The organism is Pseudoalteromonas sp. P1-13-1a, from assembly GCF_001401875.1.
Lineage (GTDB): Bacteria > Pseudomonadota > Gammaproteobacteria > Enterobacterales > Alteromonadaceae > Pseudoalteromonas.
On record NZ_LKDV01000021.1, the window covers coordinates 1 to 57671 of the forward strand.

General features: G+C 41.4%; 56 protein-coding genes and 1 tRNA gene (1 of these 57 running past the window's edge). 25 read left to right on the top strand and 32 right to left on the bottom strand.

Annotated elements, in window-relative coordinates; translation table 11 throughout:
• Both AN391_RS13270 and AN391_RS20695 read right to left on the bottom strand, forming a co-directional pair.
• A tRNA-Ser gene (locus AN391_RS13270) sits at window positions 1–87 on the bottom strand.
• Between the two features lie 220 nt (window positions 88–307).
• The gene (locus AN391_RS20695; protein WP_004589025.1) at window positions 308–448 is read right to left on the bottom strand and encodes a hypothetical protein; all 141 of its coding nucleotides are present in this window, start codon (window positions 446–448) and stop codon (window positions 308–310) included.
• A gap of 327 nt (window positions 449–775) precedes the next feature.
• Here AN391_RS20695 and AN391_RS13275 point away from each other — a divergent pair, with 327 nt between their 5' ends.
• Window positions 776–1648 carry a diacylglycerol kinase family protein gene (locus AN391_RS13275; protein WP_055015843.1) on the top strand — a complete coding sequence of 291 codons (873 nt, stop codon included), beginning with the start codon at window positions 776–778 and terminating at the stop codon, window positions 1646–1648.
• A 36-nt stretch (window positions 1649–1684) separates the two neighbouring features.
• On the opposite strand, the gene AN391_RS13280 is transcribed toward AN391_RS13275, so the two are convergent.
• On the bottom strand, window positions 1685–2614 hold the full coding sequence (locus AN391_RS13280; RefSeq protein WP_055015844.1) for a DMT family transporter: 930 nt from the start codon (window positions 2612–2614) through the stop codon (window positions 1685–1687).
• Between the two features lie 104 nt (window positions 2615–2718).
• Here AN391_RS13280 and AN391_RS13285 point away from each other — a divergent pair, with 104 nt between their 5' ends.
• Window positions 2719–4161 carry a PLP-dependent aminotransferase family protein gene (locus tag AN391_RS13285; RefSeq protein WP_055015845.1) on the top strand — a complete coding sequence of 481 codons (1443 nt, stop codon included), beginning with the start codon at window positions 2719–2721 and terminating at the stop codon, window positions 4159–4161.
• Window positions 4162–4220: 59 nt separating this feature from the next.
• Here AN391_RS13285 and AN391_RS13290 read toward each other — a convergent pair whose 3' ends face one another.
• On the bottom strand, window positions 4221–5015 hold the full coding sequence (locus AN391_RS13290; protein ID WP_055015846.1) for a YggN family protein: 795 nt from the start codon (window positions 5013–5015) through the stop codon (window positions 4221–4223).
• 380 nt (window positions 5016–5395) lie between these two features.
• Between AN391_RS13290 and AN391_RS13295 the strand changes: the two genes are divergently transcribed.
• Window positions 5396–5581, top strand: coding sequence for a PA3496 family putative envelope integrity protein (locus tag AN391_RS13295; protein WP_004589020.1), 186 nt, complete (start codon window positions 5396–5398; stop codon window positions 5579–5581).
• 116 nt (window positions 5582–5697) lie between these two features.
• Here AN391_RS13295 and AN391_RS13300 read toward each other — a convergent pair whose 3' ends face one another.
• From AN391_RS13300 to AN391_RS13310, 3 genes are all read right to left on the bottom strand, one after another.
• Complete coding sequence (locus AN391_RS13300; RefSeq protein ID WP_055015847.1) at window positions 5698–6183, bottom strand: glutathione peroxidase; 486 nt, start codon at window positions 6181–6183, stop codon at window positions 5698–5700.
• 409 nt (window positions 6184–6592) lie between these two features.
• Window positions 6593–6892: an AzlD domain-containing protein gene (locus AN391_RS13305; protein ID WP_055015848.1), complete on the bottom strand. Its 300-nt coding sequence runs from the start codon at window positions 6890–6892 to the stop codon at window positions 6593–6595.
• The gene (locus AN391_RS13310; protein WP_055015849.1) at window positions 6889–7593 is read right to left on the bottom strand and encodes an AzlC family ABC transporter permease; all 705 of its coding nucleotides are present in this window, start codon (window positions 7591–7593) and stop codon (window positions 6889–6891) included. Before AN391_RS13310 ends, AN391_RS13305 begins: the two co-directional genes overlap by 4 nt.
• 149 nt (window positions 7594–7742) lie before the next feature.
• On the opposite strand from AN391_RS13310, the gene AN391_RS13315 reads away from it, so the two are divergent.
• On the top strand, window positions 7743–8405 hold the full coding sequence (locus AN391_RS13315) for a cytochrome b/b6 domain-containing protein (RefSeq protein WP_055015850.1): 663 nt from the start codon (window positions 7743–7745) through the stop codon (window positions 8403–8405).
• Window positions 8406–8468: 63 nt separating this feature from the next.
• Here AN391_RS13315 and AN391_RS13320 read toward each other — a convergent pair whose 3' ends face one another.
• On the bottom strand, window positions 8469–8921 hold the full coding sequence (locus tag AN391_RS13320) for a cytochrome c (protein WP_055015851.1): 453 nt from the start codon (window positions 8919–8921) through the stop codon (window positions 8469–8471).
• A gap of 212 nt (window positions 8922–9133) precedes the next feature.
• Between AN391_RS13320 and AN391_RS13325 the strand changes: the two genes are divergently transcribed.
• The gene (locus AN391_RS13325; RefSeq protein ID WP_055015852.1) at window positions 9134–11467 is read left to right on the top strand and encodes a S8 family serine peptidase; all 2334 of its coding nucleotides are present in this window, start codon (window positions 9134–9136) and stop codon (window positions 11465–11467) included.
• 11 nt (window positions 11468–11478) lie between these two features.
• Window positions 11479–12012 (top strand): S8 family serine peptidase, encoded by a 534-nt coding sequence (locus tag AN391_RS13330; protein WP_055015853.1) that lies wholly within the window; start codon window positions 11479–11481, stop codon window positions 12010–12012.
• Window positions 12013–12063: 51 nt separating this feature from the next.
• On the opposite strand, the gene AN391_RS13335 is transcribed toward AN391_RS13330, so the two are convergent.
• Window positions 12064–12528 (bottom strand): DUF2721 domain-containing protein, encoded by a 465-nt coding sequence (locus tag AN391_RS13335; protein ID WP_055015854.1) that lies wholly within the window; start codon window positions 12526–12528, stop codon window positions 12064–12066.
• A 238-nt stretch (window positions 12529–12766) separates the two neighbouring features.
• Between AN391_RS13335 and AN391_RS13340 the strand changes: the two genes are divergently transcribed.
• Together AN391_RS13340 and AN391_RS13345 are read left to right on the top strand one after the other, a co-directional pair.
• A complete protein-coding gene (locus tag AN391_RS13340; RefSeq protein ID WP_055015855.1) occupies window positions 12767–16474 on the top strand; it encodes a S8 family serine peptidase in 3708 nt (1235 codons plus the stop codon).
• A 133-nt stretch (window positions 16475–16607) separates the two neighbouring features.
• Complete coding sequence (locus AN391_RS13345; protein WP_055015856.1) at window positions 16608–18794, top strand: S9 family peptidase; 2187 nt, start codon at window positions 16608–16610, stop codon at window positions 18792–18794.
• Window positions 18795–18852: 58 nt separating this feature from the next.
• Here the strand turns inward: AN391_RS13345 and AN391_RS13350 are convergent, their stop codons facing one another.
• From AN391_RS13350 to AN391_RS13365, 4 genes are all read right to left on the bottom strand, one after another.
• Window positions 18853–20340, bottom strand: a complete 1488-nt coding sequence (locus tag AN391_RS13350; RefSeq protein WP_055015857.1) for a cell wall metabolism sensor histidine kinase WalK — start codon at window positions 20338–20340, stop codon at window positions 18853–18855.
• A 5-nt stretch (window positions 20341–20345) separates the two neighbouring features.
• Window positions 20346–21071 (bottom strand): response regulator transcription factor, encoded by a 726-nt coding sequence (locus AN391_RS13355; protein ID WP_055015858.1) that lies wholly within the window; start codon window positions 21069–21071, stop codon window positions 20346–20348.
• A gap of 63 nt (window positions 21072–21134) precedes the next feature.
• Window positions 21135–21869 (bottom strand): spondin domain-containing protein, encoded by a 735-nt coding sequence (locus AN391_RS13360; protein WP_055015859.1) that lies wholly within the window; start codon window positions 21867–21869, stop codon window positions 21135–21137.
• An 11-nt stretch (window positions 21870–21880) separates the two neighbouring features.
• Window positions 21881–22582 carry a spondin domain-containing protein gene (locus AN391_RS13365; protein ID WP_055015860.1) on the bottom strand — a complete coding sequence of 234 codons (702 nt, stop codon included), beginning with the start codon at window positions 22580–22582 and terminating at the stop codon, window positions 21881–21883.
• Between the two features lie 180 nt (window positions 22583–22762).
• Here AN391_RS13365 and AN391_RS13370 point away from each other — a divergent pair, with 180 nt between their 5' ends.
• Together AN391_RS13370 and AN391_RS13375 are read left to right on the top strand one after the other, a co-directional pair.
• On the top strand, window positions 22763–23128 hold the full coding sequence (locus AN391_RS13370) for a DUF4870 domain-containing protein (protein ID WP_055015861.1): 366 nt from the start codon (window positions 22763–22765) through the stop codon (window positions 23126–23128).
• A gap of 55 nt (window positions 23129–23183) precedes the next feature.
• Window positions 23184–23618, top strand: a complete 435-nt coding sequence (locus AN391_RS13375; RefSeq protein WP_055015909.1) for a YqaA family protein — start codon at window positions 23184–23186, stop codon at window positions 23616–23618.
• Between the two features lie 2 nt (window positions 23619–23620).
• Here AN391_RS13375 and folX read toward each other — a convergent pair whose 3' ends face one another.
• The 7 genes from folX to ycaO all read right to left on the bottom strand — a co-directional run bounded on the left by folX (window position 23621) and on the right by ycaO (window position 32207).
• Entirely contained in the window at window positions 23621–23977 is a 357-nt protein-coding gene (gene folX, locus AN391_RS13380; RefSeq protein WP_055015862.1) for a dihydroneopterin triphosphate 2'-epimerase, read from the bottom strand.
• Between the two features lie 2 nt (window positions 23978–23979).
• Window positions 23980–24534, bottom strand: a complete 555-nt coding sequence (gene folE, locus AN391_RS13385) for a GTP cyclohydrolase I FolE (RefSeq protein WP_055015863.1) — start codon at window positions 24532–24534, stop codon at window positions 23980–23982.
• Between the two features lie 25 nt (window positions 24535–24559).
• Window positions 24560–25279: a dihydromonapterin reductase gene (gene folM, locus AN391_RS13390; RefSeq protein ID WP_055015864.1), complete on the bottom strand. Its 720-nt coding sequence runs from the start codon at window positions 25277–25279 to the stop codon at window positions 24560–24562.
• Between the two features lie 116 nt (window positions 25280–25395).
• The gene (nadE, locus tag AN391_RS13395) at window positions 25396–26232 is read right to left on the bottom strand and encodes an ammonia-dependent NAD(+) synthetase (protein ID WP_055015865.1); all 837 of its coding nucleotides are present in this window, start codon (window positions 26230–26232) and stop codon (window positions 25396–25398) included.
• A gap of 69 nt (window positions 26233–26301) precedes the next feature.
• Window positions 26302–26928, bottom strand: coding sequence for a YceH family protein (locus AN391_RS13400; RefSeq protein ID WP_055015866.1), 627 nt, complete (start codon window positions 26926–26928; stop codon window positions 26302–26304).
• A 41-nt stretch (window positions 26929–26969) separates the two neighbouring features.
• Entirely contained in the window at window positions 26970–30332 is a 3363-nt protein-coding gene (locus tag AN391_RS13405; RefSeq protein ID WP_055015867.1) for an ATP-binding protein, read from the bottom strand.
• A 114-nt stretch (window positions 30333–30446) separates the two neighbouring features.
• Window positions 30447–32207 (bottom strand): 30S ribosomal protein S12 methylthiotransferase accessory factor YcaO, encoded by a 1761-nt coding sequence (gene ycaO / locus AN391_RS13410; protein ID WP_055015868.1) that lies wholly within the window; start codon window positions 32205–32207, stop codon window positions 30447–30449.
• A gap of 146 nt (window positions 32208–32353) precedes the next feature.
• Between ycaO and AN391_RS13415 the strand changes: the two genes are divergently transcribed.
• The 4 genes from AN391_RS13415 to AN391_RS13430 all read left to right on the top strand — a co-directional run bounded on the left by AN391_RS13415 (window position 32354) and on the right by AN391_RS13430 (window position 37484).
• Window positions 32354–34639 carry a penicillin acylase family protein gene (locus tag AN391_RS13415; protein WP_055015869.1) on the top strand — a complete coding sequence of 762 codons (2286 nt, stop codon included), beginning with the start codon at window positions 32354–32356 and terminating at the stop codon, window positions 34637–34639.
• Window positions 34640–34697: 58 nt separating this feature from the next.
• Window positions 34698–35546 (top strand): MBL fold metallo-hydrolase, encoded by an 849-nt coding sequence (locus tag AN391_RS13420; RefSeq protein WP_055015870.1) that lies wholly within the window; start codon window positions 34698–34700, stop codon window positions 35544–35546.
• Window positions 35547–35634: 88 nt separating this feature from the next.
• Entirely contained in the window at window positions 35635–37167 is a 1533-nt protein-coding gene (locus AN391_RS13425; RefSeq protein WP_055015871.1) for a bifunctional GNAT family N-acetyltransferase/carbon-nitrogen hydrolase family protein, read from the top strand.
• Complete coding sequence (locus AN391_RS13430) at window positions 37167–37484, top strand: multidrug efflux SMR transporter (protein ID WP_055015872.1); 318 nt, start codon at window positions 37167–37169, stop codon at window positions 37482–37484. Before AN391_RS13425 ends, AN391_RS13430 begins: the two co-directional genes overlap by 1 nt.
• 82 nt (window positions 37485–37566) lie before the next feature.
• Here the strand turns inward: AN391_RS13430 and AN391_RS13435 are convergent, their stop codons facing one another.
• A complete protein-coding gene (locus AN391_RS13435; RefSeq protein WP_200909042.1) occupies window positions 37567–38445 on the bottom strand; it encodes a DMT family transporter in 879 nt (292 codons plus the stop codon).
• Window positions 38446–38700: 255 nt separating this feature from the next.
• Here AN391_RS13435 and AN391_RS13440 point away from each other — a divergent pair, with 255 nt between their 5' ends.
• On the top strand, window positions 38701–39084 hold the full coding sequence (locus AN391_RS13440) for an MAPEG family protein (protein ID WP_055015874.1): 384 nt from the start codon (window positions 38701–38703) through the stop codon (window positions 39082–39084).
• Between the two features lie 73 nt (window positions 39085–39157).
• On the opposite strand, the gene AN391_RS13445 is transcribed toward AN391_RS13440, so the two are convergent.
• From AN391_RS13445 to AN391_RS13455, 3 genes are all read right to left on the bottom strand, one after another.
• Complete coding sequence (locus AN391_RS13445; protein WP_055015875.1) at window positions 39158–40369, bottom strand: TonB family protein; 1212 nt, start codon at window positions 40367–40369, stop codon at window positions 39158–39160.
• A gap of 9 nt (window positions 40370–40378) precedes the next feature.
• A complete protein-coding gene (locus AN391_RS13450) occupies window positions 40379–40753 on the bottom strand; it encodes a BlaI/MecI/CopY family transcriptional regulator (protein WP_055015876.1) in 375 nt (124 codons plus the stop codon).
• A 102-nt stretch (window positions 40754–40855) separates the two neighbouring features.
• On the bottom strand, window positions 40856–41548 hold the full coding sequence (locus tag AN391_RS13455) for a pseudouridine synthase (protein ID WP_055015877.1): 693 nt from the start codon (window positions 41546–41548) through the stop codon (window positions 40856–40858).
• Between the two features lie 90 nt (window positions 41549–41638).
• Here AN391_RS13455 and AN391_RS13460 point away from each other — a divergent pair, with 90 nt between their 5' ends.
• Together AN391_RS13460 and AN391_RS13465 are read left to right on the top strand one after the other, a co-directional pair.
• Entirely contained in the window at window positions 41639–41944 is a 306-nt protein-coding gene (locus AN391_RS13460) for a DUF6482 family protein (RefSeq protein ID WP_055015878.1), read from the top strand.
• Window positions 41945–41985: 41 nt separating this feature from the next.
• Window positions 41986–42393 carry a GNAT family N-acetyltransferase gene (locus AN391_RS13465; protein ID WP_055015879.1) on the top strand — a complete coding sequence of 136 codons (408 nt, stop codon included), beginning with the start codon at window positions 41986–41988 and terminating at the stop codon, window positions 42391–42393.
• Between the two features lie 15 nt (window positions 42394–42408).
• Here the strand turns inward: AN391_RS13465 and AN391_RS13470 are convergent, their stop codons facing one another.
• The 8 genes from AN391_RS13470 to lptM form a co-directional block, all read right to left on the bottom strand.
• On the bottom strand, window positions 42409–42765 hold the full coding sequence (locus tag AN391_RS13470; protein WP_055015880.1) for a HopJ type III effector protein: 357 nt from the start codon (window positions 42763–42765) through the stop codon (window positions 42409–42411).
• A 220-nt stretch (window positions 42766–42985) separates the two neighbouring features.
• Entirely contained in the window at window positions 42986–44086 is a 1101-nt protein-coding gene (locus AN391_RS13475) for a retropepsin-like aspartic protease (RefSeq protein WP_055015881.1), read from the bottom strand.
• A 24-nt stretch (window positions 44087–44110) separates the two neighbouring features.
• Entirely contained in the window at window positions 44111–44818 is a 708-nt protein-coding gene (locus AN391_RS13480; protein WP_055015882.1) for an HAD-IA family hydrolase, read from the bottom strand.
• 10 nt (window positions 44819–44828) lie between these two features.
• A complete protein-coding gene (locus tag AN391_RS13485; protein ID WP_055015883.1) occupies window positions 44829–45773 on the bottom strand; it encodes a tyrosine recombinase XerC in 945 nt (314 codons plus the stop codon).
• A complete protein-coding gene (locus tag AN391_RS13490) occupies window positions 45770–46381 on the bottom strand; it encodes a DUF484 family protein (protein ID WP_055015884.1) in 612 nt (203 codons plus the stop codon). Before AN391_RS13490 ends, AN391_RS13485 begins: the two co-directional genes overlap by 4 nt.
• Window positions 46378–47208, bottom strand: coding sequence for a diaminopimelate epimerase (gene dapF, locus AN391_RS13495; RefSeq protein WP_004588980.1), 831 nt, complete (start codon window positions 47206–47208; stop codon window positions 46378–46380). Before dapF ends, AN391_RS13490 begins: the two co-directional genes overlap by 4 nt.
• A gap of 64 nt (window positions 47209–47272) precedes the next feature.
• On the bottom strand, window positions 47273–48526 hold the full coding sequence (gene lysA / locus AN391_RS13500; protein WP_055015885.1) for a diaminopimelate decarboxylase: 1254 nt from the start codon (window positions 48524–48526) through the stop codon (window positions 47273–47275).
• A complete protein-coding gene (gene lptM, locus AN391_RS13505; RefSeq protein ID WP_055015886.1) occupies window positions 48527–48718 on the bottom strand; it encodes an LPS translocon maturation chaperone LptM in 192 nt (63 codons plus the stop codon).
• A gap of 148 nt (window positions 48719–48866) precedes the next feature.
• On the opposite strand from lptM, the gene cyaY reads away from it, so the two are divergent.
• The 8 genes from cyaY to add form a co-directional block, all read left to right on the top strand.
• Window positions 48867–49190, top strand: coding sequence for an iron donor protein CyaY (gene cyaY, locus AN391_RS13510; protein ID WP_055015887.1), 324 nt, complete (start codon window positions 48867–48869; stop codon window positions 49188–49190).
• Window positions 49187–49843, top strand: a complete 657-nt coding sequence (locus tag AN391_RS13515) for an alpha/beta hydrolase (RefSeq protein ID WP_004588976.1) — start codon at window positions 49187–49189, stop codon at window positions 49841–49843. Before cyaY ends, AN391_RS13515 begins: the two co-directional genes overlap by 4 nt.
• 21 nt (window positions 49844–49864) lie before the next feature.
• Window positions 49865–50809, top strand: coding sequence for a DUF2914 domain-containing protein (locus AN391_RS13520; RefSeq protein WP_055015888.1), 945 nt, complete (start codon window positions 49865–49867; stop codon window positions 50807–50809).
• Between the two features lie 35 nt (window positions 50810–50844).
• The gene (gene hemC / locus AN391_RS13525) at window positions 50845–51783 is read left to right on the top strand and encodes a hydroxymethylbilane synthase (RefSeq protein ID WP_055015910.1); all 939 of its coding nucleotides are present in this window, start codon (window positions 50845–50847) and stop codon (window positions 51781–51783) included.
• Complete coding sequence (locus AN391_RS13530; RefSeq protein WP_055015889.1) at window positions 51784–53613, top strand: uroporphyrinogen-III synthase; 1830 nt, start codon at window positions 51784–51786, stop codon at window positions 53611–53613.
• Window positions 53610–54716 (top strand): heme biosynthesis HemY N-terminal domain-containing protein, encoded by a 1107-nt coding sequence (locus AN391_RS13535; protein WP_055015890.1) that lies wholly within the window; start codon window positions 53610–53612, stop codon window positions 54714–54716. The genes AN391_RS13530 and AN391_RS13535 overlap by 4 nt, the downstream gene beginning before the upstream one ends.
• A 46-nt stretch (window positions 54717–54762) precedes the next feature.
• Window positions 54763–57453 (top strand): CHASE domain-containing protein, encoded by a 2691-nt coding sequence (locus AN391_RS13540; protein ID WP_055015891.1) that lies wholly within the window; start codon window positions 54763–54765, stop codon window positions 57451–57453.
• Between the two features lie 138 nt (window positions 57454–57591).
• Window positions 57592–57671, top strand: the 5' portion of a protein-coding gene (gene add, locus AN391_RS13545) for an adenosine deaminase (RefSeq protein WP_055015892.1). The gene runs 922 nt beyond the window's last position; 80 of the gene's 1002 nt are visible here — the first part of the coding sequence; the start codon lies at window positions 57592–57594; its stop codon lies beyond the right edge, outside the window.

Consider the following 57671-nt stretch of genomic DNA (forward strand, 5'->3'; position numbering starts at 1 on the left):
GGAGAGATAGGGATTTGAACCCTAGATAGGCTACAAACCTATGCCGGTTTTCAAGACCGGTGCATTCGACCACTCTGCCATCTCTCCGTGACGCAGAATAATACTTAGGTGATACCGTTGTGTAAATAGCAAATAAACTGTTTGCTTAAAAAGTAGACGTAATTGCGGTTTTTTTTGTAAATAGAGGGAAATTAGAAGGATTTAAACTAAAAATTAAAGGGTGGCAGTAAACTAAGGGAGCTAAAGAAGTGCTTTCAATAGTGGTTAGTTGTTTACTGCCCCTGCTTAATAATCATAACAAGGTTGATTATTTGTATTGCGCGGCACTGTTTAATGCTAATTTTTTGCCCATACGGTTTAATTTAGCCAGCATTTTAGCTTTACGGTTAGTTGGTTTTACGCCAACGTGGGCTGCTGCATTTTGGTTTAGGGTGTTTATTGGGTTCATGTCTTTGCTCCAAGGTGTATGTGTTTAAATCGCGAGCATTTTGACTCTTTTTTGTTTAAAAATACAACAATATAAACTAAGGCTTAGCTATTAGTTATTTTTATCTGAAATTGTTTTGTTTTGTTTTTATTTAAAGCTGATAAGAGGCGGATTTGCATAGTTATTTAACCGCGGGGTTTAATCTGTGAGTTGTTTTATAAGTGTTTTTTGTTTTTATAAAAGTTTGTAATAAATTTTTACTCACTATTGTGATTAATTATTCAGATAAATTAATTTTAACTTAATTTTTATTTACACTGGCGTGCCGACTAAAAGGGGATAAATTACTTGCAGTTGTTAATAATAGTTAAACCGAGCGTAAAAAAAGCGGTGTTAGAACACCTCGATTGGCTTAAAAAAACATGTCAGAAGAAAAATATTCTTTATATCACGGTCAAAACAACAGGTAATTATGAGTACGACTTAGCAAGCATTAAAGCGAATGCACAAAAAAGCCAAATAGCAGTGGCTATTGGTGGCGACGGTACGCTTAATTTGGCACTTAATGGCGTGATTAACAGTACCTGCAGTTTGGCAATATTACCTTGTGGTACGGGTAACGATTTTGCGCGAAGCTTTCATTGCACGGCTAAACAGTGGCAAAACGCTATTTTTAATGCCCCTACACACTTAATTGACATAGGTAAAATTAATACCCGTTACTTTATTAATGTGGCTGGTGTTGGTTTTGATGCTCATGTAATTAAGCAGTTAGGTCATTTACAAAGCATGCCTGCTTGGCGTTATAAGTGGACGAGTTTTAAGTCGCTCTTTACTTATAAAGCAAGCACACTACAGGGAGTATTTTTAAATAAACAAAGTGAGTACCCAAATTTAATAACTGTATTTGCGAACTCTCAGTATTTTGGCGGCGGAATTAAAATAGCACCTAGAGCTGAAATTGATGATGGCCTGCTTGATTGCTACCAAATGCAAGCGAGTAGTGTTGTTAATCACTTATTTAGCTTTATTAAACTTCTTTTTAAGCGCCATCACACCCTAAAAAGGCTCACTTATAGCCAATTAAAAGAAGCGCATATTACAACTAAAAATTTATTCGTTGAGGCGGATGGCGAGCTGGTAGGCGTCACGCCCGCGATTATTGCTATACATAAGCAGGCCATTAATTTTCATATACCAATAAAAAAGCGCCTACAGTAAAGTAGGCGCTTTTGTGTTAGTGCGTTAAAAACGCCTCTAACTGGGGACGGAACCATTTTTAGCAACGCAGCGGCTTGCTAAAAAGGCGTTAATTCTTTTTGTGGGGGTAAGTACAATTGCATTACCCAGTAGTACTAAACTAAAACCGGCAAAGGTGTTTGCGTGCCATTCAAAGCCTTCAAAAAAGCTACTTAATGTGACTGCCACCAACGGAAACAAAACGATGGCGTAACTTGCTTTTTCGGGGCCAATGTTTTTTAACAAAGCAAAATAGCAGCCAAACGCAATCACAGTGCCAAAAACTGATAAATACAACAGCGACAGCCAATAGCTGGTAGGGGCACTAAAACTGACCGTTATACCATTTATTAATACATAAACGGCTAAACCAACTGCGCTATATAACATGCCCCATGCGTTACCCTGCAATACACCTATTTGCCGATTAGAATTGCGTACACTGATCATATTGCCCAATGAAGCCACAAAGGTGCCCCCAAGGGCAAGTAGTAACCCGACCAACGCCCCATTACTCAAGTCGAATTGCTTTAAATGCGGCCAAAATAGACAAATAATACCTATCACACCGATTAGCGCGCCGCAGTAAATTCGTTTGGCTATAGGTTTTGCAAAAAATAAACGGGTGTTGATTATGTTCATTATTAATAGCATCGAAAAAGCAATAGAGGCCATTGCCGAAGAAAGGTAGTTTTGAGCCCAATACAAAAGCAAATAATTTAAGCCAAAGTTGCAAATGGCCAATAAAGCAAAAAAACCATGATCGACTAATGAAAATCGCATATTAGGTTTTCTGTAGGCCGCAAATAGCCACATACATACAGCTGCTATGGCAAAACGATAAAGCAAAGAAAGCTCCACAGCGATATCGCCTAGCTGAAATGAAATCGCCAGCCACGTAGAGCCCCAAATTAACACTGTTGTGAGATATAGCGCTGCGCTTTTCATGGCACACCTCTAAAAAACTGATTGAGTGGTTATTTTAAGGCCTATCTGTATACTTACCATATACAGAAAAGTATAAATGTAACCTATACAGATTTGAGCGAGATATGCAGCCAACAGCCAGTAAGCAAAAAGCCGAGTTTTTATATCAACAAGTTATTGAGCTAATCAAGGATATGCAAACGCAGAAGGTATTATTACCAGGGGAAAAACTTCCATCACTTCGTAAAATGGCCAATAACTTAAATATTAGCGTTCCAACTGTTAAGCAAGCGTATCAAGCGTTAGAAGATCAAGGAGTAGTAGAGGCGCGTGAAAAATCGGGCTACTTTTTAACGGTGCTTAATACGGTTTATAGTTTACCTAAGCGCGTAAAATTAAGCCGTGAACCTGTCACTGTAAATAAACAAGCGTTAATAGAGCAAGTATATAGTGCTATTCATCAGCCTAATATTATAGCTTTTGGTATCGCGAATCCCGTTGCTGCTGCCCCTACCGATAAAGCACTTGCGAGAAATATGCGCCGAGTTATGACAATTGCTGGACCGAGTGTTATAAATTATGGCCCTATTGATGGTTTTGGTGCGCTTAAAAAGCAATTAGTGCATAGATACTTAGGCTTTGGTATTGGCGTAAATATAGATGAACTGGTGATCACTAATGGTGCGCAAGAGGCGCTGGCTATCGCACTTAAGTGTGTTACTAAGCCCGGCGATGTAGTGGCTATTGAAACCCCGTGCTATCACGGCATTATTGAATTAATAGAGAGCTTAGGCTTAAAAGCGCTTGAAATCCCGCTATGCCCCGACAACGGTATTTGGCTTAATGACCTAGCTCAAGCGCTTGAGCAACATGATATAAAAGCATGCTTATTTTCGACCGCAATCAATAACCCGGTTGGCAGCTTTATGAGCGATGAAAGCCGTAAGCAAATGGTGGACTTAATAGAGTCACATAATGTTGTTCTTATAGAAGATGATGTGTACGGCGATTTGCACTTTACTGCCAAGCGCGGCACGCCCGCTTTAGCGTATTCAAAAAAGGGGCTTGTGATCAGCTGCGCCTCGTTTTCAAAAACGGCGGCACCCAGTTATCGAGTAGGTTGGTTAATAGCAGGCAAGTTTGCTGGTCAAGCGCGCCGGCATAAGCGTGCATTAAGTTGCTCTGCCTCACTTATAAATCAGTGGACGCTTTCTGAGTTTATAGCCAGTGGTGAATATGACCGTAATTTAAAAGTACTTAGGCAGCGCTTACGTAATAACAAAGAGCGCATGCGGTGGTGCTTATTAAACGCAATGCCTAAAAATACACGTATTAGTGACCCTAAAGGTGGGTGTGTTATTTGGCTAGATTTAGGCCAAGGGGTAGACAGTCAAAAGTTATTTTTACTGGCTTTAGAAGCTGGTATTAGCATAACCCCTGGCCTTATTTTTTCAGCAAGTAATAAATATAAAAGCTGTATTAGGTTAAGCTACGGGGTGCAGTGGAGCGAAAAAATTGAGCAGGCTATTACCACGTTAGGTGCGCTGGCTCACACGCTAAAAGAATGAAAAAAGCAGCACCTAATATACAAGTGCTGCTAAAGGGATGTTAAATACGGTTTTGTGTATTAGTTTTGTTTAATGGTAAATAACTCGTAACCTTTTAGTTGCGGTAACTGCGCTACTAATTGCTCTTCTTGCTGTGCAATGCTGGCAAAGCTGTCGCATAAAGAGTTAGCACGCTTTTCAAGTGCACTGGCATGTAGCTCTACTTTTTCTTCTATTTGCGCGCCCATATTTTCCATGCGTTGCTCAAATGCCTCCATATCACCACCCGAACCAAGTAGCTCAGAGCCTAAAGCAACTAAAATACTGCCCATTGATTGCATAACGGCAGACTCAACCACGGTTTCTATTTGCTCCTCAAACTGGTGTTCAAAGTTTTCACCAAATTGATTAAAGCTTTGCTGGCCCATTACAAACGTACCTTTTTGGTAAAAGGTGTTTTCTACTTCCAGTTTTATATCGTCCATTAGGCCAGACAAGTCGTCAAGCCCATCAATATTAAATGCGTTGGCTACTTCCTCTAGTGCTACACCGGCTATTTTCACTCCGTCTAGGGCAATATTAGCAACCTCCGGTAGCTGCGTACGTAAGTTATCCGAATATTGGGCAAGCGCTTGGCGCTGCTCGCTGCTAATGGATACTTGTTCGCCATTTATAGTTAATTTGCCATTGCTGTTAAAGCGCATGAATTGATTAGATGCGGTAAAAATTTCTAATTCGCTAGGCTTAATGCGTACATCGTTTTTAAACTCTACATTGCACTGTTCGTTGCTAAACGAAATACCCGCATTGTTATCGTTATGTGCCATTACAGCGGGTGTACAAATTAAAGCGCTTACTAATAGTAAATTTTTCATGTTTATTCTCTAATAATTGTTGATGACAGTTAAGTATTAACAAGTTTGATGCCATTATTTATTTTTATTTTAAAACAATTGGTTATGAAAATTTGTGTATTTGTAATGATTTTTAATTTTGATAAATAAACTACTTTTTAGTCAAAAACACTAAAAATAAATAAATGATAAATTTTATTTGTCGAAACGATAAAAAACTCTCACTTTCCACTTTCTTAATTTAGCGCTATTTATTCACAATATTGACATGAAGGCTATTTACGATAGTCACGTGGCTTTATTTTGGTGCTAATTTGTTCGTATTTTAGCGCTAAACTTTTTTAATTTACCAAGTGCAGGAATCAACCTGAGTTGGTCTTAAGCACTTTATGGAGTGGGTTGTGGGTAAGACATTTAGTTACGATGCGCTAGATGATGATTTTGTTGAAGACGAGTACGAAATGGTCGGGCGTAATCAGCATGATAAAAAAAAGCAAAAGGTAAAAAAGAAGTTGGAAGATTACCTTGAGCAAAAACGTTTGCGTAAAAACCTAGGTGAAGACGACTTAAACGATTACATAGACTAAATTGTGCTAGTTAAAATAATGCGCCTGTTTTAAGGTTTGAATGTGCGTATACGCATGTTTGAAAGCTAAATACTGGCAATAAAGAGGCTTTATGCCTCTTTATTACTTTTATGTACTTACTTTTTAGCGAGTGCTTGTTGAATGGTGCTTTCTAACTTTTCTGGTTTTGTAAAAGGGGCATAACGTTTAATAGGCGTACCGTCGGGTGCGATTAAAAACTTAGTGAAGTTCCACTTTATTTTTCGTGTTAAAAAGCCGGGCAAGGCCGATTTTAAATACCTAAATACAGGGTGTGCGTGACGGCCATTTACATCCACCTTTGCGGCCATTAAAAAGCTTACCCCATAGTTAATTAAACAGCCTTGTTGTATTTGCGTCGCGTCGCCTGGCTCTTGCTGACCAAATTGATTACATGGAAAACCAATTATAACCAAGCCAGCTTGCGCGTATTTAGTATGTAGCGCTTGTAGAGATTCATATTGCTTTGTAAATCCACACTCACTGGCGGTATTAACAATAAGTACAACCTTTCCTTCAAAGTCGCTAAAGTTAATTGTTTTTCCGTTTAACGCAGTAGCCGTTAATTGATGAAATTCATGCATGATGGGCGCTTTTTATTGTTGTTTGCTACATTCTACCCGCTGTAGCGCGTTACTAAAAGTATAAACTTTAGACATTGTTAATGGGTTGGCTGTTATTTAGGGCGTGTTGAACTTTGCGGATTGAAATTTGTTCAACCTAGGGGCGATCAAATCGCGGCACGAGGTTTGTAACCTAGTAGGCTAAGTAAAAACCGAGCAGAGCTTCCGCGTCCTGCTCACGCCCCTTACCTACATCCATGTAGACAACAAAGAGTTTATCGCCCCTAGGCAGAACCCAAAGGGCAGCGCATGTTTGGCATTTATGCTACGTTATCGCCTATTTATGGGGAATAACCACACTTCATAGGCTTTGCCTTGCCTAAAAACCAAACATACTGCTGCAAATTCAAACGCCAAAGGTCAACACGCCCTAATTTAAAATTAAAAATAACCCCATACTGGCAAGCGTTGTGTAATAAATATTATGTGTTTTATAGGCAACAATAATCGCAACGATAGCTGCGCTTAAATAAGGGTTGTGCCAGTTTAGGTTGATCCCCTCTTCATTTATAAAAATAATGGGTACCCAAATAGCGGTTAGTACAGCGGGTGCGCTAAAGCTTAAAAACTGCTGCATTTTAGGGCCCACCTTAAAACCAAGGCGTTGATGTAAAAATAAGTAACGAGTAAAAAAGGTAATACACGCCATTAATAATATAGTGAGCATCATAATGGGCAGTCCTTTTTTTGAGTAAGCCTTGCAGTAAAGTAGCCTGCACTCATTGCAAGTAGAGCAGCACAAACTAACCACAATTCAAATCCCGTGCTTTTTAAAAGTGTGGCGCTAATACCCGCAACAATCACTGTAACCAGCGAGGCTAAATTTTTTATGCCCGGTACCACAAGTGCAATAAATGTAGCTGCAATAGCAAAGTCGAGCCCTAAATTTGTTAAATCAGGGAGCACACTTCCTGCAACTATGCCTATGAGTGTCCAAAGGTTCCATGCAATATAAAAACTAAAACCCGCACTTAAAGCGTATATTAGGCGCGCTTTTGTTTTATAGGCTTTGCGGTGATGCGAAAAGGCAAACAGCTCGTCGGTTAGTACAAAACTGATTGGTAAGCGCCACCGTAATGGTTGTGAAATAACTTTATGGCGTACGGCTAAACCGTATAAAAAATGCCGAGAGCTAATAATAAATGTGGTAAATAGAATAGTCAGTAAAGGGGTGTTACCGGCCATTAGTTCAATGGCAACTAATTGTGCAGAACCCGCGAATACAAGTAGTGACATTGCTTGTGTTTCTAAGGCGCTAAAGCCATTTTGAATCGCTAAAGAGCCACATAATATCCCCCAAGGAACAACCGCTAAGCAAAGCGGGAGCATGTCAAAAAAACCTTTTAATACTGCGCGTTTAGTTATATTCATTAATACAAGTAGCTAATATGTGTGTGCGTTTAGTGTGCCATAAATAGGGCTTTATGTAATATCATTAATGCAGCACTAGTAAAACTTTGGAATAATAGTTTTAGTATCAAAATAATGCGCCAAAGACTGGCAACAAGTTGAGGATTTATATGCAAAGTATAAAAGTATGGGATGGCTTTATAAGAAGCTTCCATTGGTTATTAGTGATTAATATTGCTGTGCTTTACTTTAGCATTGACGAGGGCATGATTGAGCTACATTTTGTGGCTGGCTTTTTTGCAATCGCATTAATAGTGACTCGTTTAGTGTGGGGGCTGGTGGGCAGTAAAACGGCAAAATTAAGCGCGTTACTGCACTCGCCAATAGCAGTACTTAAAGAGTTTAAAAATCCTAGTAAAGGGGTGGGTCATTCGGCGCCAGGTAGCTACATGGTTTTGTTGTTTTTTGTGCTTATTATAGTGCAGTTAGTAACTGGGCTAATGAGCAGTGATGGCATTTTGACTGATGGTCCTTTGGTTGAGTACGTGTCGAGCTCAACAGTTGATTTTGCAAATTGGCTGCACCGCCTTAACTTCGATATTTTATTTTATGCTATATGCCTGCATGTTACTGCCATAGTTGTGTATAAAATAAAAGGAAAGCCACTTGTCAAAGCAATGATCACCGGTAAACAGGCTAACAGCGAGCAAGCCACTCAAACTAATATAGATAACACCCAGGCACCTTGGTTAGCGTGGGCTATTTTTGTTGGATTACTCGTGCTACTGGCTGTTACATGGGGCAAAGAACCACTTAATTACTTGCTAAGTTAATAGCTAAGAAAAAACAAAACGGCGCATAAAGCGCCGTTTTAGTGTGTGTTGTTTTAATTGTAATTAGTCTTTAAATTGCTTGTGGCAATCTTTACAGCCTTTGGCCCAAGCGCCAAATGCTTTACCAATTACCGCCTTATCACCAGATTGAGCTGCTAAAGCTAACTTATCTGCATTGGCCGCGAAGGCATTGGCTTTTTTAACAAAGGTTGCATTGTCTGACCATACATCAGCTAAGGCTGCCGTATCACCTTTATCTGTGCCTTCGTAAAACGCTTCCCATGGCATTTTAGAAAGGGCAGCTGCGTTATTAGCGCGCATTTTAAATTGTTCTGCATCAAAAGGAATTTTACCTTTTAGCATTGCGCCCATATCGCTAATTTGCACTGAAATCATAGAAAATGCAGCTTGACGGTATTCAATAGCATCACTTGGCTCTTTAAATGCAGTATTTGCAGATACGCTAAGTGTACATGTCGCTAAAGCAACCCCTGCTAAAAATTGTTTAAATTTCATGTTTTGCCCCTGTAAGAAATTATATCTACTAATTAGACATCTTGAATCGATTACTTATTTTATTCAAGTGAAACTTTAATGTCTCATAGCTTGCTGTAAGATTATTTTTAAATATAGGGTCTTCATTGTTAACGAGTGTAAACGATCTGTTGTCATTGGTTTGTCAATTGTGTACCTTGAGTCATCATAAAAATAAATAACGAAGGAAGTTTATGAAGCATAATATCTTTAAAATGTCGGCGCTTTCTGCCGCAGTAGTTATGACGCTAGCAGGGTGTGGTGGCAGCGACAATGACAATAATAGCCAAGTTGCTGTAGTAACCGATGTTGCACCAAAAGCAAGCGATGTAGCCGTTGCCGGTTTAAAGCAATGGGTACCTGTAACAGCTGAGTTTAATGCAAGTGATAACGATGGCGATACACTAAGCTATACATTTACTGAAAATGGTGAAGCGGTTGAAGCACAAGATGGCGTATATACTTTTAGCCACGGCTTACTCACTGTTGAAGGTGATACCTTTACTTACGTTCCAGTTTCGGGTGAAGATGCGGTAATTGATTACACCGCTAATGCAAATGGTAAATCGGCGTCTGCGCAATTAGTTATTAGTGATATTGCAACTGATCCGTTAGCTAATCAGCAATGGCATCTGCGTAACACAGGTCAAAAGTCGTACGCTCTAAGCGATGAAATGAAGCAAGGCCTAATTGATTTATATGTTAACCAATTAGGTTACAGCGAAGAAGAAGCGCAAACTATTTTTGACGAGGATTTTGCTGAATCAGAAGCAGAAGAATTGGTTGTTGGCGAGGATATGAACGTAGCAGCAGCTTATGCTCAAGGTGTTACAGGTGCTGGCGTAACGGCGGTTGTTGTTGATTCTGGTATGGAAATTCGTCACGAAGATTTAGTTGATAACGTTTTACCTAATCGCTCTCTAAACTTAGATGCAGAGGCGCTTGACCGTACCGACCCTACAAGTTTGTCAAACAGTGGTGACCACGGTACTAGTGTTGCAGGCTTAATTGCAGCAAAAGGCTGGAATGGTAAAGGCGGGCGCGGTGTTGCACCAGATGCTGGTCTCATTGGCATGAACTACCTAGGTGGCGATAAAATTGAGCAAACCGATTTACTCGCTCATGGTTTCCCTGGAAGCGGCATTAGCACATCAGAAAACATTTCTGCTTTTAACCGCAGCTACGGTATTACCTTCCCAACGTTTATTGGTTACTCAGAGCTAGATGAAGCTATCGAGTCATACCCTAACCTTAGCCTTCGTGGTGGTAAAGGTGCGCTAAACATGAAATCAAGCGGTAACTCGTTTGTAGATGGTGGCGATGAAGGGTCATTATGTGCTGATAATGGCGCAAATGAGTTAGGTCTTACTTGTTATAACGGCGCGTTTGAGCCAAGCCAGGGTCATCCATATTACTTAAGCGTTGCAGCTGTAAATGCTGATGGTACACATACAAGCTACTCAAGTGGTGGTGCTAACCTAATGGTTTCAGCCCCTGCGGGTGAATACGGGCGCTGGGCGCCTGCCATGGTAACAACTGATCAAATGACCTGTATTAACGGGTACTCAGGCTTTAATGGTAGCTCGATTACAGCATGGGCTGCAGCATATGGCGAAGACTTTGCGGCATCGCAATACCCATTCAATTACCCAGGCCATGAAGATAACGCTAGCTGTAACTATACCTCAACGTTTAATGGTACTTCTTCGGCAGCACCTAATGCGTCAGGTGTAGTATCACTGATTTTATCAGCTAATCCGGAGCTAACATGGCGCGATGTTCGTCATATCTTAGCTACTACCAGCACAGTCAACGATACAGAAGATGAAGTTATAACGCTTAGCGTTGGTGAAGGTGAATTTGTAGCGCATGACGGCTGGGTTGAAAATGCAGCAGGTTATAACTTTAATAACTTATATGGTTTTGGGCGTGTAGATGCTGGTGCTGCCGTTGAGATGGCAAAAGAGTACGACGTAGTATTAGGCGAGCAAGTTATTACAGATTGGAGTGGTGTTGGCTCTGTTGTTGAAGAAGATGCCCTTACGCTAGAAATTCCAGACAACAGTGCTGCGGGTGTTACACAGCAAATCATTGTTGAAGAAGAGTTAAACATTGAAGCTATGCAGTTCAAGTTTGATGTGAGCAACACTGAAATGGGCTTTGGTTTAGCGGATGGTACGCAAACCTCTGCTGGTACCGATTTAGCAATCGAAGTAACGTCTCCATCAGGCACGCGTAGTGTATTACTAGCGTCTAAGCAAGCTCTATTCTACCCAGCTTATAGTTTTACTAATGGTTGGAACACAGGTTATGTTTTAAAGGATGCGGTACTTATGTCTAATGCCTTCTATGGCGAGACAACAAAAGGTACGTGGACTATTCGTGTTCTTGATGCTGCAGCAGATAGTTTTGCTTTTACTGATGGTACTGACAATGGTCTTGGAGTTACTGGTATTTCAAATAACCGTGCAGCAAGCGTTTTAGAAGGCGTTTCGTTAAGAGCATTTGGTCACGCAGGTCAAGAGTAAGGAATATAGATATGAAAATGAATAAATTAGTTATTTTAGGTGCTGCTGCGTGTATTTCTCTAAGTGCAACAGCGAGTTCAGTAGCAGATAAAGAGCTGCAACTTCCAAAAAAGCCGGTAAATAGTGTGAAATACAGCAAAACCGACTTTGGCTCTTACGTTGTAGAAAAAAACTTACGTTTAGTACCAGCAAGTGTTGCTGCTGATGAGTATGTTGTTTCTACTAAAGGTGAGATGGCGGTTGTTGAATCTTCTGAGGCTTCATCGTTAGTAACAAAAGGGACGCTGGTACGTAATGTACTAACAAATAACTTAACGTCGCTTTCTGGCAATATCACTATTTTGCTTAAAGATGACATGAACGCAACAGAGGTAGCTCAGCTATCTGGCTTGAAGGTAGTGTCTGTTTTCCCAGGCACTAAAATAGCGGTATTAGCTGTTAATGATGGTCAAGATATTTTAGCTGCTGCAGAGCAGTTAAAGTCATCTGACTATACAAAAGAAGCACGAATTGAAGTGTTAGAGACTATTTATACTGCACAATAAAATTAAAATGTTGTGATAAAAGCCCGAGTAAAGCCTCGGGCTTTTTTATTGCTAATCATTAATATCAGCAAAAATCATCCCTCGGCGCATACTACGTGTGGCCAAAAATACTTCACCAAGTAACGACATAAAACCACATATTAATAAGGCCATTGCAGCCACAAAGCAGCTTGCAATGGTTACCCCTAAATTAATAGATTGAATATGCGATAAAAACAACTGCATTACCACGGCACATACTAGCAAAGCACTTAAAACGCTCATACTAAAAGCAATGTGAATACATCGCGAGCGCTTTAACAGGGCGCGTAGCTCTGTGGCCAAGGTTTTATTAAAGTCTTCATCGGTGCTTACTTTAAGTTTTCGCTCAAGTTGCCTCGCACGATCAGTAATGCGCGCTAAACGATTAGATAAGACTCCGAGTGTGGCTGCAATTCCTGTAATTAAAAAGACAGGGGCGACTGCAGTCTGAATTACTTTAGCCATGGTTAAAATATTTATAACGTCGTTACTCATTCATTTTCCATAGAGAAGTTAGGGTTTGTTTACAGTGATTTACAAATGCCGGTTAGCTAAAAACTTGTTTTTTATTAATCATTTATGATTTTTGCGAAGGGCTTTTTTTGCACCATTGTAATCTAGTTGTAATTGAGTTGTTGCTAGCTTAAGGGCTGAAGTTCTATATTAAAATCACAATTCTAATAATATCGAATTGAGTAAATACAATAATATAAAACACACTCCAGGGGAAATAATGTCTAATATAACACTGAAAAGAACCGCTATTTCATCAGCTATAGGTTTAGCTATGATGTCATACGGCGTAGCAGCTACACCTGATTTATCTAAAGGATACGTCCCAGAAACATCAAGTGTAAAAACATACTCTCAAGATAAAACCATCTCTACTAAAGCACGCTATATTATCCAGCTTGAAGATGAGCCGCTAGCAACCTACAAAGGCGGTATCGCAGGGCTTGAAGCAACCTCTGCCGCCGTTACTGGTGATAGTAAAATTAAACTTAGTTCAGCACCCGCTTTAAAATACAGCAGTTACTTAAAAGCCAAGCAAAAAAGCGTAGCACAAGTAGCCGCGTCTGTTAGTGGGGGCGCTGTATCACACTCATTCAGCACCCTTTTTAATGGTATCGTAGTAGAGGGTGAGCAAGGACAGCGTGAAAAACTCGCTAAACTTGCGGGTGTTAAAAAAGTATTTTTAGATACTGAGTACCACACATTAATGGATGCTTCTATTGATGTAATTAGAGGCGTAGAGGCTTGGCAGGCGCTTGGTGGCCAATCTGAAGCGGGTAAAGGCGTTAAAGTTGCGATCATTGACTCGGGTATTCGCCCAGAAAACCCAATGTTTTCAGATGTGGGTTTCGCAGCTGCAGAGTTTAGTGAAGAAGAGGCTGCTTACATCGCAGAAAACCCTGATTACTGTCGTATAGAGGGCGGTGAAGCCGATTTTTGTAACAACAAATTAATTGTTGCACGTGCATTTGGCCCAACACCAAGTGATGTTCATCCTGATGAATATATTGGCTCTCCACTAGGATACGACGGTCACGGAACGCATGTTGCGGGTACCGCTGTAGGTAACCCAATTGAAATTACTTACCAAGACAATAACGTGTCAATCTCAGGTGTAGCACCAGCAGCACAATTAATGGCTTACAAAGCGCTTTGGCACACAGCCGATGGGCGAGGCAGCGGTACAACTGTAGCGCTCATGGCTGCATTAGAAGCAGCCATTAAAGATGGCGCAGACGTAATTAACAACTCGTGGGGCGGTGGTCCAGGTGGCAACCCTTCTGGTAGTGCGTATAGTGATTTATTCACCGCTGCAGAAGAAGCCGGTGTAGTGGTTGTAACCGCAGCAGGTAACGATGGTAACGGCGCCCAAACTATTGGTTGTCCTAGCTGTATAGAGTCGGGTCTCACAGTGGCCAATACGCAAACAGGGCGTTTTTTCTCTCAGCAAGTTGAAGTGGCAGGCGAAACTTATTTAAGTATTGAAGGAAGCAACGGTTTATTAACAGACCCTATCTCGCTCCCTATAATTTCTGCGCAGGTTGTAGCGCCTGATAACTTTGAAGGGTGTGAAGAGTTCGCTGAGGATATCTCATTTGCGGATTCTGTTGCACTTATCTCTCGTGGTAGCTGCGCATTTACAGCTAAAGCTGAAAATGCAGCAAAAGCAGGTGCAACAGCGGTAATTATCCACAACAATGTTGCAGGCGGTGCAATGGGCATGTCTATGGATGATGCTACAATTCCAGCCTCAGCAATCAGCCAAGAAGATGGTTTAAGCTTAGTTGAGCTTTTAACAGCAGCTGAAGAGCCGGTTATTGCATCACTCGATCCTAGTGTTAAAAGAACAATTCAAGAGAAATTTACTGATGCAGTCAATTCTTCAAGTTCGCGTGGCCCTAATGGTGAGCCTAGCTTCTTAAAACCTGATATTGCAGCACCAGGTACTGATATTTTATCTGCGTATTCGCCAGATGAAGGAAATGGCATTACCTTTAACGCTATTTCAGGTACAAGTATGGCGAGCCCACATGTTGCAGGTGCAGCAGCGCTTATGAAGCAAGCTCACCCAGAATGGAATGCGGTACAGATTAAAACCGCACTTATGAGTTCATCTAAAATGGATGGTCTACATAAAGAAGACTTAGTGACAAAAGCTGATGCCTTTGATGTAGGTGCTGGTCGATTAGATGTACCTAATGCGCTAGAAGCTGCGCTTACGTTTGAACATGGCTCTTACGCCGATCCGAGCTGTTTAAGCGTTTGTAGTTTCTCAAATACCGTGCAAAACATGACAGATACAGCTGGCGAGTGGACGGCAAAAGTAGTAACAGATATGCAAGGCGCAGAAATCTCTGTGTCTCCTAATACAGTTACACTGGGTGCACATGGTTCTACTTCTACTGATTCAGAGGGTGCTGAAACAAGCACAGACATGGCTGAGTTTAACCTAGATATTGATTCAACGTTTAATGATGTTAAAGGTTGGAACTTTGGTCACGTTGTATGGACTCATACTGAAACAGGCCAAGTCGCGCATTTACCATTTGCTATTTATGATAACGAAGCAACCAATAGCAGTGTGTTTAGCGCAACAGTCGATGCCGATTCTTTAAACTCTTCTACTCCAGCAAAAATAGGGGTGCAATTTAACAATACTTTATTTACTGAAGAACTATCTGTAAATGTAAAACTTGATGAGAATGCGGAGCTTTTAAAAGGTGCAGCGCCTGTTGTTGAAGTGACTAATGGTGCAGGCGAAGTAACATTAAGTGAAGACAACAAAGAGCTTACCTGGACGGGTACATTAGGACCAAAAGAGTTTGCTATTAACAGCAGTGATTTCTTAGGTACCTTCTCATTGGCTGATGATGACTTTGAGCCTCAAGCGTGTCCTGACGGGTGTGATGAAATAACCATTACGGTTGAAGCTGACTTTATTTTTGATGGGAAAGAGTACTCAGCATTTACCATCTCAGATAATGGCTTTATTGCTGTTGGTGCAGATGTAAACACCACTAACTCTTGGAGCCCTCAAGCAATGCCTAATGCACGTACACCTAACGGTGTTATAGCGCCGCTTTGGGCTGACTTTGATTTAGCGGGTGGTACGTCCGGTGGCGGTGAGATCTATGTTGCTAAATTTGATAGCGGTTATGTTGTTGTAGAATGGCATGATGTTGAGCTTTGGGGTAGCGCTTCAGGTGATAAGTACACGTTCCAAGTGATCTTAAAAGAAGGCACTGATGAAATACGTATGAATTACATTGATGTACCCACATTGCCTGCTCCTTACTCTGCGGGTGTAGAGTCTGCCGATGGTAACGTAGGAGCTATGCTAGACACCGTTCCAACGGGTAATGGTATTGGTAGTGGCTATTTGGTTGATCAAATTAAAGGCGGTGTGGTTGATATTCAATATCAGGCTTTTGCAAAAGATCGCAGCCATTACACAGCAGCAGATTCTGTAGAAGTTGATGAAGAGCAAACAGTGACTATTGATGTATTAGCTAATGATATGGCTGAGTCGCGTTTTGTATTTGACGCAGTAGCTTCTTCAGAAACAGAAAATGCAGAATTCTCTGCCCATAAAGGCGTAAGAATTAAAGGCAGCCTAGTCGCATCAACTGTTGAGGTGGCTTCTGCACCTGCAAATGGTTCAACTACAGTGAATGAAGATGGCACAATTGATTATACGCCAAATGCGCAGTTCTCTGGTGAAGATAGCTTCACATACACAGTGCGTGAAGCATCAGGCACGACTGCTGAAGAAACCATGGTATCAATTGTTGTTAACGATACCATTGCAGACCCTCAGCCTGTGACCCCAACTCCAGAGCCTGAAAGCAATGGTTCATCGGGCTCACTCGCTTGGTTAACGTTACTTGCTGCGCCGTTTGCATTTATGCGTCGTCGTAAACAAAAGTAATTTTATAACTACTTAGTTATTTTAAAGGGAGCCTCGGCTCCCTTTTTACATAGCTTCACAAACTAAATTACATCACGCTTTATTATTAGGTATATTTAATATCATCAATAATAAAAAACATAGAGATTTAATAATGATTCGTTCTTCATTTACGCTAGCGGCGTTATCACTCGCGGTGCTAGCAGGGTGTGATAATGCGCCAAAAAGTACACCTTCAGAGACAGCAACAACGATGCAAACTCAACAAACAGAAAAACCAGTGAGCGCCGTGGCGCCGATTGCTAAAAAAGTACCGCATGAAATGACGATTCATGGCGATACGCGTATTGATGATTACTACTGGCTACGTGATGACGAGCGTAAAGCGCCAGAAGTTATAAGTTACTTAAATGCAGAAAACGCCTATACCGATGCAATGCTTGCGCACACTAAAACGCTGCAAGATACGTTATTTGAAGAGCTAAAAGGGCGTATTAAAAAAGACGATGACTCGGTGCCAGTAAAAAGAGGTGATTATTTTTATTCATCGCAAACCCGTGGCGAAAACGAATACCCTACTTATGTTCGCAGTAGCGACTTTAAAGGCAGTGATCAGCAAGTTATTTTAGATGTAAATGCGTTGGCCAAAGATCACGACTACTTTGCTGTCAGTGGCTTATCTGTAAGCACTAACGGAAATTTAATGGCGTACGGGGAAGATACTGTTAGCCGTAGAATTTACACCATAAAGGTAAAAGATTTAACCACAGGACAGTTGCTCGAAGACACGCTTGAGGGAACAAATGGCGGCGTTATTTGGGCAAACGATAATAAAACCTTTTATTACATTAAAAAAGATGCACAAACCTTACTTGGCTATCAAGTTTACCGCCACACATTAGGTACACCGCAAAGTGATGATGAGCTTATCTACGAAGAAACTGATACAAGCTATTACACAGGTATTAGTAAGAGCAAAGATGGCTCAGAAATATATATTTGGCACAGCAGCACCAATGCCTCTGGTATGTCGGTACTCAGTGCAGATGATATTAAAGCAAAACCTAAGCGCTTAATTGAGCGTGAGGACGACCTTGAATACAGTATTTCAAAGCTTGGCAATACGTACTACATCGTTACTAACTTAAATGCGGTTAACTTTCAGCTTATGAAAGTGGATGTAGATAAAGCGCATGATAAAGCAAATTGGCAAACGGTGATTGCCCCGCGCGATGATATTAAGCTTGAAGGCGTTGATTTATTTAAAGACTACCTTGTGTACCAAGAACGAGAGCAGGGTCAGTCACGCCTTATTGTACGCCATTTAACTACTGGAGATGAGCATACGCTAAGCTTTAACGACAGTGCGTATACCATTGCAAGCTATGGCAATAACGATATAAACAGCGACAAATTACGTGTTTACTATACGAGTATGACTACGCCAGGTACCTCGTACGATATTGACCTTAAATCGGGTGATAAAACGCAACTTAAACAGCAAACTGTGTTAGGTGATTTTAACGCAGATAACTATGCCTCTGAGCGTATTTTCGTAAAGGCTCGCGACGGTATTAAAGTGCCGGTAAGCTTAGTGTACCGTAAAGATGCATTTAAAAAGGATGGCACAAACCCATTACTTCAATACGGCTATGGCTCGTACGGCGCAACAATGGACCCTACTTTTTCAAGCTCCCGCTTAAGCTTATTAGACCGTGGGTTTGTGTTTGCTATAGCGCATGTGCGTGGCTCGCAAATGTTAGGTCGCCCATGGTATGAAGATGGCAAATTATTAACTAAAAAGAACACGTTTAACGACTTTGTTGATGTAACTAAGTCATTAGTGACACAAGGTTATGGTGCAAAAGACGAAATATTTGCCTACGGAGGGAGTGCTGGTGGTTTATTAATGGGCGCGGTGGTTAACCAAGCACCTGAGTTGTATAAAGGGGTGGTTGCAGCAGTGCCTTTTGTTGATGTGGTTACCACCATGCTTGATGAAAGCATACCGCTTACAACCAATGAGTATGGCGAGTGGGGTAACCCAAATGAAAAAGAGTACTATGACTATATGCTGTCGTACTCACCGTATGACCAAGTGGCTAAACAAGCGTACCCAAATATGCTAGTGACTACGGGCTTACATGACTCGCAAGTTCAATACTTTGAACCAGCTAAGTGGGTTGCAAAGCTACGTGACTTTAAGACAGATGATAATAAACTGCTATTTAAAATAGATATGGAAGCCGGCCACGGCGGTGCATCTGGTCGCTTTAAGCGCCTAGAAGATACAGCGCTTAATTACGCCTTTATGCTGGATTTAGCTGGTATTAAAAACTAAGTCAGCATGCCCTAATGGGAATAAAAATTAAGTAATGTTTTAAAGGTATAGCCAATGGCTATACCTTTATTTTTTGTGGCAAGTTAAAGCTAAACATGGTGCCTTTACCTAATTCGCTCTGCACGTTTATTTCGCTATCCATCAAGGCAAGTAAACCTTTACAAATAGCCAGCCCTAAACCGCCTTGTTGGCGGCCTTCGTTATTAGAATTAGATGCTTGGTAGTGTGGATTAAAAATAGCATCTAGCTCATCATGTTTTATACCTACACCTGTATCAGAAACCTGCACAAATAACTGTGCATTATCTATATGCTTAACGTGGACAGCTATATTGCCGCCGTTAGCTGTATGCCTAATGGCGTTATCAATTAAATTACTCAGCACACGCTCAAGCTTTGCAATATCCGCTACAACAGGAAAATCGCAAATAGCAGGCTCCACGCTTAACTTAATGCCTTTGCTGTCAGCAGCCAGACTAAATTTGGCAATACAATCGTAAATTAACTCCCCTAAATTAAAGGTTTCTTTGTGTATGCTTATTTCGCCGTTTTCTAAGTGAGCGAGTTCAAAAATTTGCTCAATAAGTTGTTTAAGTTGTGCGCAATTGTTGAGCGAAACGTGTAAGTACTCTTGTTGCTCATTAGCGCTTAGTTGCGAACCTGATTGATTAAGTACCTCTAAAAATCCTTGTAAAGAAGCAAGCGGTGTACGTAAGTCGTGAGATAAATGAGTCAGTAGCTCTTTGCGTTGTTTATCGCTTTGCTCAAGTGCTTTAAATTGCTCATTAATACGGGTCACCATGGCTTGTATGCTTCGCCCTAGGCTATGCACCTCGTTACTTTTTTGGGTCGAAAAGTTACTCAGTTTTGTGTCTGTTAAGCTGTAATTGGCCGCTTCTATATTACTTACATCTTGAGCTAAACGTTGAATTGGGTTGGTAAAAAAGCGCAGTAAAATAAGCATTGCAATCAGTAAAAATGCCAAGGCCGATGTTAGCCATAATGCTGCAAGCCATAGTCGGTCGTTACTTTTTATATTATTAAGTGAAGTGTCGTAAGCTTCTCCACCAATTATAACGTACAGGTATCCTTGCAATGTGTCGTTATTAAACACAGGAGCGACAGAAAATATTTTTTGTTGAGTTTGGTCGCGCGGGTTATCTCCATATATAGGGGCTGCATCAGGGTTATTAATCAATGTTTTAAGGGGCGCTAAATTAATGTGTGTACGTTTTACCTTGCCGGGCTCAGCTGAATAAGTAAGGATTTTGCCGTTTTCATCAACAAAATAAAACTCAAATGCGGGACCTAATAACATTAAAGTATGAAACAGGTTTTCAAGGGCTTTGTAATCGTAAACACCTTCTTTAATAAGTGGGTTATCTTGAACTAAGTGTTCGGCCAGTGCTAGATGTAGGTTTTGCTCGCCATGGTGTTTGGAATTCAGTTCTAGCTGTTTACTCCAGCTATAAACAAGTGCACAAATAAAACAAAAAATAATTACCAAAGAGATAGCTAGTTTTTGATATAAAGACAAATTGAACATAAAAGTTACCCAAGTTGGCTAGGGTTGAGTTTATAGCCTACACCCCATACGGTTTCTATAAAGGGAGCTTGATGATGCTGCTCAAGCTTGGCGCGTAAACGGTTGATATGTGAGTTAACCGTGTGCTCGTAGCCACTATGTTGGTAGCCCCACACTTTATCTAATAGTTGCTGGCGACTAAATACGTGGTTAGGGTGACGAGCAAAATACACCAACAAATCAAATTCAGTGGCGGTGAGGTTAAGGGCTTGTTCGTCTAAATAAACTTGATGTGAGCTAAATTCAATGTTGAGCGAGCCTATATTTAGTGTTTGTTCGTTGCACGGGATGTCGTTTTCATTATTTTGAATCGCCAGAAGTTGAGAGCGGTGGCGTAACTGTGTTTTTACGCGCGCTTGTAATTCGCGAGCAAAAAAGGGTTTACAAATATAATCATCTGCGCCCATTTCAAGCCCAATTACACGGTCCATATCGCTACTGAGCGCAGTAAGTAAAATAACGGAAATGGTAGGGTAGTGCTCTTTAATTTTACGGCATAGGCTTAAGCCATCCATTTGCGGCAGGTTTATATCTAATAAAATAAGCCCGTAAGGCTGTTTTGCTATTTTTTTAAGTGCAAGCTCAGCGCTTATAACATGATCAACATGTAGATTTAGCGTGGTAAGTTGAGTTGTTATTAATTGACCGATTTCTCTGTCGTCTTCTACTACCAGTATTTTTTCGTGACGCATGTATTAACCTCGTAAAAAAAAGGGACCTCCATGTCTCCTCACATCCCCATTACAAGCTGGTTATTACTGTGTGCGCTCAATCATTATTTTAGAGACAGGGTTATCAAATTTTTGCCCTGCTCCGAGTGCAGAAGTTGATAGCCCATCTTGATTAGACACAACACCTGGATGCATTGTTATTAAATCAATAATGTCGTCGCGTATTTCGTTAAACCCTTCGCCATTTGCAGCCGGGCCTGGCACAGTTTCAGCCGTTTCGGTATTTGCCTCTGTACCTGCATCATAAGCTAAGGTGGTGCGCGTTAGCGTATCGCCTACTGCTAATGTAGATACATCTATAGAACTAAGACCGGTAAAAGCATCATTTGTATTCCCAAGCATGGCAGCAAAAGACAAATTAAGTACATCTTGCGCTTCAACAGATAGCGTTACAGACGTTGTTTCTCCAGGGCCAATAGGGCCTTCTGCTGAGGCTGAAGCGAGTGCATTTTCGTCACTAAGGTACGCTTCGTTAGCGCCGCTTTCTGCAATCATTTCTAAGCCTATGGAGGCTGTTTCACCAAATTGCCATGGTGCGGTTTCATCAAATGCAATAACAGAAAGTGGCGATAGGGGCTGTCCAGCCGTTAAGTTACTAAAGGTAATAGTAAACTCATACACTACAGGTTCCGGCTCAACCACCACCACAGGTTCTTGATCTTCAATAGAGCTGTTATTATCGTTATCGCCACATGCGGCTAGTGAGCTGGCTAACAGTAAAATAAGCGCACTTTTTTTAAAATTAGAAAGAGATGACATAATTAACTCTCCTATTTAACCGTCACAGTTAATTTTGCAACGGGGTTTAACCATCTGTGTACGGTGTTACTTAAATCACTGCTACCGGCATTTAAGTCGTCGTCACCTAAATTACCAGGATGAATATGTACATTCACATTGCTATCAGTACTGGTTAAACCTGCGCCGCCTGTACCTGCATCACCCCCAGGTGCTGCTGGGATCCCCGGCGTACCAGGCGCACCTGAACCTTCAACTACTAACTCATTGTTCTGCTCAGTACCTGCATCGTAGGCATTAAGATACACTGTATAGGTACCTGCTTCGGTTGGGATTTTCCAGCTATTAAGTCCAACAAAGCCATCATTGGTAGGTAATAACATGGCAGTAAGTGAAAGGTATTCGTTAGTGTCTGCCGTCATAAGGGTGGCAGAGGCAGAAGCCGTTGGGGCAAGTAACCCTTCAGCTGGGTTTGCTACCATATCACTTCCTGCCGCACTTGCTTGAGCCATTAGCTCGGCAATATTGCCGCCTTCAGCCATTGTTTGTAGCGCTGTTGAAGCCTCTGTCGCTACTTCAAACAATTTACCTTCAGCGTCGTGCGCTGTTATTAACACAGGTGTAAAGTGAATACCTTGGGTTAAATTAGTCAATTCTAAATCAAGCTCTGCAGCTTGTGTTGTTTGGCTTGCTACGGCTAAAAGAGTGGCAAGTGTAAGTGCTGATGTTTTCATTATTATTTCCTGTAAGTGATGATTCAGGTTAAGTATTGAATAACCACCTCAAGAAACTCTCACAAAGTTATCACTTTTTTATCACAGCGGGTTAGGATGTGATATTTAACAATACAGCTATGATTTATGGACACCTGCTCAATAAAAAGGCAGTATGTATTAACTAAAAAGGAGAGCGTAATGGAAGAAAATCAACAGCTTGAGCCGTTATCAAAAGACGAAAAAACATGGGCAATGCTTTGTCACTTAAGTGCTGTAGCCGGTTTTGTTATTCCGTTTGGATCGATACTTGGGCCATTAGTGGTATGGCTTATTAAAAAAGATGAAATGCCAATTGTCGATTTACACGGTAAAAAATCGTTAAACTTTCAAATCACTATGGCTATTGCCTACTTTGTGTGTTTTTTACTTGTGTTTGCTGTAATAGGCTTGGTTTTGTTGCCTCTTGTGGCTATTTTTTCGTTTGTCATGGTGGTTTTAGCCAGTATTAAAGCCAACGAAGGCAAAGAGTTTAATTACCCGCTGAGTTTAAATTTGGTAAAATAAACAGCCACTTTTTAATAAACCCAGCTGTATGCTGGGTTTTTACTTTAAGTACTTAATGCTTTATATCACCTTATTTTTTAGTGCGTTTGTGTCCGCTACTTTATTGCCAAGCTCCTCAGAGGTGGTACTTGCGACGATGATAAGCCAAGCTAAAGCTAATCTATGGCTGCTGTGGTTAGCCGCTACGTCAGGCAATGTACTTGGAAGTTGTGTTAATTATTGGCTGGGTACCCATGTGCTGCGCTTTAAGCACAAAAAGTGGTTTCCTGTCTCTGAGCAGGGAATTGTTAAAGCACAATCTCAGTTTAAAAAATATGGCGTGTACAGCTTACTGTTTGCTTGGCTACCGATTATTGGCGATCCGCTAACGGTTATTGGTGGTATATTTAAAGTACGTTTTAGTGTATTTTTATTGCTAGTAACACTTGGCAAAGGCGTGCGGTATTTAGTCGTTATTGCCCTTGCCATAGGCTTAGATAAAATAATTTAATATTATTTAACCCAATCAAGTGTAAGTGATACCGAGTCGGCAAAACGCAGTGCATGTGGTTTATCCACACGTGCTTTGGCGTAATGCACGCTGGGGTGTTTATGGCATACAGCAAGTATTTCAGCAACCAGCTTTTCAAGTAACAAAAAGTGACCTTGTTCTACTAGGTTTATCACCTCTTTGGTGATCACTTTATAATTAAGGGCTTGTTCTACTTCGTCTGTTTTACAGGCTTCATCAGCAGGATAGTGAATTTCTAAATTAATCACTACATCTTGCTTTTTTTCCCGCTCTTCAGGGTTAAAGCCAATAAACGTACGTAAGCGTAAGTTGGTTACGTTAATAATTGCGTTGGCCATTATTACCCCTTAATAAGTTGTAAAAACTCGTTACGCGTTTTAGAGTCTGATCTAAAGTTACCTAGCATTACCGAGGTACGCATGCTTGAATTTTGCTTTTCTACACCGCGCATCATCATACACATGTGTTTAGCTTCAACAATAACCCCCACGCCTTTAGCACCGGTTACTTCCTCAACGGCTTTTGCAATTTGATGTGTTAATTGCTCTTGTATCTGAAAACGGCGTGCGAACATATCAACAATACGTGCAAATTTAGATAAGCCCAGTACTTTACCATCGGGAATATAGGCAATATGACAACGACCAATAAAAGGTAATAGGTGATGCTCACACATAGAGTAAAGCTCTATATCTTGCACAAGAACCATATCGTCTGCGTCTGAGGTAAATACTGCATTATTGGTAATTTCATCGAGCGTTTGACGATACCCTTTTGTTAAATACTCCATGGCTTTAGCTGCACGTTTTGGCGTGTCGAGCAGACCTTCACGATTAGCGTCTTCACCTACAGCAGTAATTATATTTTGATAACTTTGTTTTAATTCGTCATGCATAAATTTCTCAGTTTTAATGTGTGTTTTACTTTAAATGGCGACCGCCATCCACAGGCAAAGCGCGGCCTGTGATGTAGTGGCTGCGCAGCAATAAATCAATACTATTAATAATTTCTTGGCAACCAGGCTCTATACCCATCAATGATTTTTTAAGGGTTTTGGCGCGATAAGCCTCGTCATCATGTTCGTTAAAAATAATCAACGATGGCGCTACCGAATTCACCTTTATATTTGGTGCGTACTTAGCGCTAAATGACTTGGTTAAGTTATCAAGCGCAGCCTTACTTGCGGCATAGGCAATGTGTTTTGGGCTACCTGTCTCAACAACATAATCGGTAAGGTGAATGATGTCAGCAGGAGTGCAAGCCTCGGCTTGATACGTCATTAATAGCTCTGCACAGGCATTATTAATTAAATACGGCGTTTTGGCATGAATGCGCATCATGTTGTCAAACAAGTTCGAAAAATCAGGGTTACTGGCTTCGCAGTCCCAACTGGAGGCATTGTGCACTATGGCACGTAAGGAGTGCGTATGCTGTTTAAGTATTTCAATAAAACTGGCAATACCAGCATCGCTGCTAAAGTCGGCGTGTAAGCATACAGCGCCTTGTTGTTCTAACTCATCGACTGCACGGTGGCGCGTACGATAGGTAATAATAATAGCTTGGCCTTGCGATAAAAAGTGCTTGGCAAGTGCAAGGCCAATACGTTGACCAGCACCTGTTATTAAAATAGGAGATGTCATGTAATGCAGTTTTCTCTTTGGCAGGCGTTAAAATTAACTATAAATTAGTTTTTTTCTACGTAACATTACGGCAAATAGATCAGCTAGTGCTTATGCAGCACTAGCTGTTTGAGCCGTTACAACTCATCGTAAATAGTCGGAATGGGTTGGCGCTTATGCTGAGTGCGTACATAAATCTCAGTTAGCTTTTGCTCAACCTCTGCAGCCACTGGCTTACCTTCTAAAAAGTCGTCAATTTGCTCATAGCTTAGCCCTAACGCTTCTTCATCAGTGAGGCCTGGGCGGTCACTTTCTAAATCAGCGGTAGGGGCTTTTGTTACTAATAGCTCTGGCGCACCTAAGGCAGTTGCAAGTGCACGAACTTGACGTTTTGATAAGCCAAATAATGGGGCTAAATCGCATGCGCCGTCACCAAATTTGGTATAAAAACCAGTAATGTTTTCAGCGCTGTGATCGGTACCTACCACTAAGCCTTGGCAAAAACCTGCTATTTCATACTGCGCTACCATGCGTTGGCGTGCTTTTACATTACCCTTAACAAAATCTATTTTAGCTTGGTCGGGCAAGCTTTCGCCACTACCAACAACCGCCGCCATAGCTTGTTCGTGTAATGCGTCGGCAGCAGGCTTTACGTTTACGGTCATACGTTTGCTTGGCTTAATGAAGTCAACGGCCATTTGCGCTTCGTCTTCATCTGCTTGTACACCGTATGGCAAACGAACTGCAATAAATTGGTACTTATTCGTGTTTTGTTCAGCGTTTAGTTCATCTACGGCTAATTGACATAAACGTCCACAGGTCGATGAGTCAACACCACCGCTAATGCCAAGTACTAGCGATACACTGTGGGCTGCCACCAAGCGTGCTTTTATAAAGTTAACTCGACGGGTAATTTCGGCATTTACATCAATAGTTGGCTGAACTTTCATTTCAGCCATAATTTCGGCGCGCATGGCCAGCTCCTTGTCATTTAATAAGTCGTTTTTAAATAGGCTTACATTATCTGGTTTAGTGGTGATTAATTAAAGTCCTAAATGTGCTTTTATACGGCTAAGCTCGGCTTTTAGTTCCTCAATTTCTGCAAGTAACTCGTTAATTTCATCGTTTTTAACTTCTGCGACTTCTGCAGCTGGCGCTGGGCTTGGCACTATTGCTGGGTCAGCAAAAAGGTGCATGTAGCGATTTTCTCGTTTGCCGGGCTCACGCTCAAGCTTTGTAACGTAGTCATCTTTTGCCAGTGCGCTCAGAGCTGTTTCTACTTCGCTCACGTTTGTAAACTCAGCTAGACGCGCGCTGCGCGTTCTCAGCTCACCGGGTGTTTGTGCGCCGCGCAGTAACAGTAAACATAGTATTGCCCGTTGCTGCGAGCTTAGCTGTAAACTACTAAATTCTGTATTACAAAAACGGTGGTCGTATTTATTAACTCGCCCCGATAGCCCTTCGTCTAGCGTTACAAGGCGCTGGCTTATAAGCTCATCAAGTGTTTGTTGAACCTCACTTTCGCTCAAGTTTACAACCGGATCTCGGTTGGATTTTTGGTTACACGCATTCGTTAGTGCGTTCAACGACAGTGGATAGTGCTCGGGTGTAGTGCTTTGCTTTTCTAAAAGGCAGCCAATAACGCGCTGCTGATTTGCTGATAAATGCATGGCTTTTCTTTATTAGTAAACAGTATTTTTAGCTTACACCTTTATTGTGTACCAAGCCATTGTTGCAATTTAGGCTCTAGTGCAGCAGAGTCTAAAGGTTTGGTTAAATAATCATTCATTCCGGCATCTAGGCACTTTTCTTTGTCGCCTTGCATTGCATTTGCCGTTAACGCAATGATTGTAATATGTTTATTATGCTGGCCCGCTTTACCTTCGCGTATAGCTTGCGTGGCTTGGTAGCCATCCATCACGGGCATTTGGCAATCCATTAAAACTAACTGGTATTTTTTGTCTTGGCTGCTGTTTAGCTTATCTAGTGCATCTTGGCCGTTTTGTGCAATATCAAAGGTAAGGCCAATTTGTTTTAACAAAGCAGAGGCAACCACCTGATTTACTTTGTTATCTTCTACTAAAAGCACTTGCGCGTGCGCTGAGATTTCTTTAGGTTTTTCGGTCAACTCATTTTGCAGTTGCGCTTGGCGCTGTTGTTGCTCTATGAATTTATCGTTAGTCAGAGAATCAAATAAATCTGACGGGGTGAGCGGTTTAAATATCAGGCAATCTATATTTATACCAATGTTATTATGCTCTTGGGAGTAACTCATCGGTGCCATAACGACCAGCTTACTTTGCTTGGTTGTTACCCTGTTTTTTAATGCGTTGATTTGTAAGTGTGCAGCATGCTCAAAAAAATAATAATCGACTAGCAGTGCATCTGGCTGGGTATCGCAGTTATCAAAATAAGTAATAATGTCGCTATAGTCATTTAAAATAGTAACGTGTGCGCCCCATACACGTAATTGTTTAGCGGCAATATTGGCGTTAAGTGTACAGGTATCAACAATTAAAATATGTTTGTTATTAATTAAATGGCTGGGTAAATCTTGGGCTTTAGTTAAACGCGGCTGTATTTTTATAGAAAACGAAAAAGTACTGCCCTCATTAAGCATGCTGGTTACGTTTACTTCGCCTTCCATTAGTTCACAAAGTTGCTTAACGATAGCTAGGCCAAGGCCTGTACCACCAAATTGACGAGTAGTAGAAGCGTCGGCTTGGGTGAATGAGTCAAATAAGGTCTTTTGTTTTTCTGCGTCTATGCCTATGCCGGTATCAATAATAGAGCAGTGTAAAAAGCTGCCATCAGTGGTTTCTTCTATCTGCGCAGTTACCAAAATTTGCCCATCAATCGTAAACTTAACGGCATTGCCAATCAGGTTATTTAAAATTTGACGCAATCTATTCGGATCGCTAATTATTTCGCTAATTGTAATTTGGGTGGCATCTAAAATAAGGTGGGTATTATTTTGCTCCACTTTAAGCGCAAACGACTCAACCACTTCGCCCAGTAGTTTAGGCAAGTTAAATTGCACATTTTCTATGTCGAGCTTGCCCGCTTCAATTTTAGAAAAGTCTAAAATATCGTTAATTATATTTAAAAGCGATTGTGCCGAAGATTGAGCAAGCTCAATATGGTGCTCTTGCTGCTGGTTAAGTTGGGTACGCTTGATAATATTTAGCATGCCCAATACGCCGTTCATTGGGGTTCTTATTTCGTGGCTCATACTGGCTAAAAACTCGCTTTTAGCCATAACAGCTTGCTCTGCGGCCTCTTTGGCGGTGACTAGCTGTTGTTCGGTTTCAATGCGTTGCTGGCTTGAGTGTAGGCTGCCTACTAGTGCGGCTATAGCTATTAAAAAGCTTTCTTCGTTACGTGACCACGGACGCATTGAGGCGCATTGCTCAGCGCAAACTATGCCAATGGTGCCATTTCCCGCGGGTATGATTACGCACAGCATGGCATTAATATTGAGCGGCGCTAGGTAATGCTTTTTAAGTGGTTTTAATAGCGGGTGTTTTTGAGCATCACTGGTGCTAAAAACAGCGTGTTTTTCGATGGCTTCAAAAAAATCAGGGGCCTCACTTTTAAGCCACACTGCATTATTATTGCCCATTCTGTTTTCAATATTGTGAGAGGCGATAGGGCTTAACGAGGTCTTTGAGCTATTAAAAAACCAGATACTGGCTTGCTCAATGTTTAATGCATGGCAAATAGATTCAGTAATGACTTGTTTGGATTGGCTTAGCTGGCCACTTAAAATAAGCTCGTTAGCAGTAAGCGATGCTAAAATTTCGTTATGTAGAGCTATTTTGCTGTTCTCAAGTTCAATACGTTTACGGGTATCAATATTTTGTAGTGAGCCAAATATTCTTACGCAACGTTCATTTTTTCGCTCGGCCTCACCATGAATAAGCACCCACATTTCACGCCCTTGTGAGTCGATAACTTCAAGCTCTGCTTCGTAACTTTTGCCTTCTTTAATTGCAGATTCAACCAGCTGAGTAATGCGTTCTCTGCTTTCGCCGGCTTTAAAATAATTTAAGTTTGTTGGCCATGAAGGCTCTTTATTTAGGGGGTATTTAAATATTTTTTTGGTCATATCTGACCAATACACTTGTTTGGTTTCTAAATTAAATGACCATGCCCCAATTTGCGCAAGGTCACTCATTGCCTCGAGCATTTTTTCGTTTTGTTGTTGGCGGTTTAGCATTTTTAAAAAGAATAAAAATGCCCATATTAGTAATCCGCAAATAATTATAATGGCAATTCTAAGCGGCCATATAGTTGAAGGAGCAGGGCTCCACCCCTCTTTAGGCGCTACGTATAATTGCCAGCTTCCCCCTTGAAAATTAAGCGTAAAATCCAGCGGATCTTGTGTGGTTATATTGCTATTACCGTAAAAAAACTCGCCTTTTTTGCCTAAACCATGACGCCCTTGAATGGCAATGTTGTAGTTTTTTTCAAGCTCCTTTATGCCTGAGTTTTTATAGACTTTTTCAATGTCGAGCACCACTGATAACAGCCCCCAAAAGCGGTTTTCGGGCGGAATATAAACCGGCACTCTGGCAATAAGGGCAATGTCGCCTTGAACAAGCTTAAGTGGTCCAGCCATAACAATTGTATTGGTATCACGGGCTCTAATGGCATCTTGGCGTTGGTTTTTTTGTTCTAAAAAGTTTAAGCCAATGGCTTTTTCGTTACCTTTTAGTGGGTAAGACATACGAATTATCATGTCGGGTGCGCCACCAATATGGCGTAGCTCACTGGAGGTTTTAAATAAAGGCGCGGCAATTTGCTCAAACCGTGCTTGCTGTAATTCAGGTTCAGCCGATACTGCAACTGCTAAACCACGAACTAGCTGAATGTTTGATACTAACGTTGCTTCTAGCTGTGCACGATATGTACTTACCTGGGATAAAATTTGTAAGCGGTGGGCATCTTTTGCGCGATTATAGTTAATTCTATCAAGTACAATGCTCACTACTACAATTAGCGTAAGCGATAACCAAAAGGTCAGCTTATAGTTGCTGGTAGTGTTTTTTTTGTTGTTATTTTTTGGCGGCATTGGCTAATTCATGCTGTTATTTTAGGCAATTTAACTATAGCTAATTTATTGCATAAATAAAAACGGCGCTGATAAATAAGCGCCGTTTTATTTTTATAATTAGTAGTTTAACTATTAAGCATCCGTTACTTCACGCGCCCAGTGGTTTTGCTTAGCGACATGTAATTTACGGTAGCCATCAAGTAGAGCCGCATGCTTTTTAAAGCCTTCAAGCGATAAACCCGGGAAGGTTAAACCATTGAATAATTTACGGCCTTCTGCAATTTCAATAGCAAGCGTTACGTTGTCGTTGCCAAACATTAAACCAAGAGCTTCTTGGTAGTCAGCGTACTCACGTTCGTCATCGTACTTAATTTCAAGAATGGCTTTCAAGCAACGGAAATGGCGCATTGCCTCTTCGCTTACTTGGCCTGTGTGCAGTATCCAGTCTACCCAATCAATGGCTTCTTCGTTGCCTGCAGCTAAGCATAGGTGCGCTTTAAGCTCACCAATACGCAGTGTATGCCATGGTGTGTCGGCGTCGGTGGCAAGGCCAATAAATTCTGCAGCACGAATAATATCGCTGTGGCCTGCTTCTTCTAGGCTGTCGTAAATGTCCATCCACTGCTGCGTATCGTACTGATCAAGCGATAAGAATGCTTCACGGAATTTAGCGCCTTCGTTGTTGTTACGCCAAATTAGTTCATCAACTGGGTAAATGTCTGACATCCCTGGCACTAAAATACGACACGCATACACGTTTAAGTGTGTGTAATCCATGATGTAAATATCGTGGCCCATGCTGTGAATTAAGTCAGTACAGAAGTTGTATTCTTGCTCTGTTGTACCGCTAAAGTCCCAATGCACAAAATCAAAGTCAGGTGTTGCGCGGAAAAAATCATGCGAGATTAAACCGCTTGAATCGATAAAGTGCAGTTCAATGTTTTCAGGTGTTGCAACTTCATCGTTATCAAACGTAGCCGGTTGAAACACATCAAGTTGGTCAAGGCGACGACCTTGCAGTAGCTCTGTAACCGTACGCTCAAGGGCAACTTCAAATGACGGGTGAGCACCAAACGAGGCAAACACAGAGCCATCAACAGGGTTAATAAGCGTTACGCTCATTACAGGGTATTTACCGCCAAGTGATGCATCGGCAATACGTAAATGAAAACCATGACTGCGAAGCTCTTCACACGCTTCATGAATTTTAGGGTATTGCTTTACAACGTCTTCAGGGACAATTGGCAAACAAAGACCTTCTGCGATAATACGATTTTTAATAGCGCGCTCAAATACTTCTGATAGCCCTTGTACGCGAGCTTCAAATTTAGTGTTGCCTGCGCTCATGCCGTTAGAAACAAAAATATTACCAATCACGTTTACCGGAATGTATACGTCTTGGTTATCGCGTTGGCGTGTGTATGGCAGTGCACAAATGCCGCGCTCGTTATTACCTGAGTTAAAATCAAATAGGTGTGAGGCATTAAGCTCGCGCTCTGGGTCAAAGTAATCCCACAGGCTTTCGTCCATTATGCCCTCTGGCACTTCATTGCCTTCAACTTTAAACCACTTCTCATTTGGATAATGAGTAAAGTCACCGTTTGCAAATTCTTCACCTAAATAAAAGTCGGCAAAAAAGTAATTGCAGCTTAATCGTTCAAAGTATTCACCGAGCGCAGAGGCGATAGACGCTTTATCGGTTGCGCCTTTACCGTTGGTAAACATAACACCGCAGTCGCTGTCTTTTATATGAACTGAATAACAGTTAGCTACAGGGTTAAGCCAAAGTGCTTCTTCAATATTGATGTTTAGCGCTTTTAGCTTGTTTTGCATGGTAGAGATAGACGACTCTAGGTCGCGGTCTTTACCTTTGATAAATGTTTTTTCAGTCATATGAGTCTCAACTAGATCTGCACAAAATGTGGAATAGCTATTATCGTGGATTTTGATGTTTATTTCACCCTTTGCGAGTAAGAACATTATTATTTAATAAAACTATGGTTATTATATGTGCAACAAATAGTGTAAAGGACATATTAATGTTTAAAGTAATCAAATGGCTAGTATTGCTCATTGTGGTTTTAGGATTAGCAGGTACGGCGCTGGTTTACGGCGTATTAAGTTTAAGTATGCCCACACTGGATGGTAAAGGGCAAAGTACAGCAATTAATAAACCGGTTACTATTTCGCGTGATGCACTAGGCCAAGCAGTTATAAATGCGCAAAGCCGCAATAACGCCGCATATGGGTTAGGTTATGCGCACGGGCAAGACCGTTTTTTTCAAATGGATTTATTAAGACGTAACGCCGCAGGCGAGCTTAGTGAGTTATTTGGTAAAGCGGCCCTTGGGCTTGATAAAAAAATGCGCTTTCATCAATTACGTAAACGCAGCCGCGCTATATTAAACACCTTACCCGAAAGCGATAAACAACTATTAAATAGCTACGCCCAAGGTGTAAACGAAGGACTAGCACAAGTTGGCTTTGCAAGCTTTGAGTATTTACTAACAGGCGCAGCGCAAAAACCATGGCAAAGTGAAGACAGCCTATTAGTTATATTTAGCATGTACCTTGATTTACAAAGTGCCACCTTTGAGCGCGATAAAGCACTTATACACATTGAGCAAGCATACGGACAACACATGGTTGATTTTTTAACACAACCTAGCCAATACCAAGCAGCGCTTGATGGCAGTAAGCTCGCCCCGTTTACAGGCACCATTCCTCAGCTACCAGCGCAAGCGCAGCACACGGTTAAAAATATTCAGGTAAATCAAGAGCGTGGTAGCAATAACTGGGCAGTAACTGGTGCATATACACAAACAGGCGCAGCCATGCTCTCGGATGATATGCATTTATCGATGGCGGTGCCTGTTATTTGGTACAGGGCGCAGCTTAATTACCAACAAAATGGCGAGCAAGCTCAGATAACTGGCGTATCACTGCCTGGCGCACCCGCTATTGTGGTGGGTAGCAATAATAAAATAGCGTGGGGCTTTACTAATGGCTACATAGATACCGCCGACTGGATAGCACTAAATGATGGCAGTAAAACATGGCAAGTTAATGAGCCTATTGTAATGGCTGATGGCGAACGGGAAGATTACTCACTCACTTTAAGCGAATACGGCCCAGTAAAATATATTAATAAAAAGCCTTATGCACTTAGTTGGGCGGCGCATCAGCCTTATGCCGTTGATATGGAATTGGTAAAGCTTGAACAAGCAAATACGGTTGATGATGCATTAGCAATAGCGAGTAATGTGGGTATTCCGGTACAAAATTTAATGGTGGTAGATAGCCAAGGCAGTGCTGCATGGCAACATATTGGCGCTATACCGGCACGTAAAACACCGAGTGAGCTAAGCGTGAATGAAAATGAGTACTCACCCGACTGGAAGCAAAATGAGCATCAGCGCCCTCATGTTAAAAACCCAAAAAATGGACGATTATGGACAGGTAATTCACGCGTTGTATCGGCCACTGATAATACTCGTTTTGGTAACGGTGGTTATGCACTAGGCGCTCGTTCGAGCCAAATACGCGATAGATTATTTGAAAAACAAGCGTTTGCCGAGAGCGACTTTTACGCGTTACAGCTCGATAACCAAGCCCGTTTTTTAACGCCTTGGCACACATTTCTACTTAATCAACTTAAAAAAGACAAAACCCAAAACGCACAGTACATAAGTGCACTTGAAAACTGGCAGCAGTGTGCATGTGCAAGCTCGGTAGGTTATACCTTAGTTAAACACTACCGCAGCACATTAATAAATACTGTTTTTGCAAGCATGGAGCACACACTCAATAAGCAAGACGCCACGCTTAAATATGTAAAACGCGATTTAGAACCAGCTATATGGCAGCTTATTAAGGAGAAGCCGAGCTCATGGGTAAACCCAGAATATAAAAATTGGGACGAGCAGTTATTAGGTGCATTTAGCGATACAGTGACAGCACTTAGGGCTGAGTATGGGGATAACGTGCAAAATTGGCAGTGGGGTAAAGTAAATGCGCTTAATATTGAGCACCCGTTTGCTAAACAAATGCCCATACTGACTAAGCTTTTAAATATGCCTGTGACGCTAGGTTTTGGCGATAGCTACATGCCCGCCGTACAAGGCAAAAGCTTTGGTGCATCGCAGCGCTTTATTGCTCAACCTGGGCATTTAGAAAACGCCATTATGGCAGTGCCTGGTGGGCAGTCGGGGCATCCGCTATCCGCGTTTTATCGTGCAGGCTTTAGTGACTATATTGAAGGTAAGCACACGCCTTTACTACCACAAACGCTAATACATCAAATAGTGATAGAGCCAGCACGATGAACTAAATGACAGTTAATCACGTTCTATATAATCATTAATAAATCAACAGAGAACTAAAATGAAAAAAATACTACCGGCATTAATAACAGGCTTATTACTTAGCAGTGCAACACATGCAGATGAAAACCCGGTAACGGCCAAAAAACTAAGTGACAGTGTGTATGTACTATTTGGTCAAGGCGGTAATATTGCGGCAAGTGTAGGGGACGATGGTATTTACATTATTGATGATCAGTTTGCTAAGCTTTCAAACGACATTAAAAAAACCATTAGTGATTTAAAACCAGGTAGTGCAGAGTTTGTTATTAATACGCATCATCATGGTGACCACACCGGTGGCAACGAAAACTTTGCCAAAGCCGGCGCGCATGTCATTGCGCACCACAACGTTCATAAGCGATTAAAAGAAAAACACGGCGCAAACTCAGATTACCTGCCACGCATTAGCTTTGGCCACGATTTAAAGCTGCATTTTAATAACGAACACGCGCATGTAGTGCATTACGCCCATGCACATACTGATGGTGATGCGGTGATATTTTTTAATAACGATAACATAGTGCACATGGGTGACATTTACTTTAACTTTGGTAGCTTACCGTTTGTTGATGTAGATAGTGGCGGCAGTGTTGATGGAATATTAGCGGCCGTAGATGACGTTATTAAACAAATAGATGAGCGCACCATAGTGATACCCGGGCATGGGCCGGTAAGTGACCGTTCAGGGCTGGTAACGTATGCTAAACTTGTTAAAAAAGCCAAAGATTTAATGCTAAAAGCAATGCAAAATGGCGCAAGCTTAGAGCAAGTACTAAAAGCCGATCCGTTAGCCACGCTTAATCTTAAGTACGCAGGTTGGCTGCCAAAAGAGAAAGTGACTACACTTTTTTATCGCAGTTTAAAGTAGTACGTGTAACGTAAAAAACATGATACAAAGCTGAGTGTACTTAAGCCTACATTCGGCTTTTATTTTCTTATGCCCAAAGGAGTTGTGTATGTCGGCAGAAAAAACCCACCTAGAAATTTGTAACTTAACAAAAGAGCAGTATCCGCAAATTAAGACCTTAATGGATCAGGCTTACCCTGATTTAGGTGGCGCGTGGCCAAGCCATACTATTTTTAGATTGATAGATCAGTTTCCTGAAGGGCAAATAGGCATAGTGGATGATGGCGTGCTGGTGGGCATAGCACTGAGCGTGCAAGTTGATTACACGCGTTTTTCAAACCCGCATACGTACGAAGACATAGCCGATGGCCACGACCGTGTATTTAGTGACTCCGACGGCGATGCGCTATACGGTTTAGATGTAGCCATTAGCGAAACCCACCGAGGCATGCGCTTAGGGCGCAGGTTATACGATGCTCGTAAAGAATTGTGCCGCCAATATAACCTACGGGCAATTTTAGCCGGTGGGCGTATTCCGCGTTATTACAATCACAGCAGTGAAATGACGCCAATGGAATACATTGAAAAAGTTGACCAAAAAGAGCTTTACGACCCAATTTTAAGTTTTCAACTCTCTAACGATTTTCAGGTAAAGCGGTTACTTAAAAAATACCTGCCAGAGGATCAAGAGTCTGTAGGTTACGCCACGTTACTTGAGTGGAATAACATAATGTATGAACCAACCGATACAGTACTCGAATCGACTAAATCGATTGTGCGGGTAGGTGCGGTGCAATGGCAAATGCGTTGTGTTGAGTCGGTTGAAGAGCTACTTAAACAAGTGGAATACTTTGTCGATACAGTCTCTGATTATAAAAGTGACTTTATTTTATTTCCGGAATTTTTTAATGCGCCACTTATGGGGCTTACCGAACAAAGTAATCAAACTGAGGCTATTCGCTATTTAGCTGAGTACACCGAAACGTTTAAAAACGCCATGTCGCGCATGGCAATAGAGTACAACGCTAATATTATTACTGGCTCTATGCCCCTTGCCGAAGACGATAAAATTTATAACGTCAGTTACTTATGCCACCGAAGCGGTAAAATAGACGAGCAGCGCAAAATACACATCACCCCGCATGAGCAAAATGACTGGGTGATTCAAGGCGGCGACAAAATTGCCGTGTTCGATACCGATGCTGGGCGTGTGGGTATTCAAATTTGTTATGATGTAGAGTTTCCTGAGCTTTCGCGTATTTTAGCCAAGCAGGGGCTTGATATACTTTTTGTACCATTTTGGACCGATACTAAAAATAGTTATTTACGGGTTCGTCACTGTGCGCAAGCGCGCGCAATCGAAAACGAATGTTACGTGGTTATTGCAGGTTCAGTGGGTAACTTACCTGAGGTAGAAAGCTTAGACGTACAGTACTCACAATCAGCTGTACTAACACCATCAGACTTTTCGTTTCCGCACGATGCAACATTAAATGAAGCCACACCTAATACCGAAATGTTATTATTTAGCGACCTTGATATGGATAAGCTAAAAATTCTTCATAGCGAAGGGACAGTGCGCAATTTAAAAGATCGCCGCGAAGATTTATACGACGTAATTTTGAAAAAGAGAGATGTTTAATGGCATGGGTTTATTTAGTCATTGCAGGCCTGCTTGAAATAGGCTGGCCAATTGGTTTAAAGGTATCGCAAAACCCGGATACTCGTTGGCAAGGTATTGCAATGGCAATTGCATTTATGGTGGCCAGTGGCTTTATGCTATGGCTTGCACAAAAGCAAATATCAATGGGGACGTCTTATGCCGTATGGACTGGAATAGGTGCTGCGGGGACGTTTTTAGTGGGTATATTATTTTACGGTGATGCAGCCACGTTTGGCCGCATTGCAGGTGTGCTGATGATTATTTGCGGTGTGATAACGCTAAAAATCAGCTCTTAAAAAGAGCGCTTAACACTTGCTTTAAAAGTTATAAGCAGCTTTACAGTAGCGCAGGTTTATAAGCCTGCGCTTTTTTATGTTCTCAATTTGGTAGCATCACCAAAATAGCGGCAATGGCTATTAAAATTAAGCCCGCGGTATCTTGCTTTTTAAGTGGCTGTTTTAACCAAAGTACGGCTATGAGCATGGTAAAAAATACCTCTACCTGACCAAGCGTTTTAACATACGCCACGTGCTGTAAACTCATTGCGCTAAACCAGCCAATAGAGCCTACACAACTAAAAATACTAATTGCTGTTGTAATGCCTTTATATTGCCAAAGTTTACTAAGAGTTTGTGGCTCTTTTAGTAATAAATAGCCAAGTAATATAAGCGTTTGTAGGCTTATTACAAACAGTAAAACCCATGCAGCCGAGTGCGGAAATAACAACCCTGAATTTAAACTTGCTTCGCGTACCCACAGCGATGTAAGGGCAAAGCTGGTACCACAGGCAAGGCCAAGTAATGCTGTTTTAGCATCAAAGCGTTTTACGCTGGTTATACCGCTAAGTAAAAGCACCGCAATAGCGCCTAAAAATACCCCAAGCCAACCAAGTAGGCTAAGCGCAGAGCCAAAAAACAACACTCCTAAAATAGCCGCGACTAACGCCTCACTTTTAGCAAGGCCTGCACCTATGGCGTAATTGTTCATTTTAAACAGCTTTACCATTAAACCCGTGGCGAGTATTTGCATAACGCTTGCGCCAATAATAAATCCCCAAAAGGCATTATTAAAGGTAGGCATGGTCGTGTCTTGATATTGATATAAGCCATACAAATACACTGCAGCAATAGGGCCGGCTAAAATAAAACGCGAAAGGGTTACGCCAGCTACACTTGCATGTGTGCTTAATTTACTTTGCAGGGCATTTCGCCATGCTTGCATAAAGGCGGCTAAAAAAGTGAAAAAGATCCAGGTCATGGGGGTCGTCGGTAAAAAAATAAGGTCTATAAATTAACAATCTTTAGTTATTAAAGCGATGCATTAAGGGTGATAGTGAATATTCCTCACCTGCGACATTATGCCGCACTGCTTTATAGGTAAACTTAGCTATAGTAAGAGTGATGTTATTGTTTAGCCGCCTGCGTATGTCATAAAACGTATAGGCGGCTTTTTTGTGTATGTGTGTTATATGTATTGGTTAAATAACTAGGTTCTAAAATAAGAGAATACATTATGACGACATTAGTAGTATGCGCATTACTTGCTGTATTAATGCCTTATTTTGCAAAAATACCTGTAGCCGTTGCGATGGCAAAGCTCGGTCGGTATGACAATAAACATCCGCGTTCGCAACAAGCAAAACTAACAGGCTTTGGTGCGCGGGCGCTCGCGGCACATCAAAATTGTTTTGAATCACTTGCAGTGTTTGCCGTTGCTATTGCGGTGGTATTGGAAACTAACTCGGTAAATGCCGTAACCGAAACCTTGGCGGTGACCCATATAGTTTCGCGTACTTTATATTGCATTTTTTATTGGCTGAACCTAGATATTATACGTTCACTCGTATGGTTTATTGGTTTAGGCACTGCCATTGCCATGATTGTAATGAGTATCTAATTTTATTGTTAAAACCACAAAGCAAGCGGCCTAAAAGGGCGCTTGCTTTGTGCTCTTGTATTACTCAATAGCATTAATGGGATACTTTAATTCGCTCTATTAAATCAGTATTAGCAACCTTGTTGTTTATGGCAAAATCGAGCTGTACAAGTACATCATTAAACCCTGCCTCAGAGATTTTATATTCCCACTTCGCCAGCGCTTCTTTAGCTGATTTATCAAAAATGCCCGATGGCTTTGATTGAATGACACTAATATTTTTTGTTCTGCCATTGGCAGCAATATCGTATTTTAACACCACTGAGCCACTAATACCTTGTTGGGCGGCTTTAGTAGGGTAGCGTGGCTCAATGCGAATTATGGGTGAAATATGATCTTGTTTGGCACCTTGTGCTTGCGGTTGCTTTGCAATAGCGAGGGCACTTAACATAGTTGCGGCCACAAGCAGTATGCCACCTTTGGCAAGGCGAGAGTGAGTGCCACTGTGCTTTATATTGGTAAGTCGTTGTAACATGGTTTTTTTATCTCCGTAGTGTGAATAAGCCATTAGACCAGCGGGCGTTGTTGCCGCGCAGTTAACTAAGGCTTTGCTGTATAAAATGTGTTGGTGTGTGGTTTTATTCGCAAGTACCCGTTCATCACAAGTCAGCTCTTGTAAGCGCCTACAACTTGCGTACGCCATCCAAGCGAGCGGATTAAACCATAATAAAATAGTAGCCAGTAACAGCAGGGCATTTATTAAGTTATCTTTGCGTTTTATGTGCACAGTTTCATGCTCTAAAATAAGCGCTAAAGAGGCTTTATCAAATTGGGTCTTGTAATTGCTGGGCAGTACAAGCTTACTTTTAAATATACCCACCACCATTGGTGTGGCTGCATATTGACTGGCATAGGTTTTAATACCAGTGGCAAGACTGTGCTCTAGGTGCGTTAGTTCAGTTAGCTGCAGGCTTTTAACAAAACGTGTATGTGTAATAAAACTGGCTATTAATAACCCCATAGTAATAAGTACATACATGAGTGCCCAGCTAATCCCCATTTCATGAGAAAAGGGCTGGTTAGGGGTAATTAAGTAATGGCTAATATTGCTATTTTGCAGTGGTTTTATCGCATTGGGTAAATTAGCAATAACTAATCCTGCAGGTACTAACCACGCTAACTTGTATACAAACCGCGCGCCAAGGGTTTTTAAACCAAATCGCTCGAGTAAAATAAATCCACAAAACAAAATACTTAATAATAGTTGCTGTTCAATCAACCAATTAAATCCAGTTTGAATAACCATGTTAATCCCTTACTTTTGGTTTTTTTCCCACTCATCAATGACTTTTTTAAGCTCATTTATGTCTTGCTGAGAAAGCTGCTCCGATTTAGCAAACCCGCTTACCAGCGGCGCTATGCGGCCACTAAAAAAGCGCTCTATAAAGTTTTGGCTTTCTTTTAGGGTGTAGTCGGCGCGCTCCATACAGGGAGTATAAATATATTGGCGACCGTCCTTTTCAAAGGTCAGTGCGCCTTTTTTAACTAATCGACCTAGAAGGGTTTTAATGGTTTTTTCGTGCCATTGTTTGTCATCGCTTAAACGCTCAATAATTTGGCTGGCGGTTGCTGGGTAATTAATCCAAAGTGCATCAAGCACGTCGAATTCTGCTTTTGATAACTCAATCATTTTTATTGCCTACAAATGTAATCTTTAAGTTAAGACTACACCTGTAATCTGTTTTTGCAAGGTTATTTTTTAACTTTTTATAGGTAATTAAGCGACTAGGTATTAGATATTTGAAATATCTGTTTTATTAATTTGTATGTAGTGGTTTTCAGGGAGGTTTAGTTGCGAGAGGGCGAGTTCGCTAAATTGCACTCTAAATAAATCAATCACTTTAAAGCCGCAGTAATGCGCCATTTTACGTATTTGCCTGTTAAGGCCTTGTTTTAAAATAATACTAAATTGGTTGTCAGCTATTTTAGTGACTTCACACAGTAAGGTTACTTGTTTATCGATAGGGATTCCTGCGGCCATTTTTTCACAAAACGCGTTATCAATAGGCTTATCTACCGTGACTAAATAACGTTTAGGCTGGTGGAAGTCTGGGTGAATAAGTTGATTACAAAAACCACCGTCGTTGGTCAAAACCAGCAAGCCACGAGAGTCTTTATCTAATCGGCCAATGGGGTAAACCCGGGTGAGGGTGGGTAAATGGTGAATTAGGCTGGCAGGGTCATTTTCATTTAATTTGCAATCAATACCTACAGGTTTGTGGTACGCAAAATAAACCAAATCGGCTGGCCCTTTAACTGCTTGGCCATTAACTACTACGTCGTCTTGCTCATTAACGTGATCTATGTGATTAGCAGGGCGATTATTGACCATTACTACCCCGTCATCTATTAAGCGCGATGCTTGTTTTCGTGAGCACACACCAGCGTGAGCAATGTATTTAGCGAGTCGAATTTTATTGCTCATAAGCTTAAAAGGCAGTGATGTAATAATTTGATCGCGATTATAGCAAAGGTGCGTATCTATAAGGTTACTTTTTATTAAAAGGCGATTGTTATGGGTATGAAATTTTCTGAGCTAAAAAAGCACGAACCATTACAAAAAGTGGTGGCGCACTCCCTTGAAATGGCGCTCTATCAGGTGTCTGTCATTGTAAATAACGTAGAGTATTACGTTACTGAAGAGAATGGCGAATTTGTAAAAGCGCTCAGTCCGCTGCATATTCAAAAGCGGTTTGAAAACATAGCTTACGCCGAAATGGTGCTGCGACACACTAGTGCCTACGATGAAATGTGCGGCCAACCCGAAAAAACAACAAGTAATTTGCTTGAAGTACCTTATGGAAAAAACAACCTGTTTTGATAGAGCTAGTTTGCTAGTATCTGCTCTTTTAAGGGCGGCACTTGTATCAATTACAAGCAGATAATACCGATGCGTTAAATTTAGCGCTTCGCACAAAAATGGTTGAATTTAATGCTCAGCATTTTGATGCGCAAAGAGTGCCATTAGGTTATAAATTTGTAGATGAAAAAGGCAACCTAATTGCGGGTGTGAGTGGTTCCGTATTTGGTAATTGGCTAATGATTAACTGGCTTTGGTGTAGCGATACTGCTCGGGGCAAGGGGTTAGCTGGCAAACTTTTAAATGCGCTTGAGCTTGCAGCTGTTGAGCTTGGTGCCAACATTGCACAGCTCGACACGCTTGATTTTCAGGCCAAGCCATTTTATGAAAAACGCGGATATGTGGTTAAGTATCAGCTTAACAACTACCCGCATTCTGGTACGCGTTATTTTATGGAAAAAACGCTTTAATTGAGCTGTTTAATATTACTTTGCTTTTAGCGGTTCACCATCAAAGCTCAGGCCTAAAAATGGCGTCGTTTCTGGCGCTAACATAAATGTACGAATGTTCATGTGGTCATCGCCTTTAGGGTTTTGTAGTACGTCTTCGTGGTAATACTTACCAAAGCAATTTAATGTATTGTGTTTACTTAAATCGTTTAATTTGGCAAATGCAAAAATTTTGCAAGACCCGTTGTTTTCACTTGCTGAGCTAAGTAAGCCGTGGTTATTAAATCCACACGCAGTAAAATCGTAATTAGCTTCTATCACCGCCATGGTATCGCTAAATTGTATGCTTTTAGGGTTGATTGCAAGTTGCTGTAAAAAATCGTTTAGGGTCATGCTCTTTCCTTCATTTTTAACTATTTAACCTGAACTTTGGTTAAGAGATTTATTAACCTATTGAATCAAAGGTGATATCTATGTTTATTTTCTCTAGCCAGAGATTTACAGTGAAAACAAGGCGAAATTACGCGCCAATAGCTAGCCTATTGCAAGTAAACTCAACGTAGTTAGCGCTGGAAACAGCTGCTTGAGATAGATTTATTATCCAGAGTTCAGGTTATTTAGCACTCAACTCTAACTCATCTGTTTGCTGATTTATATTAAATTTATATCTAGATAAAAAGTTCATTCCCAACAAACCTTGGCCGCGGATGTTTTCAATACCGAGCACTTCAAAACCGTAAATAATTTGCATCCCTACTTTAAACGACTCAATTTGGTAGCGCTTTACGCTAATTTGCCCATTCGCCGTGTTTACGGTTACATCGCCTAAATAAAGTGGCCTGGGTGAAAGCTGCTCGATTATGTCGCTTGATAGCGAGGTAACACTTGCGCCAGTATCTAGCATTAGTTCTGTTTGGATTGATTCATTTAGCTCGGCGTTAATTGTGTAATGTGCGCCGTAGGGGGTAAGCGTAATAAAGTCATCTTGTGATTGAGCTTTATCTATCATTGCTTGTAAATCAGCGACTTCGTTTTGTAAAGGGTGTTGTGATGGCATACGCTCAATAGTTGTTAAGGCGCTAATAAAGTCTTCGAGCTGATAATAAGCATGCGCGAGTGCGTATAAAAAATGACTGTTATCGTTTTGATAGTCGAGCCAAATTTGAGTTTGTTCAATAATTGTTTGCCAGTTTTGTTGCTCACTTAAACTATGGAGCTCGTTTTTAGTCAGATTTTCCAACTGCGCATTTGCAGCGCTTTGCTGTTGCTCATTTAACAACGGGTATAGTTCAAATAAGGCAATAATTGCATTTTGTATTTGCCCTCTATTTATTAAGTAATCGACCTGCAATGTAAGTAGCTCTGTATTGTAAGGGTCTTGATCTAATAGTGCGTTTAACAATGACTCGCTAAGAAATAAGTTAGTATTTAGCCATGTTTTTAATTGCAAGAGCCACGAAGCGTAAAGAGTGCGAGCTAGGGTGGGCGAGTGTTGCTTTAGTTGCTGATATGTCTTTAGCGCATCGCCAAATTTGTGTAGCTTAAATTGCTGTTGAGCTTGATTGAGTAGATTACTTTTTGGCGTTTTAACTAGGTCTGCAGGTTTGGTATTTTGTGCGCTTACCGTGGGCTGTTTTTCTGGCCACAATAAATAAGCGTTTAGGCTAATAGAGCCTATTAATAGCAAGGTGATTAGCTTGGTATAATGGCTCATTGCAACCTCTTAGTTGTATTTAGGCTATTTGATAAAATGCGCTAAGGCATGAATATTCGCAATTTCAACATCGGCAAGGCCTTTGTAGTTATAATTCGCGCCTTGGTCGTTTAACCAAACCGATTGGCAGCCAGCATTATTAGCACCTTGTACGTCGGTATCTAGGCTATCGCCAATGTGTAAAATTTCACTTTTAGCCACGTTTAAGTGCACGGCGGCTTTATCAAACAGTGTAGCGTGGGGCTTGGCTTTACCGTGCATGCCGGCTTGCAATACTAGCGCAAATTTATCGCGTAAATTAAAGCGTTCTATTTCCACATTACCATTGGTTATTGCAACCAGCGTAAAGTGCTGGGCTAAGTTATCTAGCAGCTTTAGTACGTCGTCGGTTACCACTATTTTGCTGCGGGCATCGGCAAAGGCGTTATAGGCTGCATCGGCATGATGCTCTACTTCTTGATCGCTTAAATCTAGCTTTGAAAGGGCTAGGCGTAGCGTATGTTGGCGCCATTTAGTTACATTATCAGCAAGCTCTGGTAACTGTATTACGGCCTCGTTGCGACATTGTTGCCAGTATTTTGGGCCTTGTTTTAAGTAGCTAGGAAGCGCGTTTAAATAATCTTGCTGCGCTTTAACTGCGGCTTTTATTATTGGGTGGTTGTTATATAGGGTGTCGTCTAAATCAAAGCTCATAACAGAAAAAGGGCGAAGAGCACGATTAAATCGAATCATAATTACATTCCTAATCGGTTTGTTTTTTAGCGCGCGGATGGGTGTTGTCGTACACTTTGGCTAAATGCTGAAAATCTAAATGTGTATACACTTGCGTAGCCGACAAACTACTGTGCCCTAATAGTTCTTGTACAGCGCGTAAATCGCCAGATGATTCTAAAATATGAGAGGCAAACGAGTGGCGAAGTTTATGCGGGTGCACTTGTGAGCTAATACCTTGTTTTATTCCCCACTCTTGCATGCGTAAGCGAACTTGGCGAACCGAAATACGGTTTTTTTTACTGCTTAAAAACACCGCCATTTCGTCAGGCTTTGCAAATTGCCCCCGTATATTGAGCCAATTTTTTAACGCTTTGAGCGCTTTACTACCTACGGGAATGAGACGTTCTTTGTTACCTTTACCTTTGACTAATATTTCACCATTGGCAGTGTTTATATCGTGTAAGTTGGTGCCAACTAACTCGCTGATGCGTAACCCTGATGAATACATAAGCTCCATCATGGCCTTATCTCGTATGGCTAATGGGTCGTCATCGCTAATCTCCAGTAGGCTTGCCATCTGATCAACGTCGAGATTTTTAGGTAAAGGCTTCGAAAATTTAGGGCCTTTAATACCCTGCGCTGGGTTATGATAATGCGCGTGGTGCGCAACGTTTTTGGCTTTTAAAAATTTATACAAACTACGAATGCAGCTTAATTTTAAACTAATGGTGCGTCCGCTTAATTGCTTTGTGCGAAGTGCCATGCTGTAGCGGCGAATATGCTCCCCTTGTACGCCAAACCAGTCGTCACATAATTTACTAAAATACAGGGCGGCAAAGTTTAGTTGGCTAACATACTGATTTACAGTGTGCTCTGAGTACTGTCTTTCGTACTTTAAATAGTCACTAAATAAATGAATGGGGTTACGCCAATGCTCACTTAATTGTTCAGTGTTAGGCGTCTCGTCGCTCATGCCAATTCCAATAGCCTAAGTTGCAATGCATGCACAAAATCAAGCACAAACAGGTTATCTTGTGCAGGCTCAAAATGGTTTTCATCATGGCTGCCAAAGGCCAATATAGCAACGGGTTTTTCAACGCAGCCAATTAAGTAAATAGCAGAAGATTGCGTGTTTTCGCAAAATAATAGCTCACGCTCTTGCTGATTAACGCGTCCTAAGTAGTGCCCAAACTGGCTAAGGCGGTGCTCAATAAGTTCATCAAAAGTGTTGTTATATTTAACCAACCTACACTCGCTAATGTGTGGGCTGGTACAAATAATATTGCGCAAATTTGCGGCAAGCGTATTAAAGTCGTAATTTGTCCATAGTTGACGATGGCACTGGCTAAACAAGCGATACACTAGCTCATTTTGCGTCGCGTGTTGGCTCATACTCTGTATTTGATTTTTTAACTGAGTATTGTGCTCGCGTAACTGGCGCTGTTGTATATGTACAAGCGAGGTAGCCCCTTGCGCTTTGTGGTGTAACTCAAGTTGTGCAAGCAGCTCTGGCTGCTCTAATAAAAAATCAGGGTGGCGCGCTAAATACTCAGCAACGCGTTCTTTTGTTAGTTCGCTCATAAAGCAACTTGCCCATCGAATACATGCTCGGCAGGGCCGGTCATACGAACAGGGTGCCCTTCGCCGCTCCAACGCACTTGTAATGTGCCACCGGGTAAATCAACTTGTACTGTGGTGTTAAGTTTGCTCTGAATGTGACCAATAACCATTGCTGCGCAGGCGCCCGTACCACACGCTAAGGTTTCACTAACGCCGCGCTCCCAGACTCTTAACTTAATATGATCTTGCGAGACCACTTGCATAAAGCCAATATTGGCACGATTTGGAAAGCGTTCGTGGTTTTCAAGTAGTGGGCCAAGCACCTCAACTTGTGCGGTTGCTATATCGTCAACTTCTAGCACGCAATGTGGGTTACCCATAGACACGGCGCCACTAAACACAGTGTGTTCTTGCGCTCTTATTATATAAGTGAGTTCTCGCTTGCTGGCTTTAAGCGGGATTTTAGCAGGCTCAAAATTAGGGTGGCCCATGTTAACCGTCACTTGGCCGTCTTTTTCTATGTATAGCGTAAGGTTGCCTGACTTGGTCGAAACACTAATTTTGTGCTTGTTAGTTAAGCCTTTCATACGCACAAAGCGGGCAAAACAGCGTGCGCCATTTCCGCATTGTTCTACTTCATTGCCATCGGCATTAAATATACGGTAATGGAAGTCGAGATCAGGGGAATAAGGGGCTTCGACCATAAGTAATTGGTCAAAGCCAATACCAAAGTGGCGATCAGCCAGTTTTTTTATTTGATCGCGAGACAAAAATACATTTTGTGTAATGTTATCAATTACAACAAAGTCGTTGCCTAAGCCGTGCATTTTGGAAAAATTAACTAACATAGCGCTCTAATTCGGGTTTGCTCTGCGCTAATCATGCCACAGAGCAGCGCCTTAACAAAAACGTTTATGGTAAAATTTTCTCACCTTGATAAAGGCTCTCGATGGTTTCGCGTTGGCGAATAAGGTGGTGTTGCTCACCATCTACCATTATTTCGGCCACGCGTGGACGAGAGTTGTAGTTTGAACTCATGGTAAAACCATAGGCACCGGCACTTCGCTGCGCCAATAAGTCACCTTGTTTAAGGGCTAGTTCACGGTCTTTTCCTAAAAAGTCGCCGGTTTCACACACAGGTCCTACAATATCAAAGTTATGAGTTGGGGTGTCATCATCGCGCACCGATACCGGAATAATTTTTTGCCATGCCTGATAAAGCGAAGGGCGAAGCATGTCGTTCATCCCCGCATCGACAATGGCAAAAAATTTATCTTGGTTTTGCTTAATAAACTCAACCTGCGTTACTAAAATGCCAGCGTTAGCGGCTATCGCGCGCCCAGGCTCAAAAATAAGTTCAAGGTGTTTGTAATTGGCTAGGCGCTCGGTAACTTGCGCAGCATATTCACTTGGGTGAGGCGGCTGTTCATCATTGTAAGGAACGCCTAACCCACCGCCAATATCTAAATGAGTAAGCTCAATACCATTTGCTTTAAGCTCATCTATTAATGCCATTAGTTTATCAAGTGCTTCTAAAAAAGGTTTAACCTCAGTTAATTGCGAGCCTATGTGGCAATCTACACCGGTGACTTTTAGACCAGGTAAAGACGCCGCATGCTGATAAACGCTCACAGCCGTTTGAATATTGATACCAAACTTGTTTTCTTTTAAACCGGTAGAAATATACGGGTGTGTTTTGGCATCTATATCAGGGTTTACACGAATAGAAATAGGGGCTTCTAAATTTAACTCGCACGCCACCTCTGATATACGCTCAAGCTCTGAGACCGACTCAACGTTAAAACATTTAATACCTAGTTTCAGTGCATACGCTATTTCGTCAGCGGTTTTAGCTACACCTGAAAACACCACTTTACTGGCATCACCGCCGGCTTTTATTACACGTGCCAGCTCGCCCTTCGATACGATGTCAAACCCTGAACCTAAACGCGCTAATATATTTAATACTGCAATATTAGAATTGGCTTTGACTGCATAGCACACTAGGCTTTTATGGTTTTTAGTGGCATTTGCAAAAGCTAAAAAATGGCGCTCAAATGTAGCACGCGAGTAAACATAACAAGGCGTACCGTATTGCTGAGCAATAGCGGCGACACTGACGTCTTCTGCAAATAATTGGTTGTTTTGGTAGTTAAAGTAATCCATTTATTGCTCCTGCGCTTGCTCTGTATTGGTTTTTTTTACAGGCGTTGACTGTGCCGTATTAGGGGGTGTGTTTTGCTCAGTTTGCTGCTCTGGTAAATACAAAGGCCCACTTTGGCCGCAGCCAGCTAATGCACTTAGCAGTAAAGTACTTATAAATAGTCGTTTTAATTGTAAGGTATGTGTCGCTTTCATTAGATTAATACGGTTGCTGGCTTTATAATCGCAGAGTAACAGAATATCTAAAAAATGCAGCTATTCGCGGATGATTTTATTCCTGTTACACTAGCTGTATATAAACCGTACCCAATATTACGCAGCTCGCCTGCAAAGGAAAATTACAATGACTGAAAGTGAATATCACCAATTAGCCGAAGCGCTTATGTACACAATTGAAGAGCAAGTTGATGATTGTGAAGCAGATTTAGATTATGAGTCGGCAGAAGGTATTTTAGAAATAATTTTCCCTGATAAAAGTAAAATTGTAATTAATAAACAGGCGCCTTTGCATCAAGTATGGGTTGCAACTAAATTTAATGGCCACCATTTTGAAATGCGTGATGGGCAATGGATTGATAACCGCTCAGGTGCAGAGTTTTGGGAGTTTATGAACCAAGCGTCTACTCGCCAAGCTGGCCAAGAGATTAAGTGGCAATCAAGCTTATGAGTTTAGAGTTTGCACAATACCCAGCGCAAGGTGAGCACAAAGCCACTGTGATTTGGTTACATGGTTTAGGTGACTCTGGCGATGGCTTTGCTCCGGTTGCACCGCAACTTAATCTACCCAGTGAGCTTGGCATACGATTTATTTTTCCGCATGCGCCTATTCAACCGGTCACCATAAATGGTGGCATGGAAATGCGCTCGTGGTACGACATTAAATCTATAGAATTAGACAAACGTGCCGATGAACAAGGCGTGAGAGATTCAGCCGAAAAAGTGCAAGCCCTGATCAATCAAGAAATAGAAAATGGTATACCTGCCAATAAAATTATTTTGGCGGGCTTTTCGCAAGGGGGCGTGGTGTCTTTACATTTAGCGCCGCGATTTGAGCATAAATTGGCAGGTGTTATGGCGCTGTCTACTTATATGTGCGTGCCTGAAAAGCTAGCGCAAGAAGCAAAGCATACTGATTTAAATGTATTTATGGCGCATGGTAGTCAAGATAATGTAGTGCCGCATAGTGCGGGTAGAAGTGCGTTTGAAGTATTAACAGCACATAACATGGATGTAAGCTGGCAAGAATACCCTATGGCTCATCAGGTTTGCGCAGAAGAACTGCAAGCTATTCGCCAATGGTTAATTGCCCGTTTAAGCTAATTTGGAACCGCTGAGGTCAATATGAGTCAAAAAATAGTTATTAAAGCAAATGTAAAACGCGAACCACAAAATAGTGTACCTAATGTAAGCTACGAGTGGCATTGGCGTCGTATTGCGAGTGTTTCTATGTTGGTAGCAATGACCTCGGCAGCGGTTGTGTATGGCTTAACGAGTTCGGTAAATGCCGATCAGGGCGAGCAGCCGAAAGAGCAATCGCCTTATTTACATTTAAGCGAAGGCGCCGCAGATAATGTTGAGCCTGCTGTGCGTGTAAATGATGAGCAAATGCACCCAAACGAGCCTACATTAGCGAATGATATAGCAGATGTTGCGCCAGCGGTGCTTGAGGATGAAAGCGTTAATAATGATACTTTATTAGCGCAAAGCAATCACGAGCAAACGGATATAGAGCCAATTGCTAACGTTCAAAGCAATCAAGTTTCTGTTATTGAGCAATCAGATGCCGAACTCGCTGAGCCTATCGCTAATCGGCCGCTTACAAACACCCAGTTAAGCGCATCACCCAATGAACAGCTCCCAGATATTAAAAACGACGACGGCTCGCTAACTAGCAGTGAAGGTTTTTCATCTACGGCGCACATTGCAAGCGTTGCGTTAGGTGCACAAATTGATACAGGTAAAATTAGCCGTGCAGTACTTACTCGCAAAGTAAGTAAGCGCGAGCCCACTAATGTATTTGCTGCAGATATCCGTTTAAATCAGTTTGAAGAGTCGCTCTCGTTTTTTAGTGAGCTTAAAAACCTACAAGGCCAACAAGTAAAGCATGTATGGTCTTATGAGGGTGAAACCATGGCTGAGATTTCGCTTAATGTTACCTCGCCGCGCTACAGAACGTACTCGACCAAAAATATTATGAATACACAAACAGGCCATTGGCGTGTAGATGTTGTTGATGAGCAAGGTAATTTAATTGCTCAAAAAGAATTTAGAATTTTAGCTAATTAAGCGTGGCTATTAGCTGTAACTATTTGGATACCCCTATGACAGAAAAAACAAAGTTAGTACGCATTGCAACTCGTAAAAGTGCTTTAGCGCTTTGGCAGGCTGAATTTGTAAAAGCACAGCTTGAGCATTTTCATGCTGATGTATGCGTAGAATTAGTCCCTATGTCTACCCAAGGGGATATTATTTTAGATACACCGCTTGCTAAGATTGGTGGTAAAGGCTTGTTTGTTAAAGAGCTTGAGCAAGCCATGTTAGATGGCCGTGCCGATATTGCTGTCCATTCAATGAAAGATGTACCCGTTGAGTTTCCAGAAGGTTTAGCACTGCACACAATTTGTGAGCGTGAAGACCCGCGCGACGCGTTTGTATCAAATAACTATACTAATTTAAGCGAATTACCCCAAGGTGCTGTGGTGGGGACTTCTAGCCTTCGTCGCCAGTGCCAAATTAGAGCTCTGCGCCCTGATTTAGTCATTAAAGACTTACGTGGTAATGTAAATACCCGTTTAGCAAAACTAGATGATGGCCAGTATGATGCAATTATTTTAGCCGCAGCTGGGCTGCTTCGTTTAAAAATGGATGACCGTATTGCTGATTATATTGAGCCTGAGGTGTCGCTTCCTGCTAACGGACAAGGTGCTGTGGGTATTGAGTGTCGTATTGATGATGAAGTAACAAAAGCCTTACTTGCCCCGCTTGAGCATACCCAAACACGTATACGTGTAAATGCAGAGCGCGCGATGAACCGCCATTTAGAAGGTGGCTGCCAGGTACCAATTGGCGCGTATGCATTAGTTGATGGTGACCAAGTGCATTTACGCGGACTAGTTGGTGCAGTAGATGGTAGTGAAATTTTGCATGACGAAGTAACCGGTCATATAAATGATGCAGAAGCAATTGGTGTTGAGCTTGCTAAAAGGTTATTAGCGCAAGGCGCCGACAAAATATTAGCAGAAGTATATAGAGACGCATAAATGACACATATCCTGATAACTCGGCCCGAAGGAAAAGGCGCAGCCCTTGCTCAGCAACTTGAGCAAGCGGGTTATCAGGCGTCATTGTTTCCTGTTTTAAAAATATCCTACCTTACGCCTTCCTCTACCGAGCTAAGCCCGTTAATTAATGCCGATAAAATTATTTTTATCTCTCAAGATGCCGTTACTGCATTAGCGCAATTAAAGCCTACAATAAATACTAAAGCACAATATTATGCAGTAGGGCAGCAAACTGCTGATACTGTTTATGAAGTGTTTGGTGTACGAGCTGCACTACCCAAGCAGCATGACTCAGAAGGGCTATTAGCGCTTAAGTCTTTAGCTGAGGTGGAAGGCAGTAATATTGTATTAGTAAAAGGCCAAGCAGGGCGCCCAGATATTGCCAAAACCTTAAAGGAGCGTGGGGCTTTTTTAAATAATTGTGTGGTATACAAACGTGAGCCAATAAGCGCTGAAAAAACCAACTGGACAGACCACTGGCAAAGCCTGAAAGTACAAGGTATAGTCATAACCAGTAATGCAGCAGTAGATGCAATATTTAATAACCTAACTGAACAACAATTACAGTGGTTACAACAGTGCCGATTTTATGTTGCTAGCGAGCGTATAGCCGCTTATTTACAACAGCAACAGGTAAGCTCGGCTAATATACACATTGCCGCAGGGGCAAGCGATACCGCTATGTTTTCCTGCATAAAACAGCAAGGTAGCAAGATGAGCGAACAGTCAAAGCCAGTTACGGCAGATAATAAAACCCCAGCTAAAACAGCTGCGCCTTCAAATAAAAAAGAGCCTGCACATGCAACGGGTACGACCAATAAAAAGCAAAAAATAAGTAAAATAGCGGTTCTTGCGCTTGTTATTTCTCTTATTGTTGCCTGTGGTGTGGGGTATGAGTTTTACCAAAAACTCAATGCAGGTAAAGCCCAAAATGTAGCTGTTAATGAACTAAAAGAAGAAAACGCGTTATTGTCACAAGAGTTACAGGCGCTCAAGTCTGCGCAATCTAATCTTCAGCAAGCATTGTTCAATAGTGAGCAAAAAGTGGCAGCTGCGCTTAATGAAAGTGCAGAGAGTAACCAGCAACAATTAAAAGCTGCATTGCAACAAGCTCAGCAGCAAGGCGCTTCACTAAACCCGCAAGAAGTAACCAGCTTACAACGTATGGCTGAGTTTAAACTGTGGGCTGAAAAAGATTACCAAGGTGCTAGCGCTGTACTTAAACGCTTAGATGCCTTATTGAGTGAACACCCAGGTACTGTTGCAGTTCGCCAGGCAATAACACAAGACATTCAAACACTAGATAGCTTAAAACCTATCCCAACAGAAGCCATTTACTTAAAACTTAATAGCGTGTTATCAAACATAGATAACCTTGCATTTAATGCTGTTAACATACCGCAAGAAGCAACAGAAATTGAAAAAAATGCCTTGAGTGAAGATGTAAGCGATTGGCAGCAAAACCTAAGTAATAGCTGGAATAAGCTAGTTGATAGCTTTATTACTATTCGTCAGCACGAAGGGGTTGCTATAGAGCCACTGCTAACCGATCAGGAGCGCCACTTAATTAATCAACGTATTAAATTAAATGTGACGCAAGCTCAAGATGCATTAATGAGCAAGCAGGCGAGCATTTATTTTAGTGCCATAAGTGAGGCAAAGCGCCTTGTTAATGAGTACTTTAAGCAAGATGACGAGGCAACAAAAGTGGTTATAAACGCACTAACTAGCCTAGAAAAAGAGCCATTAAACTTTAACCCTGAAGTAAACTTACAAAGTACACAGCAGGTTAAGGAGTGGGCGCAATGATAGGGCTTATAGTATTAATTGTTGCGATTGTTTTAGTTTTAGCGATTACGCCATTTGTACTGGATGAAAAAGGCTATGTGCTGATCTCGTTTAACAACACCACGATTGAAGGCACGATTGTATCGTTTTGTATTATGGCGGTAATTAGTGCAACTATTTTGTTTTTAACTTACAAATTAGTGCGCTATTTATTGTCGATTTATCATAATACTAAACATGGGTTTTTTGCGCGTAGCGAAGAGCGAAAGCAAGCAGCAATAGAGCAAGCCTTATGGAGTGCAATAAACGATGATTACGAGCTTGTAGAGCAAACGTTATCAGGTAATAGTGTACCCAGTAAGTTTGAAGATATTCGCTTAGCGCTATTAGCAAAGGCGGCGCTTGCTAATAATGAAGCCGATAAAGCATTAGAGCGCTTATTTGAAATTAGCCCAGAGCAGCAGCTTAACGTAGCTAAGCTTTGGATAGCCAGTGGCGATAGCAGTGCAATAGAATCGCAAATGCGCGCTAACGCAGATTCAAAAAAAGCGACACCACTTGAGCTTAAACTATACGCCGAAATACTCGTACAACAACAGCACTTTAGTGCGCTTGAAGACTTTTTACCGCGTTTACTTCGCAAAAAAGTCCTTAACGATACGCAGTGGACGCAGCTGTTTAATGCCTATTTTAATGCACATAGCGATAAAATCACTGAAAAATATAAACAACTTCCTAAAAAGCTACAAGCTCATGCTAATACAGCTTATTTAATGCAAATGGCTAAAGTAAGCCAGTTAAGTGCGATTGAAAGTGACTTAATTAAAATGGTGAAGCATGACGAGCAGCATGCCTTACTTGCCAATATATTAAGTAACGCCACCTCGGCAGAGGCTGTAAAGCTTCAAAGTAGTATTCAAGAGCGCCTGAAAAAAGATGGTGCAAACAACGCATTATTACTCTCGCTTGCGTGTTTAGCTAATGCCCAAGGCGATTATGAGTTAGCCGCAAAAGTTTTTGATAAAGCCTTGAATATCGAAAACAAAAAGCAATTTGCTCAGCAAGCAGCGCTTAGCTATAAAAATACCGCACAAGCCGATAAAGCACTCGTTTTGTATCAATAAAGGCTACACTTATACTTTTGCAGCTTTGATATTCGGGAGCATTGGGTTGAAACACTTTTTCATTGTCACTGTAAGTTTAGCGTGCGCTTACTTTTTTACCGGATATTTTAGCAACTTATTATTGGCAATCGATGGTTATGCCGTAGCTGTGTGGCCGCCTTCGGGAATTGCGCTTGCTGGCTTTTTAATTTGGGGCAGAAAGAGCTTACTAGGTATTGTTTTAGGGGCTTTTTTCACTAACCTCATTCATTTAGAAAACGCCTCAGCGATATTTCAGTTAAGTGTATTTATGCATGCTGCGGCTGTTACCTTGGCTGCTACTTTACAAGCATGGGTAGGTAGCCAATTGGTCACTAAAGTGATTAAAGCACCGCTTGATTTATCTTCTTTAAAACACTGTATTCAAAGCCTCGTTGTTGCCGGCCCATTGTGCTGTGTTATAGCTGCAGGTGTAGGCACCAGCTTATTAATTTTTAATGGCGTTATTGTGTCTCAAGCGGGTTGGGATACGTTTATAGCGTGGTGGATAGGCGATAGTATTGGAGTGCTTGTTTTTACTCCGCTTATGCTAGCTGCATTTAACTATTCACAAGTAAATTATCGCCTACAAGTTATACTGCCCTCACTGTTAATTTATATGGTTATAAGTATTAGCTTTTATGGCGCGGCCAGTGTAAAAAAAGAAAAAAACATTCAAAAAGAAGAGCTTAAAATATTAGCCACGCAAGATGCTATCAACAATAAAATTAACGAAATAACAGCACACCTCGCCTTACTGGCAACCTTTTTTTCTAGTAGTGACGATGTGAGCTTTACTGAATTTAAGCAATTTACGTCTAAGCAGCTTAGTTACAGCGAAGAAATTTTAGCATTTGAGTGGGTGCCCTACCTACCTAGCGAAAACCTAGCTCAGTATATAGAAGCTAATAACAAAACAGAGCTGGCTCAATATAGCTTAAAAGAAAGAGCAAAAGATGGCAGTTGGCAGGCCGCCCCCCTACGAGACTTTTATTACCCCGTGCAATATGCATATCCTTTATCGGGAAATGAAGATGTAATTGGCTTTGATCTTGCCTCCAATGAGGTTAGGCGTTCTGCGTTAATAAAAGCGAAGGTGTTAAATGAGTTGGTGATCAGTGAACCAATAAATTTAGTACAAAACGAAGCTGAGCGCGGCGTGCTGTTTTTTCATCCGGTGTTTGGCAACAATATTACAGAAGATGATTTTAAAGGTTTTGTAGTAGCGGTTGTGAGCTTAGAGAGGCTATCAAACGCGGTGTTATTTGAGCAAAACAACCGTGTTGCGGTGAGCTTTACAGACACCACGACAGAAAATAATGCCCAGCCTATTTTTATTGCCGATCATCAGCAACTATTGCCGTTAAAAGACTATAAATTATTGGTTGGTAAGCGGGTATGGCAGGTGGAGCTACACCAGTCAATGCAGCGCGAGTCATGGTTAGTTTATTGGCTTGCGCAAATAGCCGGTATGTTATTTGTTTGGCTGCTTATTACCTTTTTAATATCGGTAACGGGTACCAATATTCGTATACGTGAGCAGGTAGCAAAACAAACTAAAATTTTACGCTTAGAAAAGCAAAAGGCCGATGAAGCCAATGAAATAAAAAGCCAGTTTTTAGCAAATATGAGCCACGAAGTTCGCACCCCTATTAATGGCATTAAAGGGCTGCATTATTTAGCCCTACAGCAAAACGATTGGCAGCAGGCACGCAGTTATATTGAGCAAGCCGATGGGGCACTGGGCGTATTGCTTAGAGTGTTAAATGACGTGCTTGATTTTTCTAAAATGGAAGCCGGCAAACTTGATTTAATTCAAGAGCCAATTGATGTAGGCACACTCAGTGAAGAAGTGGCCAATTTACTGCAATTTGATATTGATGCCAAGTCGCTAGAGTTTATGCTTGATTACGATAAATCTAGCAACTTGGTTATCAACACCGACCCAATACGCTTAAAGCAAGTTTTGCTAAATCTAATCAATAATGCCATTAAATTTACAGCCAAAGGCAGCATTACACTTAAGGTGTGGCAGTCTAAAAAAATGACCTACTTTAGCGTTAATGATACCGGCATTGGAATCAGTAAAGAGGCGCAAAAACAGCTCTTTAAACCATTTGCACAAGCAGATAGCTCTACCTCGCGTCAATATGGCGGCACCGGGTTAGGTTTAAGTATATGCAAGAAGCTTGTGGAGTTGATGGGCGGAGAAATTGATTTAATAAGCCATGAGGGGCATGGCTCTACATTTACTTTTAGCTTACCGATTTATTCGCCGTTGCCAAAGGCTGAGCAAATAAAGCAACAATATGATGAAATAGATGTTAGTACGCTTTCTTTTGCAGATTATAAATTATTACTTGTTGAAGATAACCCATTAAATCAGCACGTCGCGAGTGCTATTTTAAAAACCAAAGGGTGTATTGCTGATATTGCCAATGATGGCTTTGAGGCGATTGAAAAACTGACAGAGCATACCTACGACATTGTGCTTATGGATATACAAATGCCAAAAATGGATGGCCTTGAAGCCACACGAGTTATTCGTAATGAGCTTGGTTTGTTTGACCTACCTATCATAGGCTTATCTGCTAATGCTCACGATGACGATGTTAAAAAAGCAGTGGCCAGCGGTATGGATAACTATATTACTAAACCTATTGAAGCAAATACTTTATTTAAAACACTCTGGCATCACCTAGCGCATCAAAATAAGTGAACAAAAACCTAATTTTGTTCACTTTTTGAGTAAAAAGCAGACATATGACCGCTAATATTTACTTTAACTGCTCTACACTTGAAAAATAACTGTACCTGCGTATCATGCGCGCAATTTTAACCTAACCGAGTCGCTATTATGATAAATAAAAAATTACCTCTGCTAGATATTCATCGCCACTTAGATGGCAATGTACGTGCGCAAACCATACTAGAACT

Excerpts from the sequence above, each read along its gene's own strand:
- AN391_RS20695 (WP_004589025.1), bottom strand. The coding sequence starts at position 448 with ATGAACCCAATAAACACCCTAAACCAAAATGCAGCAGCCCACGTTGGC.
- AN391_RS13280 (WP_055015844.1), bottom strand. The coding sequence starts at position 2,614 with ATGAAAAGCGCAGCGCTATATCTCACAACAGTGTTAATTTGGGGCTCT.
- AN391_RS13285 (WP_055015845.1), top strand. The coding sequence starts at position 2,719 with ATGCAGCCAACAGCCAGTAAGCAAAAAGCCGAGTTTTTATATCAACAA.
- AN391_RS13290 (WP_055015846.1), bottom strand. The coding sequence starts at position 5,015 with ATGAAAAATTTACTATTAGTAAGCGCTTTAATTTGTACACCCGCTGTA.
- AN391_RS13300 (WP_055015847.1), bottom strand. The coding sequence starts at position 6,183 with ATGCATGAATTTCATCAATTAACGGCTACTGCGTTAAACGGAAAAACA.
- AN391_RS13305 (WP_055015848.1), bottom strand. The coding sequence starts at position 6,892 with ATGATGCTCACTATATTATTAATGGCGTGTATTACCTTTTTTACTCGT.
- AN391_RS13310 (WP_055015849.1), bottom strand. The coding sequence starts at position 7,593 with ATGAATATAACTAAACGCGCAGTATTAAAAGGTTTTTTTGACATGCTC.
- AN391_RS13315 (WP_055015850.1), top strand. The coding sequence starts at position 7,743 with ATGCAAAGTATAAAAGTATGGGATGGCTTTATAAGAAGCTTCCATTGG.
- AN391_RS13320 (WP_055015851.1), bottom strand. The coding sequence starts at position 8,921 with ATGAAATTTAAACAATTTTTAGCAGGGGTTGCTTTAGCGACATGTACA.
- AN391_RS13325 (WP_055015852.1), top strand. The coding sequence starts at position 9,134 with ATGAAGCATAATATCTTTAAAATGTCGGCGCTTTCTGCCGCAGTAGTT.
- AN391_RS13330 (WP_055015853.1), top strand. The coding sequence starts at position 11,479 with ATGAAAATGAATAAATTAGTTATTTTAGGTGCTGCTGCGTGTATTTCT.
- AN391_RS13335 (WP_055015854.1), bottom strand. The coding sequence starts at position 12,528 with ATGAGTAACGACGTTATAAATATTTTAACCATGGCTAAAGTAATTCAG.
- AN391_RS13340 (WP_055015855.1), top strand. The coding sequence starts at position 12,767 with ATGTCTAATATAACACTGAAAAGAACCGCTATTTCATCAGCTATAGGT.
- AN391_RS13345 (WP_055015856.1), top strand. The coding sequence starts at position 16,608 with ATGATTCGTTCTTCATTTACGCTAGCGGCGTTATCACTCGCGGTGCTA.
- AN391_RS13350 (WP_055015857.1), bottom strand. The coding sequence starts at position 20,340 with ATGTTCAATTTGTCTTTATATCAAAAACTAGCTATCTCTTTGGTAATT.
- AN391_RS13355 (WP_055015858.1), bottom strand. The coding sequence starts at position 21,071 with ATGCGTCACGAAAAAATACTGGTAGTAGAAGACGACAGAGAAATCGGT.
- AN391_RS13360 (WP_055015859.1), bottom strand. The coding sequence starts at position 21,869 with ATGTCATCTCTTTCTAATTTTAAAAAAAGTGCGCTTATTTTACTGTTA.
- AN391_RS13365 (WP_055015860.1), bottom strand. The coding sequence starts at position 22,582 with ATGAAAACATCAGCACTTACACTTGCCACTCTTTTAGCCGTAGCAAGC.
- AN391_RS13370 (WP_055015861.1), top strand. The coding sequence starts at position 22,763 with ATGGAAGAAAATCAACAGCTTGAGCCGTTATCAAAAGACGAAAAAACA.
- AN391_RS13375 (WP_055015909.1), top strand. The coding sequence starts at position 23,184 with ATGCTTTATATCACCTTATTTTTTAGTGCGTTTGTGTCCGCTACTTTA.
- folX (WP_055015862.1), bottom strand. The coding sequence starts at position 23,977 with ATGGCCAACGCAATTATTAACGTAACCAACTTACGCTTACGTACGTTT.
- folE (WP_055015863.1), bottom strand. The coding sequence starts at position 24,534 with ATGCATGACGAATTAAAACAAAGTTATCAAAATATAATTACTGCTGTA.
- folM (WP_055015864.1), bottom strand. The coding sequence starts at position 25,279 with ATGACATCTCCTATTTTAATAACAGGTGCTGGTCAACGTATTGGCCTT.
- nadE (WP_055015865.1), bottom strand. The coding sequence starts at position 26,232 with ATGCGCGCCGAAATTATGGCTGAAATGAAAGTTCAGCCAACTATTGAT.
- AN391_RS13400 (WP_055015866.1), bottom strand. The coding sequence starts at position 26,928 with ATGCATTTATCAGCAAATCAGCAGCGCGTTATTGGCTGCCTTTTAGAA.
- AN391_RS13405 (WP_055015867.1), bottom strand. The coding sequence starts at position 30,332 with ATGCCGCCAAAAAATAACAACAAAAAAAACACTACCAGCAACTATAAG.
- ycaO (WP_055015868.1), bottom strand. The coding sequence starts at position 32,207 with ATGACTGAAAAAACATTTATCAAAGGTAAAGACCGCGACCTAGAGTCG.
- AN391_RS13415 (WP_055015869.1), top strand. The coding sequence starts at position 32,354 with ATGTTTAAAGTAATCAAATGGCTAGTATTGCTCATTGTGGTTTTAGGA.
- AN391_RS13420 (WP_055015870.1), top strand. The coding sequence starts at position 34,698 with ATGAAAAAAATACTACCGGCATTAATAACAGGCTTATTACTTAGCAGT.
- AN391_RS13425 (WP_055015871.1), top strand. The coding sequence starts at position 35,635 with ATGTCGGCAGAAAAAACCCACCTAGAAATTTGTAACTTAACAAAAGAG.
- AN391_RS13430 (WP_055015872.1), top strand. The coding sequence starts at position 37,167 with ATGGCATGGGTTTATTTAGTCATTGCAGGCCTGCTTGAAATAGGCTGG.
- AN391_RS13435 (WP_200909042.1), bottom strand. The coding sequence starts at position 38,445 with ATGACCTGGATCTTTTTCACTTTTTTAGCCGCCTTTATGCAAGCATGG.
- AN391_RS13440 (WP_055015874.1), top strand. The coding sequence starts at position 38,701 with ATGACGACATTAGTAGTATGCGCATTACTTGCTGTATTAATGCCTTAT.
- AN391_RS13445 (WP_055015875.1), bottom strand. The coding sequence starts at position 40,369 with ATGGTTATTCAAACTGGATTTAATTGGTTGATTGAACAGCAACTATTA.
- AN391_RS13450 (WP_055015876.1), bottom strand. The coding sequence starts at position 40,753 with ATGATTGAGTTATCAAAAGCAGAATTCGACGTGCTTGATGCACTTTGG.
- AN391_RS13455 (WP_055015877.1), bottom strand. The coding sequence starts at position 41,548 with ATGAGCAATAAAATTCGACTCGCTAAATACATTGCTCACGCTGGTGTG.
- AN391_RS13460 (WP_055015878.1), top strand. The coding sequence starts at position 41,639 with ATGGGTATGAAATTTTCTGAGCTAAAAAAGCACGAACCATTACAAAAA.
- AN391_RS13470 (WP_055015880.1), bottom strand. The coding sequence starts at position 42,765 with ATGACCCTAAACGATTTTTTACAGCAACTTGCAATCAACCCTAAAAGC.
- AN391_RS13475 (WP_055015881.1), bottom strand. The coding sequence starts at position 44,086 with ATGAGCCATTATACCAAGCTAATCACCTTGCTATTAATAGGCTCTATT.
- AN391_RS13480 (WP_055015882.1), bottom strand. The coding sequence starts at position 44,818 with ATGATTCGATTTAATCGTGCTCTTCGCCCTTTTTCTGTTATGAGCTTT.
- AN391_RS13485 (WP_055015883.1), bottom strand. The coding sequence starts at position 45,773 with ATGAGCGACGAGACGCCTAACACTGAACAATTAAGTGAGCATTGGCGT.
- AN391_RS13490 (WP_055015884.1), bottom strand. The coding sequence starts at position 46,381 with ATGAGCGAACTAACAAAAGAACGCGTTGCTGAGTATTTAGCGCGCCAC.
- dapF (WP_004588980.1), bottom strand. The coding sequence starts at position 47,208 with ATGTTAGTTAATTTTTCCAAAATGCACGGCTTAGGCAACGACTTTGTT.
- lysA (WP_055015885.1), bottom strand. The coding sequence starts at position 48,526 with ATGGATTACTTTAACTACCAAAACAACCAATTATTTGCAGAAGACGTC.
- lptM (WP_055015886.1), bottom strand. The coding sequence starts at position 48,718 with ATGAAAGCGACACATACCTTACAATTAAAACGACTATTTATAAGTACT.
- cyaY (WP_055015887.1), top strand. The coding sequence starts at position 48,867 with ATGACTGAAAGTGAATATCACCAATTAGCCGAAGCGCTTATGTACACA.
- AN391_RS13515 (WP_004588976.1), top strand. The coding sequence starts at position 49,187 with ATGAGTTTAGAGTTTGCACAATACCCAGCGCAAGGTGAGCACAAAGCC.
- AN391_RS13520 (WP_055015888.1), top strand. The coding sequence starts at position 49,865 with ATGAGTCAAAAAATAGTTATTAAAGCAAATGTAAAACGCGAACCACAA.
- hemC (WP_055015910.1), top strand. The coding sequence starts at position 50,845 with ATGACAGAAAAAACAAAGTTAGTACGCATTGCAACTCGTAAAAGTGCT.
- AN391_RS13530 (WP_055015889.1), top strand. The coding sequence starts at position 51,784 with ATGACACATATCCTGATAACTCGGCCCGAAGGAAAAGGCGCAGCCCTT.
- AN391_RS13535 (WP_055015890.1), top strand. The coding sequence starts at position 53,610 with ATGATAGGGCTTATAGTATTAATTGTTGCGATTGTTTTAGTTTTAGCG.